This is a genomic window from Flavobacterium endoglycinae (genome assembly GCF_017352115.1).
Taxonomy (GTDB): Bacteria; Bacteroidota; Bacteroidia; order Flavobacteriales; family Flavobacteriaceae; genus Flavobacterium; species Flavobacterium endoglycinae.
In genome coordinates, this window is record NZ_CP071448.1 from 3,800,685 (window position 1) to 3,858,355 (window position 57,671).

A 57,671-nucleotide genomic window follows, 5' to 3' on the forward strand; every position below is an offset into this window, starting at 1 on the left:
CAGTGGCGTTTATGTCGGGACCTGTTGGAGTATTCTACAGACAGTTCTCGGTTACTATGGCAACTGCGATTATTCTATCTGGTATTGTAGCATTGACCTTAACTCCTGCGCTTTGTGCGATGATGTTAAAAAACAATCATGCTATGCCTAAAAAGAAAACGCCTGCAAACCGATTTATTGATGCTTTCAACGAAAAGTTCAATTTAGCACAAGGTAAATATCAAAATGTATTAGGTAAAATTGTTGACAGAAGGGTCGTAACAGTTGTAGCGCTTCTAGGATTCTGTCTTGGAACATGGATTATCAGCAGCAACGTGCCTTCTGGATTTATTCCTAATGAGGATCAGGGAATGTTCTATGCCGTTATTCAGACGCCTCCGGGATCTTCATTAGAAAGAACCAATAATATTGCAGAAAGAGTTCAAAAAATTGCTGAACACATTGATGGCGTAAAATCAGTTTCTTCATTAGCAGGTTATGAAATCCTTTCAGAAGGTACAGGAGCAAACTCAGGTACTTGTTTGGTGAACCTTAAAGATTGGAGTGACAGAAAAGAATCTGTTATTGAGATTATGCATGAAATGGAGGAAAAATGTAAAGATATTACAGGTGCTAATATCGAGTTTTTCCAACCGCCAGCGGTACCTGGATATGGTGCTGCCGGAGGATTTGAGCTTCGTTTGCTAGATAAAACAGGTTCTGGAGATTATAAGAGAATGGAACAGGTAAACAATGATTTTGTGGCTGAATTAAATAAACAGCCTGAATTATCGAATGTTTTCAGTTTCTATAGTTCAAGTTTCCCTCAGTATATGATGAAAGTGGACAATGATTTGGCACAGCAAAAAGGTATTTCTATCGAAAATGCCATGAATACGTTGTCAACTCTTGTGGGAAGTAACTACGAAATCAGTTTTATTAAATACGGAATCAACTATAAAGTAATCGTTCAGGCTTCTCCAGAATATCGTGCGCTGCCAGAAGATATTTTGAAATTGTATGTGAAGAACAATCGTGATGAAATGGTGCCTTATTCTGCTTTTATGAGATTAGAAAAAGTGTACGGACTTTCAGAGATTACACGTCATAATATGTACACTTCTACACAAATTAGTGGTTCTGCAGCAGCAGGTTATAGTTCTGGAACGGCCATTAAAGTAATTCAGGAAATTGCAGCTAAAAAATTACCAAGAGGATATGACATTGACTGGGCAGGTATTTCTGCCGATGAGGTGGCACAAGGTAATCAGGCAATCTGGGTATTTTTAATCTGTTTAGGATTCGTATACTTAGTGTTAGCTGCCCAATACGAAAGTTTTATTTTACCATTATCTGTAATTCTTTCTCTTCCTGCGGGTATTTTTGGAGCTTTCCTTTTATTAAAAATAGCTGGATTAGAAAACAACATTTACGCTCAAGTAGCCATGGTAATGCTTATTGGATTATTAGGTAAAAATGCCGTGTTGATTGTTGAGTTTGCGATTCAAAGACATGCTACAGGTATGTCTGTGTTACAAGCTGCAATGGAGGGTGCAAAAGCAAGGTTCCGTCCAATTTTGATGACTTCATTTGCTTTTATTGCGGGATTATTACCGCTGGTTTTTGCAACTGGTCCTGGTAAAATTGGTAACCGAACTATTGGTACTGCTGCGGCAGGAGGTATGCTTATAGGAACCATCTGCGGAGTATTTGTAATTCCGGGCTTGTATTACATTTTTGGCCGAATTGCTGAAAAACACAAGCTGGTAAAACATGAAGAAGAAAATCCATTAACAGAAGAAATTGATAACAATCATGTATAAAATCAAATTATATCAATACAGTATTGCATTGAGCTTATGTCTTGCCGTGGCAGGATGTAAGGCTCCTGCAGCTGAAACAGCAAGTACAAGTGCACCAGTTCCGGAAGCATTTGGAAATGAAAAATCTCAGGATACAACCAATACAGCATCTTTAAAATGGAAAGAATTTTTTAAAGATCAAAACTTGGTTGATCTTATTGATATTGCGTTGAAAAACAATCAGGAATTGAATATGACTTTGCAGGAAATCGAAATTGCAAAGAATGATATTCGCGTTCGAAAAGGACTTTTACTGCCAAGTGCCGGTATTCGTGCAGGAGCTGGAGTTGAAAAAGTAGGTAGATATACGAGCCAAGGAGCTGGTGACGCTACTACAGAAATCAAACCAGGTGTTGAAACTCCAGATCCGCTGGGAGACTTTACAATTGCGGCATATGCCAACTGGGAAGTAGATATCTGGAAAAAACTGCGTAATTCTAAAAAAGCAGCTGTAAACCGTTATTTAGCAACAATTGAAGGTAAAAACTTTGTAATCACCAATCTAATCGCGGAAATCGCTGATTCGTATTATGAATTATTAGCTTTAGACACGCAGCTGGATATTGTAAAACAAACTATTGAATTACAAAGCAACGCTTTGGAAATTGTAAAAGTTCAAAAACAGGCGGCAAGAGCAACAGAACTAGGCGTTCAGAAATTTCAGGCTGAGGTTTTAACTTCAAAAAGTTTAGAGTTTGATATTCTTCAGAAAATCAAAGAAAACGAAAACAAAATCAACTTTTTGTTAGGACGTTATCCGCAGGAAATCAAAAGAGAGAAAACCAATTTTACAGATTTGCTTCCAGCAGCTGTAAGCTCAGGAGTTCCATCTCAATTATTGATGAACCGTCCAGATGTGAAACAAGCTGAATTAGAGTTGGTTGCTGCAAAACTGGATGTTAAAGTTGCTCGTGCAGAGTTTTATCCTTCATTAGATATCTCAGCAGCAATTGGAGTTCAGGCTTTTAAACCGTCTTATTTGTTTACATTTCCTGAATCATTATTGTATTCATTAGCAGGAGATTTAGTGGCACCGCTTATTAACAGAAATGCAATTAAGGCAGAATTTTCTAGTGCAAATGCAAGACAGCTTCAAGCATTATACAATTACGATAAAACCATTTTAAATGCTTATTTAGAAGTTTCAACACAGCTTTCTAAAATCGAAAACCTACAAAAAGGTTACGATTTAAAATCACAGCAGGTTGATGCTTTAAACCGATCTATCGACGTTTCAAATGATTTGTTTAAATCGGCAAGAGTAGATTATTTCGAGGTTTTAATGACTCAGAGAGATGCATTAGAAGCTAAACTGGAATTAGTCGATACTAAAAAAGAACAATTAAATGCCGCAGTTCATGTTTACAGAGACCTTGGGGGCGGATGGAAATAATTTTGCCAGTTAATTTGTAGAGGAAAAGCCTTTCGGAAGTAAAATTCTGAAAGGCTTTTTTTATTGTTTAGCCGTTAAAAAACAAACTTATTAAGAAAGAAAATCTTTAAACCAAAATCCCGAATTTTTGATGGTTCTTTTCTGAGTTTCAAAATCAACATGAATTAATCCGAATCGGGCATTATAACCTTCTGCCCATTCGAAATTATCCGTCAAAGTCCAAACAAAATAACCATCTACATTTAAACCGTCTTTTTTGGCTTTCAAAATCTGTTCTAAATGATCCTGAATATAATGCGTTCGTTTTATATCATATACTTTGTCATTGGTAACGGTATCAGGAAAAGCCGCACCATTTTCGGTGATAATGATCTTTCTGATTCCGTTATATTCGTTGAATTTTTTCAGAATATGATACAAGGCTGGCGGATAAACTTCCCAACCCATGTCGGTTGAAATCACGTTTCTTTTTTCGGCACTTACCAATTCGGCACCAATGTATGGCGTGAGGAGAGAATATTTTACAATTTCACGCGTATAACATTGCAGGCCTATAAAGTCAAAATCAAAATCGAGATTTTTTAAATCATCTTCGAGAATATAATTGTTGAGTTTTTTAAGAACTGGAAGATCTTTCTGCGGATATCCCAATCCTAAAATAGGCTCGATAAAAGTTCGGTTTAATAAAGTATCGACACGTTTTGCGGCTTCAATATCTTTTTGGTTTTCTGTTGCTGGTTCAATGTGTGTACAGGAAAATGTAGTTCCAATATTTGCCTGCGGAATTCTGTTTCGGATTATTTTTCCTCCAGCAGCTGTAGCCAAAGTAACGTGATGAATGGCTTTTAGGTAATTGGTAATTCCTCTTTTTCCGGGCGCGTGAATTCCTAGAAAATAACCTGCTCCAGTAAAAACAGAAGGTTCGTTAATAACCATCCAGTTTTTCACGCGATCGCCAAAGTATTGTACACAGATTTCGACATATTCTTTAAACCACGAAACCGATTCACGATTGGTCCATCCTCCCTTAACTTCGAGTGCATGGGGTAAATCCCAATGATAAAGTGTTATCCAAGGCTCGATTCCAGATGCAATTAGCGAATCTATAATTTTATTGTAATAGTCGATTCCTGCTTGATTGATAGGGTGGTTGCCAGTGGGCATAATTCTAGGCCAGCTGATCGAAAATCTAAAATTCGGAATATTTAATTCCTTAATTAAATTAATGTCGTCCTGATAAGAGTTGTAAAAATTACAGGCAGTTATAGCATGATGTCCGTTTTTAATTTTTCCTTTTTGAGAAGTAAAAACATCCCAGATAGAAGAACCTTTTCCGTCGGCATCATGTGCCCCTTCAATTTGGAAAGCAGCGGTAGAAACACCCCACAAGAAATCTTCACCAAATTGGTTTTTGTTCAAAAATGAGCTTTCAATTTTATTCATTCAATAGTACTTTCCTTGTATTTGTAAAATGCTTTTTAGTGTAGGAAAGAAGATTGCATAGCTCTTAAAAAAAGCCATTCTTTGAATGAAACTAGGAATTTGAGGTTAAAGAATTTCATAACGATTAGTTTTATTCAAATTAAAAAAACTAATGTGAAATTATTGTAAACTAATTATTATCAAATGATTAAATGTAAAAATGGGAAGATAATTAATCTTCCCATCCACATAATGTGAGCCCAAAGCCCTGAGCTTGTTTTAAGGTTGTTTTTACCACTTCGCTGCGGCAGGAACTGAGTCCGCGGCAGGTTTCTTTGAGATGGTATTTTTTTGCTCCTGTCGATCCGCACATATAAACTTTTGTTTCTGGCGGTCGAAATGAGGTTAGGTAAATAATAATCAGTAAGAGTAAAGTATATTTCATTGTTATGTTTTTTTATTTAACGACCAGATCGTATTCATTTCCTTTTTTGTCAACAGCTTTTAATTTTCCGTGTGAAATCCATTCGGTATTGATTTCGATTTCGGCGGCACTGTCGGCTAAAATTCCGGCTCCGTATTTCCCCTGAACATTTATATTTCCATAAACCGAATCACCGCTGATGTTTATTCCTTTTACATCATAATTGTATTCGTAATTTCCAGGATTTCCAGTTCTATATTCGTATTTATAAGTGGTATTTACGTGATAGGTTTTGGCTTCTTCGGCCGTAATTGTTTTCCGGTCATCGGCTGTCACTACTGCTTTATAAAATGAATTTATCTGAGGTGGAGGTGGCGCTTCAGCATTTTTACAGGAAAATATAAATAGTAACACAAATAAAATTGAGTAGTTTTTTGGCATAGGCGATGTGATTTTAAAGTAAAGTTGTTTAAATCAGTACTTGAGAAGTATCTAAAATCTATATAACGATAAATCTAAAAACAATTCAGTATTTTAAAACAAGTACTTATACTGGAATTTAGTTTTCTCTATTTAAGTAATCTTTCAGCGATTTCTTCCCTTTCAATGATTATTTGAGAGGGAAGAATTATTTGAACATTATTGCTTATAGGATTTTTAAAAATCTGAAAACCACCTCTGCAATTTTTGTATCGGAACCAAAATGCTTTTAGTCCTTTACTAAAACCTTGCTCTTGAGTTGTTTTAAAAACATATTTAGAACAGGATTTTCTAAAAATACATTTTCTCCTTCTTGAAGGAGGTATTGTTTTCCAATAGATTTTTATTACTAATAGTATTAAATATTTCATTTTTTCTGAAAAACAACCATTTGTTTCACTGTAGTATAACCAGGTGTATTGCCGCCAAAACATCCCGTTTGTGGATGAATGTAAGTAGATACTCCTTCTAAACGAACATATTCCCAGCCTTGGCTTGTATAATTTCGGATTAAACTTTCAAGCTGTTGAGCAACATGATCTGATGTTCCCTTTTTGGGATCGATTGAAGCCACAAATGGCACCACTTTATATTCCATGATTTTTTTGTTTAATTATTTATGTTTTCAAATGTAAGATCAATAAATACCACTATTTTATGGAAATCCGTATTTGGGAATTTAATTGGTATGAAGAATAAAATCTTTAATAATTTTATCCATGTTAGAAGGCAGGTCGGCATTTTTAATTTCGAAATGTTTTACATTCATTTCTGAAAGCCATTTTGTCCAATACGCTTTAATGACTTTTTCTTCGAACGGATTGTTTTTACTAGGATTTATTCCTAAAACCAAGACTTCAAGATTCGATAAATCATGGTCTGATTTAATAAAACCGAAATTTTCTTTTTCGATTTTTTTCTTCCAATCATTTGTGTTTAAGCCATTTTGTTTTATTAACTGTGGAGTTAAATAGTTTGATAGACTGCTGTTTTTTATCTGCGATCCTTCATAAAAAATATAACCATCTGTTAAAATAACAAGGATATTTCTATAACCTTTTTCGATGCATTGGTCAGTGACTTTGCTGTCAAAAAAGTTCCAAATGTCTGAGCCAACATAATTGTCATCTTTTATGGCTGATTCGTAAATAGTTGTTGTTTTTACGGCATAAGTATCGCTTATAGAATTCAATAGTTTTTTAGATGCATTGTCTTTGTTAACAGTAATTCGTAATTGATTAGCGATGGAATTTATCTCAGGATTTTCCGGTTCAGGATTAAAGAATAATTGCATTTTATCATCAATCTGCCTCATTCTTTTTGTTTTTAAATGTTGTGAAAAAGCTTCGGAAACTGATTTTATATATCCTAAATCTCTTTGGTAAAATTCCATCGTTGGATTTGGATTTTTTTTAGTGCTGATTCGGTCTGATAAATCAACTAGAATACTGATGTTGTAGTTTTCAGAAACAGCGCTTTTAATGGCAGTTTCTTTTTCTTCATTTTTGGTTTCTTCTTTACATGAAAAAACTAGAATCAATAAAAAGAACAAAAGTGATTTGTGTAAAGTATTTTTCATAAATATTAATTTTTAGAATATACTAAATGTTGAAAATCAGGATCGATTAGGTTTAATTTGCTTAAGTGCTCTTCAGAATATAACTCACAGTTTTGCAGAAGCTCTTCTTTTTCTTTATAAGGTAAGGCTAATTCAGTACCAATTGCTTGAAACCAACCTTCTTTATATTGATGATGATAATGAAGATATTCTTTTACAGGAAAAACAAAGCCGTCAATTTTAGATTGAAGTTCAGAGATTCTGCCATTGAAGATGACAATTTGCTGTTTGAAATCATTGATTTTGTTGATGTAATCGGTTTTTTGTTTTTCCAGATTAAGAAGGTTTTCTTTTCTGCCTCTTATAAAAGCTCTGATTTTATCAATGTTTTCAAATTCTTTCATGACAAAGTCAAATACAAGTCCCCAGATAATGTAAACTACGAAACCGGCAAATATGATCATCCAGAATTCTGGTTCACCTAGAGCAATGTTTAAATTATAAGGAGATGATTCTGTCGTTTTATTAAACTCATAGATTTTTTTCTCGATGATATAAGCCAAAAGAGAATCGAATAAAAAGGTAATGGCAAAAAGTGATACAAGTCTGAAGATGTTTTTTATTCCCTTGCCTTTTTGAACCATGTGTATAACATAACCCAATCCCATAAAAACAAATGGAATAGTGGTTACTAGAACTCCTTCGAGCCAGCTTGCTTTAAAGGCATTTGTAAAGGCATCAGCATCAAATATAGCAGCTGTTAAACTGTCGTTTGAAAATTCCTTGAAAAAGGCAGAATAAGAAGCTGAAATATAGAAAACCAAAACGTATAATGTAATTGGTAACAGAAGAATTAAACCAATATAAAATTGGGCTTTAAGACCTTTTCCTTCTTCAATTCCGTATTTATCAGGATTGCGTTTTACTTCGATGATTTCGTTTTTAATCTGATCCATATTGTCATTGATATCTTGCTCTTTTTTTTCATAAATACCAATTGCTGTTTCAGACTTTTTGAGTTCGGTTCTGTTTTTTTCCTGTTCTTCGCGATACGGTTGTTTTAATCTGTCTTGTTCCATCTTTTGTTTTCGGCACTGATCTTCAAAACTCATGTATAAATTTTGAAGACATGCTTTTAAAACAATTGGCTTTCCTGTTGCTTTTACCGAAGCTGCGAAACCGCTTTGATAATAGGTAATTCTAATTTGTTCTCTGTCTTCTTCATTTTCTTCGAAAGATTTAAAAGAAGAATCTTCTGTTTTTTTTAAACTAAATAGTTGTGAAAGTGGTTTCATAGTTTAAGCGTTTAGTTGACTAATAATTTCTTCTTTGCCAATGTTTTTCTGGACACAATCAATAAGATAGTCAGATAAATCATTGATATTTTCTTCGACAAAATCAAATTTTCGACAGTATTTTCTAAGCATATTTAATTCGTCGTCTGTTATTTTTCCATCTGCCCAGATAATTCGGGTAAGATCATAGAGATATTCAATTTTTGTATTTAAAGCTTCTGGAACTATAAATTCAGTATTAATAGGATTTAGAAAAAGTTTGTCAAGTTCTTCTTTTGGAATTCCTCTTTCATCTGCAAAATGATACAGCATTTGAAGTTCTAGTACATTAAATTGTTCGTCAGATAATGCCATTTGGTATAATCTTAAAAAATGGCTTTTTAGTTCTAGTGTTATCATGTTTTATGGTTTTTTATTTTAGGGATTCACATGCTTTTCCATCTCCATCGGCATCTAAATTTTTATAACAGCTTCTATTACTGTCATAAGTTGCCTGAGCTTGTGCCTGAGTTGAAAAATCACCACAAGTTTTTGTTGGACAATCAGATGATTCGGAACATGAAATCATTGAACTAAAAGCAATAAAAACCAAAATGAGGAGCATGCATCCGTTATTTTTGTTTGAGAATTTGGATCTGTTATTGGCAAAATGCCCTTGGACATATGTCCCGTCTTTTCTGTAATATCCTCTTCGATATCCCATAATAATTAAAGTTTATAGATTAAAAATGTAATTAGTCCTGTGAAGACAAATAGTACAAGGCATCCGCTATTTTGGTATCGTACTCCTGGAATGCCTGTTTTGGTCGAATAGCCATTTTTACTAAATGTGCCTATTTTTGTTCTGAAACTTGGAGAAATTCCAGATTGACTGATGTTTAATCCAAGTCCGCCTCCAAGTTTGATTCTTTTTTGAAATCGAAAGCCCATGATTTTTTTAGGTTAATTATTAAAGTTCTGTTGAATAAACTTCTTTTGACATACCTATAATTCATGGCAATTGAAGTTTATGGCAATTGAAGTTTAAAGATTGATTATTTTCTTTTCCTGTAGTGATTATGAGTACTTGAGTTTTTATATTTTCCTCCTTTATGAGAACTGCCTTTTCCTCCTTTGTAATGACCGCTTTGAGCTTCAATACTTCCTCCTAAGATTAAGAAGAATACACTAAATAGAATAGCTGCTTTTTTCATGATTTTAATTTTATATTGATTTATAATTCAAATGTAAAACCAATCAAAACCAGTATTTTACGGAAATCCATAATTCGAAAACTTTTGTTTTGGGAAATAAAAAAAGCTCCTTCGGGAGCTTAAAATATAGTTAGAAAGAAGATTTAAATAATTCCCATGTCTTTAGTAATCGAAACCAGATGAACCGTATTATTGGCTTTAAAAAAGTCTTTGAGTTTGGAAAGTCGTTTTTCTATGGCGCTTTTGCTATTTGGTTTGATATCTGAGCTTTTAAAGATTTCTATGATTTCATCTTGTGATGTTCCCGCAGACAAATGTTTTAGGATTTTAATGTCTAAATCGTCTATTTCGTAATTATTCTTTTCTTGTAAGGCAGAAGCAACTTCTGGCGAAATGAATTTTTGATCTGAAGTAGAAATTACATTCATTGCTTTTTTAAGCTCTTCTATACTTGTAAGACCTTTAAGCACAAAAGCGTCGACTCCATCATTATCAAAAAGTGATTTAATTCGGTAGCTTTTATCTTCTACAGAATAAGCAATGATTTTAATATTAGGTTGTAATTCACGGACTTTTTGAATCAATTCGTCACCATTTTCGATTTTTACCTCACGGTGATCGGTTTTAAACGAAAGATCGCTGATTAATAAATCATAAGGTTCATTGTCTTGAATAGCTCTTCGGATTTTTAAAAATGCATCATCACAATATTTGGAATGCTGATAATTAGCAATCTCTAAATCTTTCAGTACCTGAATGATTCCTAAATTCATTGCATCAAGATCCTCGGCTATAATTACTTTTTTAAACATAGGCTTTTATTTAGGCATTGTTATTTTTACTTTGAAACCTTTGTCGGGTTCAGTGTCAAAAGTAATAGTTCCTTTTATGGCTAGAATACGGTTTTCCATATTTTGTAAACCATTTTTTATAATTTTTGATTTTTCGCAGCCTTTTCCGTTATCAGTATAATTTATTAATACGTTATTAGAGGTGTTTTCAAATTTCACAACTACAAGAGGAGCTGCGCTATGTTTTTTCATATTAACCATCAATTCCTGTAATACGCGCTGTATAGTAACCTTTTTTTCATCTTCGATGTCGTCCCAGCTTATTTTTTCAATATTGGTAATAATAACATTAGTATTAGGAGTATTATAGGTTGAAAGCATTTCTTTAAGATTGCGAGAATAATAATTTCCAGTATCGACATTACTGTTTTCTCGTGAAATTCCGCGGACTCTCGAATAAATATGATCCAGTTTTTGTAATAGTGTTTGTTTACTGTTATCAGTTGCCAAAGATTGTGTTTGTGTATAGGTAATAACATGAAAAACATCATTAGCGAGTTCGTCGTGTATATCTTTCGCGATCCGAGTTTCGGTATTGTATGCCGTTTTGATTTCTACAAGACGAGTTCTGTGTTTATGACGTTTTATTAAATAGGCAATTAAAAGAAATAAAGAAGCTATTCCTATTATGTAAAAAATTCTTTGGTATTCTGCTTTTTGGAGTGCGAGCTGATTTTCGGCTCTTTCTAAACGTAACTTTTGATTTTCGTCTTTCTCCTTCTTAGAATCGTATTTTATTTTGGCGAATTTGTTTTTATAATTGTTTCTAATTTTAGTGATGCTGTCGTTTATCGAAATGTATTTTTGAGCATAGTGAGTACCAGCTCCATTAGAAATTAAAAAAGCCAAAGCCTTTAAACGTTCGTCAACACTGTTTGATTCTGTTGCTATTTTATACGCCGCAAGTGAATATTGATTTGATTTCTGCGTATTATCTCCCGCATAAAATTCAGCTAGGTGCAGATTACTCTCAATACTTCCGTAAAGATCATTTAATTCGGTTCTTATCTGAAGACTTTCTTTCATATATAAAAGTCCTTTTTCGGCACTTCCTTTTTTAAAATACGCAAATCCTAAATTGTCAAGAATTCTGGCTTGTGTTTTTAAAAAGGCCTTATCGGTTAATTTTCCTTTAAATACAATTGATTCAAGTATATTAACGGCCTTATCATATTTATTCTGTAATATATACACGACGGCAATATTATTTAAAGGAGCCTTTCTTGAAATAGAATCTTTACAGTCTTTCAAGGCTTCTTTGTAATAATAAATAGCATCTTGATAAAGTGAGAGTTCCTTGTCTGCTATTCCAAAATGGTTATTAATTGCAGCACTGTAAATGTCTTTTTGTTTAATATAAGGAAGCGCTTCGGTTAGAGTTTCTTTGCTGCCATAATAATCGCCGTTGATCTGCTGAATAGCAGCCATTTGTATAAGGTTGTAAATGGTATTGGCGCTGTCTTTTAAATTCTCAAATGTTATTTTAGATTTATTAAAAATGTAGAATGCACTGTTATAATTTTTGTTTTGAAAATTTACAAGAGCTTTATCCCGTATTATAATCGCTTTTTCTCTTTCTGCATTGCCTTTCGGTAAAATAATAGCAGCTTCTTTTTTACAGGAAAGAAGGCAAACAAAAAAGAGGAAATAAAAAAACGGGGAACGCAGCATAAAACTTACTTTCCCCGAAAGTACTAATTTATAGTACATATTTATTTTAAATTCATTATTTTTTTGGTGGTGGAACCGTTATAGGTTCATCACCAGGACCATCTGGTTCGCTTGCTTGTGTATCTGGAATAGAATCCTTTCTTATTTCTGTTTTTTGATCAGTTGTTTCAAATCCGTCAGCGGTACAAGAGAATAATGTAGTTGACATTAGAGCAAACGCTCCCCATAAAAAAATCTTTTTCATAATAATTGATTATTAAAGTTTTTGTTATAGGCATGGCCGTTCAGAACGATTCTGAATCTCGCTTATGCCCGATTTTTGGGAAGTGAATTGCGTAGAACAGTAAGATTTTCATCTATACTTCCCGGATAAAATCCGCCTTACGGTTTTCCGCATTTTTTGAATAAACTAGTTTTGTAAATTTGATTTTTGAACCTGCAGGTCAAATCGTTAACTAATTTTGTTGAAGCAAAGTTATATCGCTTGTAGAGCTGTAGAGATACGGAATTCCGGGATGTCCTAATAAGTATTATTAAATCCGAAAAAGTTTTAAGAAGTTTTAGAAAATCACGAAAAATATTAAAAGCTTATGCCTAACAATACTGTAAATGATTATAAGGAAGCAGTTAGAATAAAATTCGAAAAAGAAAAAAATGGACCTTTTTCTAATTATTTTAATCCAGCCTCACAAGCAAATCTTAGAGATTTATGTTGGAAAATACTCACGTCTGAGCCTAGCAGTGATGATTTAAATGTTTACTATGATTTTTTTAAGTCTAAATTTGATCCTGCTGCAGAAGATATATCAATTACTTATACTGATAAGTTTAAAAAAGTTGGTGATTTTTTGAAAAGAAAAAGTGAACCAGCAAAAATTGATACTATTAATTTGGCTGCTATTCTAGTCAATTTTGAATTAAGACCATATCAGAAATTTTTTAAATATGCGGACAAAGAAAATTTTACTTATGATAATGGTTTTTCAAAGAGTGATACAAAACAAGATTCACAAAATATAGATGAAGAAGTTAAACAAGAACAGAAAAATGAAAATGGTCAAATCTTAACAGATACGGCAAAAACAACAAATTCGTCAGATGTAAAGCCGAAATCTCTAGTCAATCTTCCAAAAACATTAAAATATATTGGATTTACTACAGTATCAACTTTTTGTTTAATAGCAGTTTATTTTATGTTCTTCTATAAACCTTGTATGCAATGGTCGGGAGATCATTTTGAAAAGGTAAGCTGCGATTTAGAAGTAAATGGAATTGGAAATTTTAATGTTGTAGAGCCGTTTGATAAAACTATTTTTGATTTGAAGAAAATAAATGTCTGTGATACCACTTCGTGTTTTGATAAAAATGGACAAGCAGTTGTATGGTATGCTAAAACCGCAAATGGTATTGATTTTTTTAACGGACATGGCAGACATCCTGAGACTAATAGTCCTTTACGCCCCGTTACGAGATATATTTTGAATAAATATGTCAAGAAATGATCTTTTTTTGCTAAAAATGAAATTTATGTAAATCAAAACAAAAATCATGGAATTTAATGTAGGATTATACTTTTAATTTAGCAGTATAATTTTTAAACAAAAATCTACCATGAAAATTAAATCAATATTATTAGGATTATTAAGTATCAGTTTTTTTGCAGTATCTTGCAGTAACGATGATAACGAAGGAGAAACAATTGTTCCATTACAAGGGAAATACAATTTAAGTAAAACGGGAACAATTGTAAACGGACAGGAAGTGTTAGTCGATGCACCACAAAATGAAAGTGGATGTAGTAGAGATTATCTAGAATTAAAATTAAGTAATGTAGCTGTTATAGGTGATTACGATGGTGATAACTGTGCCTTAACAGAAACTACAGGAACTTACGTAAGATCTCACAATGATTTAACAATTACTATTGGTAATGCAAGTAGTGTAAGCGACATTATGAATCTTACTAATAAAGAATTGAAAATAAAAGATAAAACTACTGGTATAATTACAGTTTATACTAGATAAGAAAAATTGTTTCGAGATAATTTCAATTCGTTTTGAACTGAAATTGAAAACGGAAATGACTTTGCAGTTATTTCCGTTTTTTTTTTGAAGTTATATGAAATATTTTATTCGAGTGGAATATAAATATCGAAAGAAGCTCCTTTATTGATTTCGCCTTCGGCGGTTATGATTCCGTTGTGGTTTTCGACAATTTTTTTAACGATGGCTAGACCAATTCCAGTTCCGTTGTAACGGTCTCTTCCGTGCAGACGTTGAAAAACATCGAATATCTTTTTGCTGTATTGAGATTCAAAACCAATTCCGTTGTCTGAAACTATAATATGGTAATAAGTAGTTTCTGGTAATAAATCTTTGTTTTCAAGAGTAAAACCTTTCGCGATTTCACTTCTAATTTTAATTACGGGCTGAACATCAGGTTTGGAAAACTTGAGCGAGTTGCTGACTAAATTGTATAAAAGTTGTCGAAACTGAAACGGAATAATATTTATTTCTTCAATGTCATTACTTTCAATTAGAGCATTTTTTTGTTCCAGTTCTTCTTTTAAATCTTCTTTTACTTCATTGATAATTTTAGAAAGCTTCGTTTTTTCGAATTTTCTTTCTTGAATATTGGTTCTAGAATAGGAGAGAAGGTCATTGATTAATGTCTGCATTCGCTGTGCTGCGTTTTGCATTCTTTGGAATTTATCTTTTCCAGAATCTGATAAGTTTTGGAATTCTTTATCAATTATCTGCGAAGCAAAGGTTTGTATTTTGCGTAAAGGTTCCTGCAAATCATGACTGGAAATGTAAGCGAAAGACTGAAGCTCTTTATTCATCTGCTCCAATTCTATATTTTTCTGCTCTAATTCTAAGGCATTGAGTTTTATTTTATCATCGGCTTTTTTCTTTTCGGTTAGATCGTGGGTTACTTTTGAAAAACCAATAACCTCTTTGTTTTTATTATGAACGGCAGTAATGACAACATTTGCCCAAAATAAATTTCCGTTTTTGCGTACGCGCCAGCCTTCTTGAACCGCACGGCCTTTCTCTCTGGCTCTTTGTAATAAAGTATTTGGCAGGTCGTTGAGCTGATCTTCTGGAGTATAGAAAATCGAAAAATATTTTCCGACTATCTCTTCGGCTTTATAGCCTTTGATTTTTTCGGCTCCAGCATTCCAATTTTCGATAATTCCGTCGTGATTTAAATATAAAATAGAATAATCCTGAACTTCTTCAACCATTAAATGATAACGTTCTTCACTCTTTTTAAGTGATTCGTACATTTGGCTGAGTTCTCTAGTTCTGGCAGTAACCTGTTGTTCCAGTTCTTGTGTAAATGCTTTTTCGGTATGAATATCTGTAAAGGCACCTACCCATTTTATGATTTTATTATTGGCATCAAATACAGGTTCGCCAATTACAGCATGCCATCTATAACTTCCATCTTTTCTTAAAATACGTACATCATATCTAAAAACTTCTCCTGTTGCAAGACTGTAACTCCAGATTTTCATACCTTCTTCAAGATCTTCAGGATGTACCATTGCTTTCCAGTCAGTATCTTGTTTAGGTTTTTGTCCCGTATATTCAAGCCATTTTCCAGAGGCGAATAATCCATTTCCTTTTTCATCGGTTTCCCAGATTAATTGCGGAATACTTTCGGTTAAGGAACGGAAACGTCGTTCGCTTTCTTCGATTTTCTTTCGTGCTTCGACTTTTTCGGTTACATCAATCATGGTCGCTCTAATTCCTGAAATTGTATTATCGGAATCATAAATTGGAGCGTATTCAAAATCGATGTAAAATAAATGTTCTCCATCGTCTCCATAAATAATAATTGGAGATTCAATTTCAGAATGAACATTTCCGGTGGCATACACTTCTTTCAAAAGTCGGCCATATTTTTGTTTTAGGAGTTCTGGGAAAATTTCAAATAAACTTTTCCCATGGACACTGCTTTCTTGCTTTTTCCAGATATTTTCCAAAAGCGCCACATTGGCCATTTCGATAACCATGTCATCACCTTTTAAAATGGCTTTTGGAACAGGCGATTGCATAATTAAATTACGGAATCTTTTTTCGCTTTGTTCAAGTTCCTGCTGATGATTTTTTTCGGATGTAATATCTCTTACTGTGCCAATTAATTTGTCTGGATTGCCATTTTTATCATAAAAAACTTTTCCTTTTCCTTCCAGCCAATGAATGGTTTTATCATGCCAGATGGTTCTAACTTCGTAATGAAGGTTTCCTGTAGCAAGCGCTTCTTTAAATGCTTTGTTGCGGATGTGCATGTCATCAGGATGTAAATGTTGCAGCAATTGCTCGTGCGACAGCATAATTTCTTCTTTATAACCACCAACCACTTCGAGATAGCGTTGTGAATATCGTGGTTCACGGGTTTTAGCATTTAATTCCCATGTTCCGAGTTCACTAGCCGATACAATTGTATTTAAACGGTTTTCGTTTTGTTCTATTTTTTTACGAACTTCCACTTTTTCGCTGACTTCAGTAACGGTGACAATAATACCATTGATTTCGCCATCTTCTTCTCGTAAGGGATAATAGAGAAAATCAAAATAAGAAACTTCATTTTTTCCGTATCGGTATAACGGAATTGGCATTTCGTTTCCGTGATAAGGAATTCCAGTGGTTAAAACATTTTCTAAAAGAAGGCTTACTGTTTCTTTTACTTCTGGAATAGAATCAAATAAAGGGCGGCCGACAAAGCTTTCTTCTTCGCGGTCGACAATTTTTAAGTACGATTCGTTAGCAGATTCTACGACAAATTCTGGTCCGCGTAAAATGGTAATTCCAAGCGGAGCTTGTTTTACAGTATCACGAAAACGCTTATTGGCGATTTCTACTTTTTTCGAAGCCATATGTAAATCTGTAACTTCGGCTGCAGTGTTCATAACCGCATATACGTTTCCGTTACTGTCGAAAAGAGGAGTAAAACTATAATTAAAATAAAACGATTCGAGTTTATTGTTAACCACCAGATCAACTCGGGCATTTTTGTTATGAAACGATTTTCCGGTTTCAAAAACGCTTTCAACCTGCTGAAAAATAGATTGATTTTCAAGTTCGGGAAGGATTTCGCGATATGATTTTCCAATTACATCCGGTCCTTTTCCCCAAACTTTTATAATGGATTCGTTGGCAAGTTCTATTCGCATTTCTCTTCCCACGTAAACACCAATTGGGAAAGGTGCATTTTCAACCATCTGCCTGATTTTTTGTTCGCTTTCTTCTAGTTTGGTTCTAGCCACCACCTGATCAGTTACTTCCACAGCAATGGCGACTACTCCAGAAATGCTTCCGTCAGAATCTGTTAAGGCTTCATAAATGAAATTGACATACGTGTTTTTGGTTTTTCCATTTCTGGAAAGTTGTACCAGTCGTTCGTTGGCTACAAATTTTTTTCCTGTACTGTAAACATTCTGAATAAGTTCTTCTAATCCTTGATCTTTTATTTCCGGAAGAACATCAAAAATAGATTTATTAATTACTTTTTCGTCTTCTGTTTCCCAAAGTTCGATCATTTTTTTGTTGGCAATTTCAACCACATGATCTTTTCCTCTAAAAACACACATGGCAAGCGGTGCCTGCATAATGTTGTTTCTAAAACGGGTATTTTTTTCTTCTAGAAGATCGGCAGCTTTTTTCTTGGCTGTTGTTTCGATTACGGTTACCAAAACACCTCCAACTTCTCCGTTTTCTTGCTTAATAGGCGAATATGAAAAGTCAAAATAACAAGTTTCAATCGTTTCGTTTCGGTTAAGCGGAACCATAAAATCTGTAAAACTAACTGATTTTCCGTTGACAACATCGCCAAATATTTGACGAGTTAAGTTCCAGATTTCAGGAAAAGTTTCTTTTGGGTTGCTTCCCAATGCTTTTGGATGTTTATCTGCACTAATAATTTTGCAGAAAGCATCATTGTATAATTGTGTTAATTCCTGTCCCCATGCGATGTACATACCAAACTGATTGTTGAGCATTACAGAGGTCATGGTACGCAGACTATTGGGCCAGGTTTCAGGATCACCTAATGGGGTTTTGCTCCAATCTTTCGATCGGATTAATGCTCCCATTTCTCCGCCGTCGGCTAGAAAGTAATGTTCCTTATTGGTTTGGCTCATTAAAAATAATTTAAGGTTGAATTACAAAACTGGCTCTGGCTGGCTGTTTAAAATTATTTTCAGAAGCTGCAAGCAATGCATTTTGGATAACTGATTTTAATTTTGAGAAATCTCCGGGTTTACGAATATAAAATGTAGCGCCTTTTTCATACATCACATCGACAATTTCAGCATCCAGTGAAGTTGAAAAAATAATGATTGGAAAACTTTTTAATCTTTCGATCTGCCTGATTTCTGTTAAACACTCAGAACCGTTTTTTTTCGGCATGTTGAGGTCAAGAAAAAGAATATCGGGTAAATCATTTTCTGATGTAGAAGCTAAAAAATCCATTAACTGAACTCCGTCATTAACAGTTACAAGAGTAGTTTCGAGTGATAATTCGTCAAGGGCTTCTTCAAAGAAAGAGCAGTCATCATCATCATCATCAGCAAGTAAAATGTTGTAAATCTGTTGTTTCATGTGCATTTCAAATTTTATTACAGGCATTTAATTAATTGTCTTCTGCTAAGATAAAACTAATTTCAAAAGATAAATTAATAAAATACCTATAAAATTAACGTATTTAAGTGAGAATTTCGAAACTATTTATTCGAATAATTTCTTAAGTAATTATTTATAACAAATTTCAATTGGGCAGATATTTTTTAAAAAGAGATCATAAAAAATATTGTTATAAAATCATTCCAAAAATGTAATTCACAATTTAATTTACAATGATGCGTTATATAAGTATGATTACTAATTCTGTAGTCAGCAAAATCCCTTTATTTTCTCGCTGTATACACAGTAAATATTGTGTAATGATTTTACAAAGTGTGAAATTATTATACACATTACAAGTGTGTAAATATCTGTAAAACGCTAAAAGTCAGTTAAAAGCTTAAGTGGCACGACGCTTGTCAATTAGGATAATGTCTTTCTGTAACAAGAAACAAAAACAAAAACGAAAGACATTTTTATAAAAGCCATTTTAGTAGAATTAATACAAACAGGACTATGGAAAGCGAAACAATTATCTCGAAACAATTTTATTCAAGCGGCACATTAAGCAGCGATGCCCAGTTAAAGACACCAATTTTTAATATTAATAATAACAAAACAGCAAAAGTTCATATTGAAAGACCAACAAGTAAATCTGGACTTGCTATACTGATTGCAACATTTTTACTTCTTTTAACCGGAGCATTTTTTGTTTTTCAGTTTCAGCCTGATTTTGATCAGCTTCATTTAGAAAGATTAAATTCTACAGGCGGAATTATATTTTTAGCAATTACAGTGGCATTATTCCTTTTTAAAGGAGGAATGTTTGCTTATAACTTATATCTGTATTTAAAATACAAACCAATCGAATCAGTTTCTGATGAATTACTGCCAACTTGTACGGTAATTGTACCAGCTTACAATGAGGGAAAATTAGTTTATGAAACTTTAATGAGTTTGGCAGAAAGCGATTTCCCGGAACATAAATTAGAGCTTTTGGCTATTGATGATGGAAGTAAAGACGATACTTGGTACTGGATTCAGCAGGCAAAAGTAAAATTAGGAGATCGTGTATCGATTTTTCAGCAGCCTGAGAATAAAGGAAAACGTCACGCTTTATACCGTGGATTTAATTTAGGAAAAGGTGAAATCTTTGTAACGGTTGATAGTGATTCAATCGTGAAAAAAGACACTTTAAGAAACTTGGTAAGCCCGTTTGTTGTTGACGAAAAATGTGGTGCAGTTGCTGGAAATGTTCAGGTTTTGAACAATAAAAAAGCAATTTTACCAAAAATGTTAAACGTAAGTTTCGTCATGAGTTTTGAATTCATGCGTTCTGCCGAAAGTATGTTAGGATCTGTACTTTGTACTCCAGGAGCTTTGGCAGCTTACAGAAGCACAGCAGTTTTTGCTTGTCTTCCTGAATGGATCAACCAAACTTTTATGGGACAACCATCTGATATTGGAGAAGATAGAGCCATGACCAACATGATTTTAAAACAAGGACATCATGTATTATTTCAAAAAAATTCATACGTTTTGACTAATGTGCCAGAAACCTACAAAGGTTTATATAAAATGTTTATCAGATGGGGAAGAAGTAACGTTCGTGAGAACCTTATGATGGCGAAATATGTTTTTAAAGATTTTAGAAAAGAATCAAAAGTAGGAGCAAGATTATTGTATACTGAACAGTTCTTGAGAATTTTAATGACATACCCGTTCTTCATTTTCATGATCTACTTTATTGCAACGCACCCACTGTTATTTTTAAGTTCAGCACTTTTAGGAATATTGATGGTTTCAAGCTTTTCAGTTTTCTTTTATGCAAAAAAATACTCGTTAGCAGAATCTTTCTGGGCGTATTCGTATAGTGTTTTCTATACATTCGGATTGTTTTGGATTGCTCCATATTCAATCATTACAGCTCATAAAAGAGGGTGGTTGACAAGAGGTTAAGAAATTTCCACAACTACTATTATATTTTAATCCTGAAAAACTCCTGTTCCACTAAACAGGAGTTTTTTTATTGATTTGATTTTTCCGCCAAAGATAAACCGAGAAAGTATTTACGAAGACTAAACCCCATAAAACGGGACTGGTAAAAAAGCTTTCGTAACTTCTGCCGTTTGGAATTTCAACAAATGGAACCGTAATTAAAACATCTAAAAGCAGAGCGGTGACCGACATTATAATTCCAAGTTTTAATCCGTCCATTTTATAATTTTTGGCATAATAAAACTTAGCAGCCCTCAAAGCAAAAAACACACTTAGAAAAACGGTGATTGCTGACTGCAGTTGAAACGAATGTTTTATAATTGGAATTTTTTCTAAAACATAAAATGACAAACTGATACAAATCCAGATTATAATTCCCGATACAATTGCTCTGATGTAATACATAATTTTAGTTTTTAGGATTCCATATTTCTGTTTTGGCTGTTTCTTCTGCGTAAGCGCTGAAATCTTTGGCTTTTCTGCCGAGAATTTTTTCAATATCGGAAGTTACAGAAGCATTTCTACCGTCTAAAACCTGTTCGAAGAGATAATTTGCCAGCCAAATATGGTCTTCAGGAACTTGATATTCTCGCAGCATAGCACTGTATTCGTCCAAACTTAAACTTTGAAATGTAATATTTCTGTTGCTTGCGCTGGCAATATCATTCACAGCTTCTTTAAAGGTCAATAATCTTGGTCCAGTCAATTCATATGTTTTTCCATTATGATTATCGTCTATCAAAACCGTTGCTACAACATCGGCAATATCATCGGCATCTGTAAAAGGTTCCAAAGCTTCCGCTCTTGGCAATGCTACAAATCCTGCTAAAATAGGTTCTAAAAAGATGCTTTCGCTAAAGTTTTGATTGAACCAGCTGGCACGAACAATAGTCCAGTTTTTGGCATTTTTCTTTACGATTTCTTCGCAGATTTGGGCTTCTTTTTCACCTCTTCCAGAAAGCAAAACCATTTTTTCTACTCCTGATTTACTGGCCAATATAGTAAATTCTTCAATAGCATTTACAGCAAAAGGAACGGCTAAATCGGGTTGAAAAGTAATGTAAACCGTATCTATATCTTGTAATACATTTTTCCAAGTTTCTGGATTTTCCCAGTCAAACGGAATTTGTTCGTTTCGTGAACCCAGACGGATTTCAACATCTGGATTATTTTTTAATCTTTGTACAACTCTGCGTCCTGTTTTTCCGGTAGAACCTAGGACTAAAATTTGTTTTTTCATATCAGTTTCTTTTTTGATGATTACTGATACAAAGTTGCTTCGATTGCAACAGAATCATTTGTTGCAAAAGAATTATGATTTGTTTGAAAAGAATTGTTGTTTTACTTCATTCGGACGCATGCCGAATTTTTTATGAAAGGCATTCGAGAAAGAACTTAAACTTTCGTAACCTACTTCCCAAGCCGACTCCTGTACCGTTTTTTCGTTTTCGCGGAGTAATTCGTAGGCTTTATTAAGACGTTCTTCCTGAATGTATTTAAAAACAGGAATTCCGAACATTTCCTTGAAATTCTTTTTGAGTTTGTTGCTATTGAGTCCCACCATTTTTGATAATTGATTCAGAGAAGGCGGTGTAGAATATTGTGTTGTAACGATTTCTTTGGCTTGAAAAAGTTTGTTTTTATCGCTTTCAGAAAGGTCAGTTTTTTTATCAGAAGCTAAAAGTGCAAAGAAATGGGCGAGGAGTTCGTTTACCTGACTTTTTAAAAATAACAATCGGGTATTTCCGGTATATGAAGTCGCGAAGATTTTTTGAACAGCCAATTGCATTTCAAGTGTCATATAAAACGACGGGCCTTTTACAAAATGTTCATTCGGATTTAATAATTGCGGAAGATGATTTTCGAAAATCTCTTTTTCGGCCTGAGGTAATGAATTGAGATGTTTTAGTTTGGTAAAAATACTGATGGATTGCAAAGGTTTATCAGGTTCAATTTTATGTGAAAACTCTACTTTTTGATTTCCAAAAAAACAAATCGCAAGTCCAGTCGTATTGACCAGATATTTTGTCTGCTGATTGTGTTTGATTTCCAATTCGACATTTCCCGAACCATAAAAAGCAAAACCCACAGCATCGCCATCAATTTCACATTTCTGTACAATAGTCTTGTTGGTGTTTGATTGTTCTATTAAAACAATAAAATCATTAAGCTCAATGATATCGGTTGTCATGGTAAGTTGAGGTTTCTATTAAAATGTGCGAAAAGTTAAGATTTATTTTTTGATTTAATATTGTCTGAAAAATTGGTTTTCTTTTTTAAAACCAGTTTATCAAGTTCTTCCAGAAATTCTTTATCAAATTCGGTGTAGGCTCTTAAGCGGTATTTTTCGTCTCTTTTTTTCATGACTAAACGTATTTTTTGAACCATCAGCCAAATAGGCTCGTAGCGTTTGTGTCCTAATAAATATTGCATTTTTAGAATAGAAATCTTTTTATTCGAAAGAGTTAAGAGTTCGATGCCAATCATCCAATAACTTATGGGCAGATTCGAATTCTCCATTACTGTTCCCGATCGCAGACCAAGTCGGTTGCCACATTTTTTACATTGAAATTTTAAATCGACTTTTCGAAATGAGTGCTCATGATGATTGCATTTTTTGCAAATCAAACCGTTTTGAAGTCTTTTGTTTTTAAGTTCTTCGATACAGAAAGATTCATCTGGGTATTTTTCAAAAAATGCTCGTAACTCCATTCGTGTAGGTTCTGAATTATTTTCTAAATATAAGATATTCTGTACAAACATAAAATGGGTATTAAAACACAAGAGGGAATATCCGCAATCGAATATTCCCTCCTGTACTAAGTTTAAAAACAAGTGTTACAACTTATTTGAGATTTCTTTTTTGTATTTATTTAAAATTGATTTGGTCATTCCCAGATTTGCTCTTGTCGAATCTACAGCAAGATAAATGAAATATTCACCATTATCAGAAACATCAATAATATGAATTTGCGATGTTAAAGTAATCATGATATTGTCAATTTTCTGAGTTAGTTTTAATGCTTTAATCGCATTCATTTTTGCTCTTACCACTTCGAGGTTAAAAGCAGATGCCAGTTCAGGATCAAAATCTGCCAAAACAGATAAAGAATAATATGACATTCCGCTGCTAATTTCGGCTACAGAAACAGCGATAAAACCAGGTACATTTGTTTTGAGATCTTCTCCAAATTGTTTTAAAAAATCAGACATAATAATTAAGTTTAAATTTGCTTTTGGTATCTATTTTTGGGTTCTCCTACAAAAATAGATATACATTATTATTTAATTATCCGCCTTGCGTACCTAGGTTTTTCTTTTTTTGATTTAAATAATTATGGAGTTTTTCCCTAGAGGTTGTTTTTGAGCAGTGAAATTAAAAGATGTTCTTGACAATGTCAATAAACCAAATAAGCAGTTATATATTTATTAGAAGCGTAATAACTCTAAAAAACTAAAAGCCATTCCTTAATGGAATGGCTTTTTATTTTGATTGCGTTCACGAGCGGGACGCTCGCGCCACCAGGGGGGATTTTTGAGTAAGGAAATTAAAAGATGTTCTTGACAATGTCAATAAACCAATTAAGCAGTTATATATTATTAGAAACGTAACAAACTCTAAAGAGCTAAAAAACTAATCCGTTATGAATGGCTTTTCGTTTTGATTGAGTTCACGAGCGGGACATTCGCGACAACAGGAGTTTTAAAAATCATTTCTTGCATTGACCGTTCCAACGTAGAAATGGCTGAACTCGTGGATTATTTCAATAAGCAGACTGCTCAGCAGAAGTATAATGATTATGATGGAGTGATGATAACAGCTTCAATGATTTCAAAATTAAAAAGTCTGATAAAACCTTAATCAAAGAAAATAAGCGTTAATCCTGCTCCGCAGGATCGACGCTTATTTGTTATAAATGGAATTTAATATTTCTTTTTTATCAACACATCTGATAGATTAACCACTATTCAAGTGCTTTAAAAGCAAAAGCCAGTCCGTTATGGAATGGCTTGTATTGTGTTTTTCTTATTTTTTTAACTCATAATTATATAAATATAAATTAAAACTATAATAATTAATATGTTCATTATATAAACAAAAAGAGCTTCATATTTAATTGATTTTGATATCTTAAATATAATGTTATATATCATTAAAAATAAAAAATTAAAAAAAACTAAGTTTCCTAAATAGCTAAATGCTCTTAAAAAAAAAGCATTCATATCTAAAATAGGGTGCATTGAATGATTTAGGTTTAGAAGTTTTTCCAAACCATAACCACTGCCAAAAATGAAATATTTATCATCATTTAAAAATAGATAGACTAAGTCAAAGAGCAAGATAAGTATACAAAAATACAAACTCTTTTTATCATTAATTAATTGGGACAACATATAATTTACCTTTTTCATGAACATATAATTTGTTATCATTTATAAAACCTGAAGTATATATTTTCTTTTTTATTCCTTCCGAAACACCAGAAAGTTTAAAATTAAATCCTTTCATTCCATTTAAGGTACCAGCTTTCAAAGTTAGTTTCGCATCTGAACCAATACCCGCTACTCTTCCAGCAAATGTTCTTTCAACATTTAACTCTCCATTAGCTCCCATTGTCGCTTCATCCAAAACCAAGCCAATTTGAGGATTCAGAAAATTTAGATCTCCTCCATCTATATAGTCACCAGTTTTCATGGCTTTTAATATTTTAGCAACCATCGTTTCTGCTGTATCTCCTTTCTTAATTCCAGCAGATTCCTTCGTGACTTTTTTCCCTTTTTGGTCATCATCCTCTTCATTGGAATCTTTCTCATCGCTTTCATCATTTTTATTATCTTTTAGAGATTCTAAATATGCTTTGAATGATTTATTAATTTCGTTTGAAATCTCCGCTTGTTCTTCTATGTATTTCCCCATTGAACTACCATCATCTTTCCCTTCATCTTTAATTTTTGAAGTATCAACCAACATTCCATCTGGGTCAATAAAATAGTTTGGATTATTATACGTGTAATTATAAGGAGACCATCTTCTACTTTGCTCTGCCAATGGGTCAATATTCATCCAACGACCAAGCGCAGGGTCATAATTACGTGCCCCATAGTCATACAAATTCAATTGATTTCCGCCAATACTCTCGTCCTGCAACTCTTTTCCGTTGTACTTATATTTATTGTCTGTACCATTTATAGCTCCATTATATCCTTTTTGTGTTAATCCAAAAGCATAATAATTGTTTTCCTGTACAATTTCACTGCTGTTCACAGAGCCGTTATTGTCCTTGTCCTGATAGCTTAAACGAATATTGCCTAAATGGTCTTTATATTGGTAAATATAGCTATAAATTCCTGCATTATAAACTATATAACCTTCAGGTTGAGAGAATTGTTTTAAAATGTTGTTTTCATACACAAAACTCCCAGCGTAATCGGTACTGCTTCCTGTGCTTACAGTTTTTCGCTGTTTAGTTCCTGAAGCATCATATACATAATTTATAGTGCCTCCGTTTATAGTGACAGAAGTAGGCAAGTTTAAATGATTATAACTTACGGCAGTAATTTTTTTATTGGCATCGGTTTTCATGTTACCGTTACTATCATAGGTGTACTCTATAGTTGTACTGCTTCCGTTGTTAAATCCTTCTGTGCTGCCTGAGGTGTCTTCCACTTTAGTAAGTTTGTTTCCTGTGTCGTAGGTATAAGTCAGATTGTCCATGGTGCCAAAAGTAGTTGCTGTCACATTTGTGTTTCCTAATCTTAGAATACTCATGATATTACCGTTTTTATCATAACTTAAGCTTTCGTTATATCTTCCAGCGTTTATTGCTGAGTTATCTGTTGCTTGAGTTAGTCGATTTAAATTATCATATGCATACGTGTAATTTTTTAAACTGCTGTCAGTATTTGCCGTTTTCCAAAAAGTCTGGCTTATATTTCCATTAAATAATGCTGTTCCTGAAGTAGGAGTATTATAATTAATTTGAAAAGCAAACAATTTGCTACCAAGCGTGTTAACATTATTGATACCTCTTAACCATCCTCTTACGTTATATGTATAATCGATACTCTGAAGACGTGACTGGGTGATTTTTCCTCCTACTCCTTTTGTTATCAACTGTCCTAAATTGTCATAAGCATTTTCGACTATGACTTCCTGTGCCTGGCTGTTTATGGTTTGTTTTTGTGTTAATAAACGTCCCATATGATCGTATTCAAAAACATCTACCAAGGTAATTTGTGCATCAGTTCCTTTTTTATGGGTACTGGTTGTTTCTGTAGGTTTACCAATAAAATCAAGTTTGGATTTTACTGTTGCAGTAACTGTCAGGTAATTGTTTTTACTATAATTATAAATAGGTCTACCTTTTGCATCATAATAGTTTACATTAGTGATCCAGCTGCTGGTCCCTAAAACACGTATTTTGGAGCAGGTATTTAATCCTTTTGCGTTCGTAATTGGTGTCACACCGTAAGATTGAAGGGAAGTTCCCCCATCAAGATCGATATTGTTGTAATCATCATAATAGGTTATTGTAAATAAATCCAATCCCGTATTTGGAAAAGCATTATTTGAATAATTTACCGATGTTGCATTAATAGTCAAAGACGTTGTAACTTTACTTTCAAATATAGTCGCAGCAGCATTGGCCAGTCCCTGAACTGCAGCTCTGGTTACTTGTGTTGTATTTACATAATCACCCGTATAAACAGGTCTTCCGAAAGCATCATACTTGGTAAACAGCCATTTATTAGCAAGTCTTAGGTTAGCATCTTGTGTCAGGATGGGTCTGTCTAATTTATCATATACAATATATTCCCAATCTTTACCGGGTAGTTTTTTTTCTACCAATCTGTTTTTGTCATCGTATTTATATTGATAGCATAAATCATTTAATACTGTTGCTGAGACTGCTCCATCGGCTTTTGGTGGAATAACATAGGTTAAATTACCATACATATCATAAACATAATAAGTTTCATGCGATGTATTGGTTAAAACCTGATTCACCATCGAGTTGCCATAGGTTTTTTTTAGTATAACACGGCCTTCTTTATCTTTAAATTCTTCTGTAGTATTGTTGGTTCCAGAAGTCCAGTTTTCATTTTTTATTACTGTTTTATAAAGCTGATTGGCTCCATAATAAGTACTTGCGGCACTATTACCTAAGCTTATATCATATACTCCTTGCGAAGCATTCCATGTTGTAACTGCAGTAAAGAGTTTAACATTCTCAGCAGCTGTATTTGCTGCATAATCAGTTTTTATTTCATGTCCTGAACTAATGCCCCATGGACTTCCTGGAGCACCTTGCATTACAGCTCTGTTTAAAGGAGAATCTTCAAACTTGGTCTGAGAAAATGGATTAGGAGTTGTACTGTTAATATCTGCAGGATAATTTGCAATGTAATAAGTATTAGTACTTGTATCGGCTCCAGTTCTATAGGAAGCAATTGTTCCTGTTGTTGGCATGAAAGGAAGATAATCCTTATCCTGTCTTCCAAATCCGTCATAACTAATATGTGTTACAATATCCTGCTTGCTTGGAGAGGCTTTTATGGCTATGTTTTGTATTGGTCTTCCCAGTCCATCAAAATAAGCAATAGATTCTACAACATCTTTATTGCTTGAAATTCCCGATGCAGCCGTCATTGGGGTTTGAAATGTTCTGGTGAAAATATAATTTTCATTTGAAAAATTCAACGCAATATAAGAGTCAGCATTAACGGTAGCTAAAAATGTACTGCCGGATTGTATCACCGTTGTCGGCTGTAGTGTAATACTTTGAGTGGCAATAAGGGTTTCGGTACCTGTAACAGTATAGTTGCTTTTTGTTATGGTGGCAGGTACCTGCGCTATTGCTTTAAATGATATAAAAACCAATAATAGGCTGATATGGATATTTTTTAAGATATTTCTCATCTTGATATTAGTTTTTATAATGATATTGGTTTTCAGAAATTAAATTGCCTTGTGCATCTTTTACGAATTGTAATCTTCCGGCACTGTCATAAGTATACGTTATCTTGTCACCTTTAGGGTCTGTGATTGTGCTTACCCCAACGAGTGGCAGATAGGTATAAGTGGTTACCATCGCATTTGGCAGAGCTGTTCTTAAAGCATTAAGAGCGGTAATCAGGTCAGCTTCAGTTCCTGTATTGGAAAGGTTCTGGAGATTTGCAACATACGACGAAATTTGGCTGTAAGTTGCATTTTCAACTTTTGCTATCGGCTGCGACTTATTATATCCCCAAATAATAGAAATGGGAGTTCTGTTTTCAATAGAATATTCCAGAATATTTCCGTTTCCTAATGCTACGCCATTAAACATATCAGTATCATATAATGTAAAGTTTACTTTACGATTTGCATTGTCAAAAGGAAATGTTTCAACCAATCCTTTAGAAGAATGAATTTCTCTTGGTAAAAGAAGATTGCCAGTAGCTGAACTTTGTTCAAATTTGGTTATAGATTCTGATGTTTGAACATTATTGATAAAAGTTTCAGTTTTTATTGGCTTGTCAATTTTGTTTAGGTTTATTAAGCCCTGCATTTCTGTAGTTTGTCCTGTAGAAACCAAATCTTGAGGGTAGCTTAACTGTGTTCTTAATGTTTCATTTTTACTGTTTATGGTTTCAGTTTTGGTCAACTGATAATGAAGCGGGTTTTCGTAGCTGTAAGTAGTTACTTTCTGAATTGTCGGATTCGCGTTATCATCATATTCTGTTTCGGTTGTAGTAGTAATTTCTTTTTTTCCTTGTGAAGTTTGACCTACTGCGTAATAAAACATTCCTGAGCAAAAATCAGCATTTTGGTTGTATGGGAGTGCGAAAGAATCTGGATAATTCTCAGGCAAAACAGGCGCTGCAAAATTACTAAAAACAACATTGTAAGCTAACGATTGTTGTTTTAGAATAGTATATTGATTGACAATACTACGAATTATTTTGTATGTATTTGGAGCAGTATCCGCTTTATAGATATTTGTCTTTAGTAATGACCCTTGGTTCCACATATCATTTTTGAAAAAAGTAAATGATAAGTACATTAATGTGGTTTCAAATGGCTGATTATTTCCTCCAGTCTCTATTCTATATTGAGGCGATTGAAAAACTTTTGGCAGACTTCCTGCACTAATATCGAATAAACGAGATAAAGGAGCATTTTCATAAAAATATTCTGTTTTACCATTATTATTGGCTGTTATAGCATCCACATCAAATTCTGTAACTTTTCCATAATTGACAGATGGTGATCCTCCCGTATTATTATCAAAGATTGCTGAACTTGAAAAAACTGGTAATATATCATCGGAAGTTGTGGTTTGGAAAGTACCTCTTACATAACAACCATTACCTTCTTTAATTAATGGGTTTTCGTTTTCATATAAGTATTGTTTTATAGTAACGGGATTACTATTCTTTCCATCATAAGATTTAATTGATTTTATTCTTAATCCACCGGTTAGTTTTACTGTAGGTGTAGTGGTGCTTCCTGAGTTTTCTTGCCAGCTTGCTGTAATAGAAGTGAATGGACATCCATAAGCGCCAATATTTCCTGATCTGTATTCTGTAGCAGATAAAGTATGGCTTGAGTTGTTAAACTCTCGAATATATGTATATGATCCTCCACTTGTTAGGGGTGCTGGTCTTCCAAAATACTCAGTATCATATTTAGCATTTGTGTTACCAGCTCCAGATTCTTGTGTGGCAGCAGAGAATGAAATATTTAATTTTCCGCTTCCTAAAACATAATTAGTAGGAGTAAATACCTTACTTGCTGAGCTGGGACCATAATTAGAATTACAACCAGTACCGTAAACTATTACTGTTGAGGTTTTGTTTACAATGGTTGGAGTTGTTACATTTTCAATATATCTATTAGCTTCATATTCAAAAATAGAATAACCACCTTCTGGATAGGTTATTTTTTGTAAAATTCCAGATTTCATTAAAGTTTCATTTGCAGTTCGATCACCATTTCCAACTGTTGTATAATAATTGTTTCGTATATCACCTGATATACGATCTAATCTTGTAGGTGGAGATAAATTACCTGTATTAGCATTTATATATCCCCAAAAATCTTTTTTGGTAGTTCCTCTTGATGGAAGTGTTGTTCCTTCATATTCAAACAAGTGTTTTACATTTAATATGTTGTTTACAATTTGTGTAAGTTTTAATGATTTATCACGACTGTTGATGTTTTTAGTTGAATTGTAAGAATTTGGGTTGCTTATTCCATCATTTGGATCTGATGTTGTTCTAAATCCTCCTGCTCTGTTATAATAGTCATAACCAAAACTATATTCAGTAATTAAAGTTTTTGTAGCCCCTTTAACATTATAAACACTTATTTTATCTAATTTATAATCGTCTATTAAATCTAACCTGTTTTGGTTAGAGGTAAATTCAACAATTCCGTTGTTAAAATTTATTGATGTTAAAAATTGTCTGCTAGAATTTGTTTTATCTGGGAAAATAGATTTTAGCGTTGCTGTCTTATTAGGATCAATTGCATTGTCAATTAACTGTTCACCGGTCACTATTTGATAATCATAAACACTAGCAAGTGATTTATATTTAAATGAAATTATATCGTTTGTACTTTTACTATTAGGTGGGATAATTTCAGTTAAAAACCACGAAGAAACGTAATCTGGTCTGTAAATGTCTGATGTATTGTGAACAGTTTCATTAGCATTGTAACCATCTAATGATTGTCCGAATCTGTAAATTGTACCATCAGCTTTAGTTATTTCTAATGTCAGTGTATTAGTTAGTAACTGATTATTGTATGAAGAAGTTTTAACTACGGTATTTTGAAGGTCTTTAAAAATAGGTTTATTATTGACGAAATAAAAAGTTCCAGATAAACCTGGGGCATTTATTATAAATTCATCATATGCAGTATCTACAGGACTTACTCTATAAGGGTTATACTGTGAATACAAAAAATTATAATTTGCCTGTGTAAATGCAGCATTATTTATATCTGGAACCCCATTACCAGTATCAGGTATTCCTTTTACATTTCTAACAACAGCCCCTCCCGAGTTTAAATTCCAGCCTAGACCTACCCAAGAAGCAAGTTCATCTAATTGGATTCCTGCACTATTATAATTTAGGCTAATAGGAACAGTTAGTTCTCTTGTTTTAATAGTATAAAGAGGAACGCTAATGTTAATTTTTCCTGTTGAATAGTCTACGGGAAATAATCCTTCTTTTGCAAATGAAGCTGCATTAGGACTTACAGGAAAGTAATTTGGAAGATCTTTGGTAGTTTGAGAGAAAAATACATTAGGAAAAATCAATGCAATAAGCATTAATTTAAATAAAGAGTTTTTAAACATGTTAGGAATAATGTTAAATAGTTGCGTTTCGATATGTAAGAAAATACAAGTTTAGTTTAAAATTGTTAAAATATTGATAGGCTGTTTGATAAAATATTAACAAAAAAACTTTATTGTTGATATATATAATTTTATAAAAAAATTACCCAATCGCACTACTCAATTGGAACATAGGTAAATACATAGCCACTAACAAAACGGCTACTAAAACCCCGACAAAAAGTATAATAAAAGGTTCTAAAACGGTAGTCATTACCTTTGATTGCTGTACGACTTCTTGATTATATTGTTCACTGAGTTGTTTGAAAACATATTCGGTTTGATTGGTTTCTTCGGCTACTTTTACGAGAGATATAATTCGGTTGTCGAAAAGCGGCGTGTTTTTCAAACTCGAACTTAAACTGTTTCCTTTTAGAATACTGTTTTCAACTTGTTCTAACGCTTCTTGTAAAGGGACAAACTGAATCATTTTTTTGACCATTTGAATACTATTCAATAACGGAACTTTTGCGGTAGTTAATAAGGTTACTGCCTGAGTGAATTGTGCCAGATATACTTTGGTCATAAATGCTCCTAAAACTGGGATTTTCACTAAAAAATAATGCAGTGCTTTTTTGTACTTCTGATTGTTTTTGAAAAACTGTGTAGAGAAAATAAAAGTAACAAGTGCTAATAAAAAATACAAGCCATAAGTTTTTGTCCAAACGGATAGTTTTACAATGAACTGTGTTAAAAGAGGAAGTTCCATGTTGTTTTGTTTGAAGATATCTTGAAACATAGGTACTACATAACTCAACATAAATATCACGACCAAAACCGCTGTACTTAATACAATAGAAGGATAGGTGAGGGCTGCTATAATGATTCTTTTCTGTTCGTTTTTACGTTCAAAAAAATGCCCGAGTTCTTGGCATACCTGCGCTGTGGTTCCCGTTTCTTCACCTATTTGAATGGAGTAATATTCGTATTCTGTAAATGATTTAGAAATACGAAGTGCTTCAGAAAAGGGTCTTCCGTTTACGACATCATTTAAAATGGTTTGAATTAAATCTTTATCGGCACTTTTTTTTAAAGATTCAATAATCAATGATAATCCTTCTTTAAAGCTTACACCAGCTTTTAATAAAACAGCTAGTTCAAGATAAAAAGCCTGCTTTTTTTTATTATTAAAACTGTTGCCAAAAAGCGTGATTTCTTTTTTCAGTAAACTTTCAATGCTATTCGAACCTTTTGGCTGAATTGTTTTTTTATTTTGGGTGTTTTCGATTTTAAAAGCCATCTTCCTGATTCATTTGAAAGGTTAAGTCATTTTTTTTCGAAACAAAAATTTCATAGTCTGGCAATTCTGTTTCGGCAAATATCGATAAAGCATCAATTGGCCCTGATTTTACTTCTTTTCCTTGAAATAATGTCTTGTTTGGAATGATTTTCAGTTTAATTGTATCGCGATTTCGCATGCTGAATTTATCCTGAAACGAATAGGTTACAGTATCAATTTCAGAAGTCATAATCAACATTTGTTTGTCATTATCATACATAACAATATGCGGTTCATTGAAATCCTGCCACAATTTTTGTTCAAAAAGAGCTAATGTGCTTGTTTTTTCAAAATTGGTTTGAATGGTATGAATTTGTTTCTGCACAATTCTTAACACACTAAAAGCCATACCAACAACAATAGCAGTTATAATCATAACCACTATTAATTCTGATAGTGTAAATGATTTTAATTTTCCTGCTGCCATAGTATCTGGTGTTTTGTAATTTCTTTTTTGGATACAGTATTAATTGCTGAAATAGTAAAGATTTTTTTTACCGAAATATTTTCTGTTTCAATATTGATATTCCAGTCTTTATAATTTTCCTGATAAGGAAGTTTTATCGTGTTATTCTGCACTTCATATTCCAATTCATTTATTCTGGTTTCAATTCCGTGTGTGTTTTTTGAAAAAGTATTAAATACGAGATTGTTTAAAATTAAACTCGAAATGATGAATATAATAACCACCAAAACAGTTGCAACAACTGCTTCAATTAATGTAGCCGATTTTATTTTTTTTAATACAACCATTTTAAAACAGTTTTAGGTTCTTGTTCTAAAATTATTCCGCCATAGAGATGCGGAACATTTTCATTTTCGATGGTAGCATTGTACACATGATTCACAAAAATAGAACCTGCTTGATTGGCTGTGAATTGTCTAGTATATACAGATCCTGATACGGTTCCTCTGATTTCAAAATTACCGTTACAATAGACTTGTCCTTTTATTTTGGAATCTTTTTCCAAAACAATTTGGGTTTGAAAGTCAGCTGTTTCTTTGGTTTTAAGGTAAATGATATTTCCTTTTATGATGCTTTCGGTATCTATAAAAATTTGATTGTCGGGTAAACTATTATAATTTTGATTTTCTGAAATGGTATTTTTATTATCCTGAAATAATAACAAAGCTGATGGATATGATAAATTACATCTCTTGCCCATTATAATTTTTCTGGAAGCTATTGCTTGAAAACAACCTTTTGTTTCATCTTCTATTTCAATAATTGGTGCAATAAGAATTATATCATTTAATAGTGCAGTCTTTCTTATTTTGATGGAAGTTTCTGATTTAATGATCATATTTCCCGACAGAATTTTATTTTCGATCGTAATTGGATTTTCAGAATAATATCCTTTCGTTTTTTCTTTAAAAGAATTTGTGATTTTTATACCCGAATTTAAATTAATGTAATCTTCCTGTCGATTTATTTTATATTCTTTTAGATAAAAATTAATGGCATCAAAAAAACTCTTTTCGAGCTTTGGTAATTCGGAAGAACTTTTTTCTATTTTTCCATAAATCAACTGAGAGCCATAATAACTATTTCCAGCTATATATCCAGAACTAACTCCTTGTTTAGGTAAATAGGCTATACCTTGAATTTTGGTACTTCCTACAACAGTCAGTGCATTATGGGTTTCTTGCAAATATAAAGTAGGCGATTTATCGGCCACTATAAGAGAACCAATTATTGCGGTTTTGGTGAATTTTTTTTTCCTGAATTGAGTAGTTGTAATTCCTTTTTGAAAAACTCCCCATTGTGATAAATGGGTTTTTATAATTTGATTTTCTTTATCATGATAATCAATTGTTGCAGTATCTGTATTTAACTCTTTTTGCTCTAGAAGAGATTGCATTCCAATATCGGCAATTTGGATATTTTCAATAGCTCCTTTAGACTGTTCTTTCATGTAAATAAAAGTGTAAGCGTATAAAACCAAACCCGCAAGAAGCAGGGCAATTAATACAGCAATAAATACTGTAAATTGTAAAGCACCAGACTTAATTTTGAGTTTTAATTTCAATCCTGAAGCATTATAATATTGAGATTACCTTTATATTTTACGTATACAGATTCTTTGTCACCAGATTTTAGGAAAACATCATTTTCAGTATCTCCAATTTTCATGTAATAATTTTTATTATCTATAATTAACATGTAAATGGTGTTTTTGCCTTTAGAATCTGCAATTACACCTTTGTAGATAATATTTGGCCAAACCAGTGCTTCTGGCTGCTTTGCTATTTTAGGAGTTGAGTGTAATGCTTTCGGTTTTGGAGCAGTTTCTTGAGTATACATTTTCCCTAAAAAAGGATCTCTGTAATTGATATTAATAGCAAAAGTTTCTCTTTTAGTAACTTTTAACGGTTTAATAGTGAATTCAGGATTGGTAACCGGTAATACGTCGTCTGAATTTGTAAATGAAAATACTTGAAATAATACTGCTCCCCAAACGAATAAAACGAGCGGGAGCAATATGTATATGTTTTTTTTGTTTTTCATTGATTATTTTTGAGCAGATTGGTTTTCTAATTTAGCGATTCGCAAAGCTAAACTTTTTAATGATTCAATCTCTTTCGACTGCTCTTCTATCTTTTTGTTCTGTTGAATAGAATAAAGAGTTAATTCTTCAATTTTCTGCAGAAGTTTAATATTCATTTCAGAAAGATTAATTCCATCTTTCTTCATTTCTTCAGCTGAAGCAATTTCAGGAAGATGTTTGTTTTCTTTAATGAATTTATCTACAGATTCTAGAGATTGTAAACTGTAATCCTTTTCAAAAACAAAATCAGCACCGGCATCAACAGTGACTTTTACTTCGCGCGCTGCAATATTTCCGGCAACAGTTAATTTTGAAGTTGGGTTTGTTGTACCAATTCCAACATTTCCATTTTGCACATAATGATTTCCGCTGCCACTAACCCTTAATAATCCATTTGTTATTATATTCGTATTTAATTCGCCGGAAACGGTAAAATTTGCAATATTTGTTCCTGTTGGAGTTTCATTAATTTTAATCTGATTGTAGTCTGTTATTGTGTCTACTTTTGGTTGTTGATATGAAATTTTAACAGTGTAAGAAGCATAATTTTGTACATCAAAATAGATAGGAAGTTGTCTGTTTGTGTATCCTCCAAAAGTAGAACTGATATCTACAGGTGTTCCTAAGACAATTTTTCCTAAATATTGGTTTCCGTGAGTTTCAACTAGTTTTAGAATTGCCGAACCAGAATTTACACCTTCTCCAAAACCATTTTGAATAACATATTTTTTATAATCATTAGAAAAATAAGCTTGATAAATTTCAATTATTATAAGACCGCCATATTGCCAATGAAAAGAATTATAACCAATATTTGCAATTTCAAATCTTTTAGCCTGCGTTGCTTGTGCTGCTAATCCTTTTATTACAGTTGTTTGCAGACCGTTTTGGTTAATTGTTGTCTGAGAAAATCCAGAATTAGAAAAAACAACTGCTAATATTAAGCCGAGAAAATTTTTCATTATTTTGATTTTAAGATTTGATTTAATTTCTTGTCTAAATCCAATATTTTGTCATTTTGTTTTTCTATAAGATTTTTTTGTATTTCATTTTCCTTTTTCATTTCAATCATATAAAGAGTCAACTCTTCAATTTTCTTAAGTAAAGACATATTCATTTCAGCAAGCATTAAACCATTTTTTTCAATTTCCTGCGCTGAAGGAATCTCGGGTAAATGTTTGTTTTCGTAGATGTAATTTTCTACTTCTTCTAAAGATTTTAGTTTATAATCATTAGCAAAAACATAATCAGGGACTAAAGGTCCAAGCATATCAACGCGAACTTCCTGCGTATGAATTTTTCCTTTTACAGTTAATTTTTCATCAGGAGAAGTAGTTCCAATACCGACTTTGTTTCCCATTATTGAGAAGTTGTTAACGAGATGAGTTTCGCTCATATTGGCTGAAAAATCCTGAATATCTGATAGAACATCCGTATTAACCGAAGCTCCATTTATCATATAAGCAATAGATTTCATGTTTTCACCAGTAGAGTTTGTCCATCCTGAAAATTTAAATCCCCAGTTGTGATAAGCATCAGAATATGGAACATCAACAGCCAAGTATTTTTTACCATTATAGATGCATGTTTTTAATGTCCAACTGCTACTACCGTCAATAGATCTAATAGTTGCTGCTGTACTGTTATAAGCAGAAGAAGAATTTATTTCGACAATATTGATTCTATTATATCCGCCGACAGCTCCTCTTAATGCTGTGATTGTACCTATAGCTTTATTCATGTTTATTAATGTGCCATTGTACATTTCATGAAGCAGAATTAAATTTCGAGTATAATCTCCTCCGCCATTTCCACCAATATCGATTATTTTGTAATCTCCAGCTAAAGGCGTTGTTGCTACCTGTGCACTTAGACTTAAAGGAATATATAATAGTATAAGCCAAATAATTTTTTTTTTCATTTTTTTATTAGTTCTTTTAATTTATATGTGATATAAAGCAATTTCTGCTTTCGTGATATGTGATGAAAAGTTTTATAAGCTTTTAATTTATAGTAAAATTGAAAACAGTACTTCTGGCACTTGTGTTTCCTGCATCATCAAATGATTTTACAAACCAATAATAAGTTCCAGTTGTTAATGTTTTATTATATGGACTAGTGCCTCTATCTTTAAAATTTAAATTTGTCAAAGCGTTGTTAGTATATACATATATACTGTCTCTTTCTGCGCTGCCAGATATTGGAGTTCTGTTCCATTGGAAATTGATATTTGTTGCAGTAGTAGTACTTGCATTTACAGGAGCGGTGAGAGTAGGAGTGTTAGGAGCTTTAGTGTCAATTAAAATAGATCTTGAAGTAAATAATGTCTGATTTGTTCCATTACTGGCTCTTACTTTCCAAGTATATTTGCCTTCATCAAAAGTAAAGTTAATAAGAGTGGCCTCTGTACTTTGTTCTTTAACTAAAGTATTGTTTTCATCCAAAATTTGAAGCTGATAATTTGTTGCACCAATAATAGCATCCCAAGATAATTTTTGTAAAGCAGTTTTGGTAGTTAAGTTATTGGTTGGAGTTAGCAAAATAACTGTATTGTTTTGAAAATCATCATTGTTCAAAACTTCAAAACTATTTTTAAAATAAGCAGTTTCATAAGCACTATTAATGGCTTTTATTCGCCATTCATATTTACCAATGTTTAACTGCTGCGTATAAGAGTTTTTTGTAACAGTAGTATCCAAAACAATTTGTTTTGGAGTTTCAAAATTTGGAATAGCGATTTGTAGTTGATATTTATCGGCACTTTCGACCGCTTCCCATGAGAAGGTAACTCCAGATGAGGAAAGAAGAGAATTGTTTGCGGGAGCAATAAGAGTAACTTCTTTTTTATAGATGTCATCAACGAGTAATATTTCTTCACAAGAGACAAAGCTGAAAATAATTGCAAACAAAAGATATTTAATTGAAGTTTTATTCATGATAGTATGGTAAGCTTTATTATAAAATTGGAGAATTACATGTCAAATAAATCCCCAGTATTTTTCTTCTCATTTATTTTTCGTTTCGTTATTCCAGAACAAGAGTTGCTTTCATTTACTATGTCAGCAACATTCCATGTTCCTTTTACTGATTTTACCCAGCAGAATGAACTTACCTGATAGGCCACAATTGTTTCAGGATTTATATCTATGATATCTGTTTTTTTTCCAGCTTTATATAAAGCAATAGTATACTTTTTGTATTGATTGTTTATTAAATAGTAAGCATCCGATTGTCTGATTTTAGTAATTTCTTCCACAGGAAGACTTACAGCAAGACTTGAAATTATTTTCAGATTTTGAGTATCGGTTAGTAATTTCAAAATATTAGAATTGTATTCTGCATTTATTTCTTCTACAAGACCAGCAACATCCAAAATTTTGATTGTTACCAATTCTGGTTTGATTGGCAAACTATCAATGAAGGCAACTTTTGTTTGATTCTGATTGTATTTCGCTTTAGATTTATAAATTTTATTTAACTTTCTATTATAAGGTACAATACCAATTTCTACCCGAATATTATTTTCAAGTTTAGGTAGACCTTTTGGTTCAAAAGTATTAAGGTTATACGATAATTTCGATGTTCCAATGCTCCCCAATTCAACAACCGAAGAAGAAAATTTGAAATTGTCATTTTTAATTTTGGTTGTGTGGCAGGCTGTGCAAAATATAATTATGAGGACAGCAATTTTTTTTAACATAGTTGTGCTATTTATTCGGTTAAAAAATAGGAATTCGACAATAAAAAAATCATTTTTGCAGAATATATTTTTTGTTTATTTTTTAACAAAACTAAACAAATTGATGTAATAGGCTGTTAAAATTTCAACATTTTATTTTTGAAGAATGCAGTGCTGAAGATATAGAATTTTATTGCACTGTTTTTATTAAAAAAGGATGTATTACATAGCATTCAAATTAATCATACAGCAATATTTAAGTTAAAAATACATTATAAACATGAAAAAAATACTTCTATTTACTGCATTTATTATATGCCAAATTACTAATTCGCAAACATTTTCGACCAACTTAACACCAGTTGGATGGGAGCATAATATTTTATTTAATGCGGGTACTCGCTATACAGTTACTCAGCAAGGACCTACAGTTAGTTTGCCAATGTTGTTTGATGGTAGTATGAATCCTTATTATATATCTGGAGTTACTCCCGCAAATCCAGCAGTGATTCTTATAGAAGGATTGCCAGGCTACCATACACAAGCAGGCGCTTGGGTAGGATGGACTACTCGGTATTTACCTTCATCAAGATTTAAGATAGAAGGATATGATACTTACAATGGAGCAAATGTATGGAGAATAATAGCTGACTATTCTGATGTTGATTATGGTAATTATAGTTTTTCACTAAAAGTACCAGTTGGAGGAGCTTATACTAAACTTAAATTTACATTTTACAATGGGCAAAATGGAACTGTTGGGCTTTCCGAGTTATTTTTTATTCATCCTGAGGCTACTACACCATATTCAGGATTGTTATCTCCTGCATTAAATAATTGGAAGAATATTAGTGGTAATGTAGTATATGATTCTGGTAATGTAGGTGTTGGAACTACTGCTCCTGATGAAAAATTAACTGTTAAAGGTAAAATCCACGCCCAAGAAGTAAGAGTTGATATGCTTGGACCGTTAGTTCCAGATTATGTTTTTGCTAATGATTATAAACTAAAATCTTTAGAACAAGTTGAAAATTACATTAACGAAAACAAACATTTACCTGAAATTCCATCAGCACAGGAAATTGAGAAAAATGGTTTAATGCTTGCTGAAATGAATATGTCTTTGCTTAAAAAAATCGAGGAACTTACTTTGTATATTATTAAACAGAATAAAGAAATTGAAACTTTGAAAAAACAAGATGAAAATACAAGAATGATTTTAGAAAAAGTTCAAATTTTACAAATGGAAGTAGATAAATTAAAAACCAAATAAAAATGTCAAAACAAAAATATCGAACACTAAATAACAAATTTTTCGGACTATTAGTTGTTGTATTATTTTTTAATTTTTCAACTTATTCTCAAACGGGTGGTAATTTTGAACTTAGCCTTTATACAACTGTATTTCCAAATGGAACTCCAAATCAAGCGGTGAACATTCAATTTCCAAGTGTTCCTTTATGGGGCTGGTTTGAGGTTACTATAACTTCAGCTTATAATAATCAACTAGCAACTGGAAAGCTTACGAAAAGATATCAAATAGGCCATAATGTTGGAGGCTATTTTGATCAGGCAACAGAAATTCCAACAGCATTTGGACCAGTTGCAAGTCAATGGCTTATTGGAGATTTTAATCATGATACAAATAGTATCCCTATTTATCATTTAGTAAGTACTAGTAATATTTTAATGATTAAAATTGAAGGTGTAATGGTAATAAGTGCAGCTAATCTTGATTTAATAAAAACGGGTACAACAATTAGTGCTTTAGAAACGGCTACAGCTCCAAAGACGCGTCATTATATGAGCATAATGCAGGATAGAGTAGGGATAGGTACAAATTCGCCAGATAGTGCCTTGGCAGTAAACGGGATAATACATTCTAAAGAAGTAAAAGTAGACTTGAATAATTGGCCTGATTTTGTTTTCAAAAAAAACTATGATTTACCACCACTTGAAGAAGTTGAAAAACATATTAATGACAATGGACACCTAGAGAATATCCCAAGTGAAGAAGAAGTTCTAAAGAATGGAATTAATTTGGGAGAAATGAATGCGAGGCTTTTGCAGAAAATTGAAGAGCTTACTTTGTATGTTATTGATTTGAATAAGAAAGTGAATGAATTACAAGACAGTAATGCTAAAATTGTTGGAGAAAATAAAGTATTAGTACAAAAAGCTAAAGTCCTAGAAGAAAAATAATTTCACTTTAAAATATTTTAAAAAACTGCGTGTAAGTAAACAGATTATACGCAGTTTTTTTATTTGTATTAGATTTTTTCTTGTGTTTAATGTCAGGATTAAGATTGTAGCAAAGCTTATAAAATTTTAGAATTATTAACAAATTATTTCTCATTTAAGCTTCGATTGTTTTCTCAATAAAAAAGATATATTTGTAAAAATTAATTACACTTTGTTTTGAAGAAAAATCTATTTAGAAAACTGCCATCATTCAATCTTCAGGAAATGTTGATTGTACTTGCCATCATTGGAATTCTGCTTTTAATTGCTTTGCCTAACTTAATGCCATTAATTACAAAAGCTAAAAGTGTAGAAGCTCAAGTACAACTAAAAGCCATTTATAATGCTGAGAAACAGTACTACTTTATGTACTCAAAATACAGTCCTAATTTTACCGAAATAGATTTTGAAGCTCCAAAGACGACCAAAGAAAATGGAAGTGCAAACTATGTTTATGAAATCGTAAATTCAAGTAACAATGAGTTTAAAGTTAAAGCAACAGCAATTACCGATTTTAATGGAAATGGAGTTTTTAATGTTTGGGAAATTGACCAAAATGGTGTTCCAAAACAAATTGTAAACGATTAATGTGGTATTTGAAATTCATATTAATTATTGTATTTGCTTTTGTTTTGTATCAGGATTTTAAAAGTAGAATGGTCTATTGGTTTCTATATCCAATAATCGGAATTTTAGCTTTTAAAATACAAATTGACGTTCTGCCGCTATCAATCGCTCTACTTAATTTTGTTTTCAACTTATTATTTATAGGATTTCTTTTAGGAGTAAGCTTACTATATACAAAATTTAAGAAGCTGGACTTTAAAAACACAATCGGAATTGGCGATGTGTTGTTTTTTATTTTTATAGCAACTTCATTTTCAATAGTTTCATTTTGGGTACTATTTGTTTTTTCACTGATTTTTTCATTGACATTACATTTGATATTAACTCACAAAAAAGAACCAACAACTGTGCCTTTAGCAGGTTATATGTCTCTTTTCTTTGGTGTCGTTTATGCAGCTTCTTTTGGCTTTAGCGATACTTTTTTATATGCCTATTAAGATGAATAGTTTCGATATTCCAATAGAATTTCAACAGCTTGTAAAATCAGAACAGGCCTATTACTACCGAATAATTCCAGTAGGGAAAAATCAGCAGACTGTTATTTTGAAAACAGATGCTTCGGATATTGCTTCCCTTCAAAATGAATTAAGTATTTTACTAAGTTTTCAAGTTGAACTAGAAACTGATTCCACAGAAAATATAAATCGCTATTTAAGTACTAATTACAGAAAAACAGCCAATAATGTTTCTGAGATTCATTACACTGCTGATTTTCTCGAGAAAATTGTATTAAATGCCAAAGAAATAGGAAGCAGTGATATTCATTTTGAGCCTTATGAAAAAAATGCAAGAGTGCGTTTTCGTTTAGATGGAAAACTAAAAGAACAATTTCATATTTCAGTAGAAGAATATCCAATCATTGTAAATAAAATTAAAATCAGGGCTCAGCTTGACATTTCTGAGAAAAGATTGCCTCAAGATGGTCGTATTACAATGGTAACCGATTATCAAGATTTTGATGTCCGTGTTTCTGTTCTGCCAACATTACATGGTGAAAAAGTAGTACTTCGTATTTTAAGTAAAGATACCAGCCATATCGATATTAATTCTTTGGGTTTTACAGAGAAAGAATTAGCAGCTTACCTTGAAAACATAAAACGTCCAAATGGAATTGTTCTTATTTCAGGTCCTACAGGATCAGGAAAAACTACAACTTTATATGCGACACTAAAGAATTTGAATGTTCCGAATACCAATATTTTAACTGTTGAAGATCCTATCGAATATACTTTGGAAGGAATTAATCAGGTTCAATTAAAAGAAAACATCGGACTTGATTTTGCTGCAACACTACGAACTTTTTTGAGACAAGATCCAGATATTATCATGGTAGGGGAGATTCGTGATGTTAATACAGCCAATATGGCAATTCGTGCGGCATTAACAGGACACTTAGTATTGTCTACTATTCATACCAATTCAGCTTGGGCTACGGTTTCTAGGCTAATTGATATGGGAGTTCCTGCATTTTTAATTGCAAGCACACTCAATATGAGCGTCGCTCAACGTTTAGTTCGAAAATTATGCAATTCTTGTAAAACCGAACAGACTATTTCAAAAGAAATTTTTCCAAGCGGATTTGAAATTCCAGATTATTTGACGTCTCATTATACAGCAGTTGGATGCGAACAGTGTTATCATACGGGTTATTCAGGAAGAAAAGCAATCTATGAAATTCTGCCAATAGGATCTGAATTATCAAATTTAATCAAAAATAATCAGCTGGATATTAATGAATATCTGGATGAAAAAGACATTTTTACATTAAAACGTAACGCCTTGTTATTAATTAAAGAAGGCATTACTTCGGTTGATGAAGTTTTTTCATTACTCTTGTAAATTAAAATATATAAAATTCTACAATACAATATAGTTTCATGAAAAGAATAATTACGCTGTTATTAATACTAATTTTTCAGTTTTCGTTTTCTCAGGAAAATCGGATTTTACAGCTAAAAAATAATATTGAATCCATTTCTGTCGATGCGCCTGGTTTAAACGAGAAAGTAAATGTGAATATTAAAGAAGCCTCCTTGTCTAGTTTTTTACTAGCCGTATCTCAGGTTCATAAACTTAATTTTAGTGTTGCCGGCAATTTAAACCAGATCAATATTGTAAATAATTTTTCAAATGTAACGGTAGGAGATCTGCTTATTTTTTTATGTAAAGAATACGATCTTACAATTGATTTTACAGGAAACATTTTGTCTATCAAAAAATATGAGAAGCCTGTTGAAATTCAAAAAGTAAAAGATATAGAGGTATCCTATGATTATGCTAATGATTTGCTTTCATTGAATTTAAAAGATGATAAGCTTTATGATGTGTTTAGAAAAATAATGGATGTAAGCGGAAAAAATCTTGTTTTTGCTCCAGGTTTGGAAAATCAATTATTAACGGCTTATATTAAAAATGTACCTTTTGATGCAGCTTTAAATAAATTGGCTTTTGCTAATAATTTGACAGTTACTAAATCAAGAGATAATTTCTATATTTTCGATAAACTTGAAGGTAATTTTTCAGTTGAAGGAAACTCAGATCCTAATGGAGCTATTAGACAAAACAGACCAATGCGTCCGAGAAGATCTAATTTTTTCTTTACAGTTGTTGATGCGGATAAAAAACTTTTGAATGTTGATTTTGAAAACACGCCCATTTCAAGTATTGTATATGATATCGGTAATGAATTAGATATCGATATGTTTATCTCAAGTCCGTTGGAGAATGCAGGTAATGGAACTGTAAAAGCAAAAAACATAACTTTTGATGAACTTTTGGCAAAACTGTTTGAGATTAAGGCCGATGGTACCAATATTCCTCAAAATAATAATCAGCAGCAGTATAATAACAATTCTGCTCAATCTTTCTCAGCTGGAGGAGGAGGTTATACTTTTAAGAAAAGCGGAGCACTTTATTATTTTGGTACCAAGGATCAGTTAGTAGTCAGAAATATAAAATCTATTGCATTGATGCATCGTTCAATAGAACTTTTAAGCGATCCAGCAAAAGAAGGAAGAAGTGCAGGAAGATTAAATAATACGAATAGTTATTCAAATTATAGTTCTTACGACAGCAGTAACAGATATAATTCTAATTCCAGTTCAAATTACTCAAATCAAAGTAATGGCTTTGGGAATAATGGCAATAATAGCAGCAATTACTCATCATCGTCGAGTTCAAGCAGTGCCCCATCAGAATCTATTCTTACTATAATTCCAGACGAGATAAAGAAAGATCTTGATATAAAAATAGATAAAGAGCTAAACAGTTTTTTAGTAAACGGTCCAGCAGCAAATATTGAACGTTTTGAATCTTTTATCAAATATATTGATAAAGCAGTTCCTGTTATTTTAATCGAAGTAATGCTTTTAGAAGTTAATCGCAGTGCTACTGTAGAAACAGGAATTCAAGCAGGAATTGGAGACAAACCTGTAACCACTTCGGGTACAGTTTTTCCTAATGCAGATATTAAATTAGGAGCATCAACGATTAATAAAATTATCGACGGTTTCAGTGGATTCGGGTCTTTAAATATTGGACAAGTAGTGCCTAACTTCTATCTAAGCCTGAAAGCAATGGAAACAAATGGCAATTTAAAGGTACGTTCGTCCCCAAGATTATCAACTTTAAACGGGCACAAAGCTTATCTATCTATTGGTGAAACTACTTACTATGTAGTTACCAATCAAAATTACTACGGATCACAAATTCCGCAAGCTTCTGAAGTTAAAAATTACCAGCCAATTGATGCTGAATTATCAGTAAGCATTATGCCTTTAGTTTCTGGTAACGGACAAATTACTATGGATATTAAAGTAATACAATCAAGTTTTAATGGACAAAAAGTAGATAAAGATGCACCTCCAGGAATTAATTCAAGAGAGTTTACATCAATTATCAGAGTTAAAGATCAGGATGTAATTGTTTTAGGCGGATTAGAAGAATCTATAAAAAATGATTCTGGAACCGGTGTGCCATTATTATCAAGAATTCCAATTATAAAATGGCTTTTTAGTTCTCGAAAAAGAGAAGATTCAAAGAAAAAATTAAGTGTATTAATCAAACCTACTGTTATTTACTAATGGCTGGATTATCCTTAAATAACTTTTTACTTGGGAAACAATACATTGCTGTTGAGCACTTCACTTTAAATAATGAAGATAAGGTTGCTTTGCTTTTAGTTGAAAAGAAAAAAGAAGGTCTGGTAATTAGTAAAAAAGACAGAGTTAGTTATACTGATAAAATAGCCGATAAATGGGATATCAAACTTCCTTTTTTTCTCATTATAAATTCAAATCAAGTCATTCAGAAAGAAGTTTCAGGAATTGATGTTTCTGATGAAAAACTTTTGCATAAATCATTTCCTAATACCAATTGGGATGAGTTTTACTACGAAATCTGGCGCTTAAAAACAAAATCGGTTATTGCAATTGCAAGAAAATCGTATATTAATACATTACTTGAAAATTATCAAAACCAGAAAATTACAATAGCGGGAATCAGTCTTGGAGTTTGTTCGATTGCTGATATAATCGAATATTCAGATCAAAATGAGTTTTATACGAATCATCAGCTTATTTCAAGAAATGAAAACCAGATAATTTCTCAGAATTCTTTAGAAACGGCTATTCCTTATACGATCAATGATCTCCAAATTGAGAATAGACAATTACTTGCTTTTTCGGGTATTTTGCGATTAATCGTAAATAACACAGCCAATACCGGTTCGATTTTATCGTATAGTGAAGAATTATATAACGAGTATAATCAGAAGACTTTTTTTAATAAAGGCTTAAAAATAATGGTCGGAATTGTATTGGGAATATTAGTGCTCAATTTCATATTCTTTTCGCATTATTATAAATTGGCTCAAGAATCATCTGAAATTCTTTTGGTAAATAAATCCTCTAGTGAAGATGTCAGCAAAATCAAACAAAGGATAATTATAAAAGAAGAAAAAGTAAAAGGAATCGATGGAAGAATGACTTCCAGAAGCTCATTAATTATCAACGAAATTGCAAGTAGAGTTCCATCTTCAATACTATTAACAGAATTAGTATTTAATCCACTTGAGAAAAAAATAAAAGCGGAAGAGCCTATCTTAACAAAAGATAAAATGATTGCAATTTCGGGAACTACAATTGCAAATCAAGATTTTACAAAATGGGTCGAAGATATTGAAACATTAAAATGGGTTGATAAAGTATTGATTACGCATTTTGGAAAAAATGAAGATAACGAAACGACCTTTTCAATTAACGTAACCTTAAAGTAAATGAATCTCAACAAAAAAAATAAACTACTCATTGCTGGTTTCTGCTTAGTGCTTTATATCTGTTATTCATTTGCAATTTCAAATACATTGCAATATTACTCTGAATACAAAAACAAACAACAGGAGATAGCTGCGGATAGTGATATGCCAAAATTGGTTGCGCAGTTGATCCAGAAAGAAAAGCAACTTGATCAAGTATTATCAAGTTACGATGTAAACATGTCAGATTCGTTTCAAAATGATTTGTTAAAGCAGCTGACTTCTTACAGTGATAGTTACCATTTAAAAATTACAGATTTTAAAGAACCTCATATTATTTCTCAAAAAGGATTTACTACCACAAGTTATGCATTTTCTCTTGAAGGATCTTTTAACGGCTGTCTGGCTGTGTTGAACAAAGTAGAAAATAATCCAATGCTCGGGAACATTAAGCACATAAATTTTATAAAAAAAAGAAATTATAAAACCAATACAGATCAATTGTTTGTGGAGGTAATAATTCAGAAAAATAAAGGAGTTTAATACAAGCTTTTTATTAAAACAAAAATAAATTATGAAGAAGATTTTTTTATTTGCTGCTTTAGTGGCACAAATGAGTTTTGCTCAAAATACATTTCCGACTACAGGTAATGTTGGTGTTGGAACAATAACACCAGCTTCAAAGTTAGATGTAGTTGGAACAATAACAAGTTATGAACCAACTGCACTTAGTGCTACAATTAATTCGTTTCAACTTATTAATAGTGTAGCTGGAAATGTTGGAGATAATACTATTAGAAATAAAATATGGACTTTAAGAGATGGCACTTTAAATAATTGGTTTAATGCAAGACTTCATGACGGTATTTCTATAGACAATTCTTTTCAAACTCCAAATTTGGATACTAAAACATGGTGGGAAAGAGACCCTAAAGATAATATTCAATCATGGGGAAATGATGCTGTTACTTATTTAACGATTAATCAAGGTAATGTCGGTATAGGAACAACTACTCCAACAGCTAAATTAGATGTAAATTCAACAGCTCTTGCAGCAACTTTTAAATCGACAACAAATTCAGTTCCTGTAACTATACATAATACAGGAACTACAGTTGCATCAATTGGTTTTAAAGGATCAACTTCTCTTACGGAGTATAATGTAAGAGTAGGAGCAGATGGTAGCGATTTTATCGCATATACATCTAATGTTGAAAGAATGCGAATCAATTCAAATGGTAATGTTGGAATTGGCTCAATAAATCCTTTAAATACATTTGAAGTAAAAGTAGCAACAGGTACAGGAACATCAAGTGTAGATGGTATTTCAGTACATGATGGAGCCACATATCGATTAGGAATTAATATTGGTGTAAATACAGCAGGTGAATATTCTTTTTTACAAGGAATTAAAGGAGGTATTGGTCAAAGGAACATTATATTAAACCCTACTGGAGGAAGTGTTGGAATTGGTACTCTTACAACTGGAACGCATAAGCTAGCAGTAGAAGGATCAATTGGAGCAAGAGAAATAAAAGTTATGGCTACAGGCTGGTCAGATTTTGTGTTTAAAAAAGAATACAATTTACCAACTTTGGAACAAGTTGAAAAACATATTGCTGAAAAAGGACATTTAGAAAATATTCCAAGTGAAGAAGAAGTTCTGAAAAACGGAATTAATCTTGGAGAAATGAATGCTAAACTTTTACAGAAAATTGAAGAATTGACTTTATATATGATTGAAATGAAGAAAGAAAATGAAAAAGTAAAAAATGAAAACTTTTTGTTGAAAAAGAGTCAGATCGGATTAGAAAAAAGAATTTTAAAACTTGAAAATAAATAAACTATGAAAAGAATAATCGTTTTAATTTTAAGTTGTGTTTCGCAGATAAGTTTTGCTCAAAATACATTTCCATTTCCTGCTACTGGTCCAGTCGGTATAGGTACATCAACCCCTAATAGCTTATTAGCATTGGATGTAAATGGAAAAGCAGCTGTTAAATCTTTGTTTTATGTTAATGATATAATGGGAGGAAATGGAGGTGACATTAGAATGGGACCAAATACCGGAGCAAATGCTTCTACCCTCTTTTTTGTTGGAGGTGTTAATCCAATAGAAATTATGAGAGTTCACTATAATGGTAATGTTGGAATAGGAACATCTAGCCCAACTCAAAAATTAGATGTAAATGGTAACGGATCTTTTAAAGGAGGTCTTATTTCTGATCTTTCAGGAGCTATTGGAGGATATGTTAAGATTATTAATTCATCGAAAACAGGTGCAGGAGCAGCAAGAGACTGGACTATATTTAATATGTCTGGAAATTATGGAAATAGTTTGCAATTTTGGGCGTATGATGAGTTGGCATGTGCCGGAGGAATGTGCGGTAGTCGATTTACAATAATGGACAATGGGAATGTTGGCATTGGTATAACAAATCCTAACAACAAACTAGATGTAAATGGAACGATTCATTCTAAAGAAGTAAAAGTAGACATGACAGGCTGGTCAGATTTTGTGTTTAAAAAAGAATACAATTTGCCAACGTTGGAACAAGTTGAAAAACATATTGCTGAAAAAGGACATTTAGAAAATATTCCAAGTGAAGAAGAAGTTCTGAAAGATGGAATTAATCTTGGAGAAATTAATGCTAAACTTTTACAGAAAATTGAAGAATTAACCTTATACGCTATTGAACAGCAAAAAAAATCAGATATGCTAATGGAAGTTGTGAAGCAGCAAAGTAAAAGATTAGAAGCTCTTGAAAAAGAAAAAAAATAATCCCAAAATGAATAATCCCGGTTGTTAAACAATCGGGATTATTTATTTATATCTGAATGTAAATTCTACCAATTACCCTTCAATCCTTCTTTTAAAGCACTATTGTATTTCTCTACATCAAAACTATACAAATCTGGAGCTTTATGAGCGCCTCCTTTTCTGGATTCTTCCAGTTTGGTCAGAATATCATAACGGAGAATTTTTCTGTAAAAATTACCGCGATTTAACCTCTTCCCCAAAATACCTTCATATAATTTTTGAAGTTCTGGCATTGTAAATTTTTCTGGCAGTAAATTATAACCAATAGGATGATTATTTAACTGTTCACGAAGTGTAGTAAGTGCTTTGTCAAAAATTTTTCGGTGGTCCATCATGAACTCAGGAAGATTTTCGATCGAATGCCATTGAACGGCACTCGAATATTCATCCAGTACAAGTTTTACCTGAGAATGCTCGGCTAATGCGTAATAACCAATCGAAATAAAACGCTGTTTGTTCCAAATAGTGTCATGATATTGCTCAAAAGCTTTTTCAGAACGATTTAGATTTCCAAAAGTATAAAACTGCTGCAGATAAATATTTTCAGTTCCGGTTCTGTCTTTTAAAATACGGACTGCTGCATCATCGACATTTTCGGTCTTTTTTACATAACCGCCCGGAAGTCCCCAAAGATCTTGATCTCGCATTTTAAGAATAAGAACCTGAAGTGAATTTTCATAAAAACTAAAAATAACACAGTCAATGGAAAGCGTCGGAATATATTTTTCCCACGATTCGGCTGACTGTTTTTCGAGTAATTCTTTAAAATCCATGAAAATAGAATGAAATCCAAATTTAATTCTTTTCATAGTTACAAGCCAAATGGTTTGATTTTTTTCTGGCATGAATCGCAAAAACATAGTTCGAGTGTTTCCGTTTTGTTGGTTTTTTATACTTGATTTTCAATATGCTATGTAAAAAATAACATGATTTATTTGCTGATATGAAAAATAGTATTTAATATTGCTTCATTATGAAGCAATGAAATATTTTAGAATAATCATAATTTCATTGTTTATCCAGACTTTAAACTATCTAATTTATGAAATCAACTTTGTCAAAAACACTGAAAGCGACACTTCTGACCACATTTGTGCTTTCAAACCTGTCTTTTAACACAAAGACGAATGGTGAAGATCCAATACTTACCATCAACGGATTTACTTTTACAGACTCAAATAAAAACGGAAAATTAGATCCCTGGGAAGATACACGGCTTTCCAACAATGAAAGAATTGAGGCAATTATCAAAGAAATGACAAATGCCGAAAAAGTAGAATTGCTAGTGGGAACTGGAATGCCTGGAATAGAAGTGCTGACAGGTCCTATTGGAGATTCGAAACAAGGATTAGTTCCGGGAGCAGCGGGAGGAACTGCCGCTTTTGAACGATTTGGAATTCCTGCAACAGTTGTGGCAGATGGTCCAGCCGGTTTACGAATTGCACCAACAAGAAAAAACGATTCTAAAACGTATTATGCAACCGCATTTCCAGTAGGAACAGCTTTGGCTTCTACATGGAATAAGGCTCTTTTGGAAGAGGTAGGAAAAGCAATGGGAAATGAAGTGAAAGAATATGGAGTAGATGTTTTATTGGCTCCTGCTTTAAACATTCACAGAAATCCATTAAACGGAAGAAATTTCGAATATTACTCTGAAGATCCTTTGATTTCTGGGAAGACAGCCGCTGCTATTGTAAACGGAATACAATCGCAGGGAGTTGGAACTTCGATTAAACATTTTGCCGTTAACAACGAAGAAACCAATCGTTTAACTATTAATGCACATGTTTCTGAAAGAGCGATTAGAGAATTATATCTGAAAGGTTTTGAAATTGCTGTTAAAGAATCACAGCCATGGACTGTAATGTCATCTTACAATAAATTAAACGGAATTTATACTTCTGCCAGTAAAGATTTGCTGACGGAAGTTTTAAGAAATGAATGGGGATATAAAGGAATTGTAATGACAGACTGGTTTGGCGGTTTTCCCGGTTTTGAATCGATACAAAAAGGATTAAGTTCTGATGTTGTACAGCAGATGAATGCCGGAAACGATCTTTTGATGCCTGGAATTCCAGTTCAGAAAAAAGCATTGCTGGAAGCTTTAAATTCAGGTAAATTATCTCAGGAAATCGTAAATACAAATGTGAGAAGAATTCTGGAATATATTTTTCATACGCCCACTTTTGCGAAGTACAAATACAGCGATAAACCTAATTTGGTTAAGAATGCCGCCATTACCAGAAAAGCAGCTGCCGAAGGAATGGTTTTGCTAAAAAATGAAAATAATGCACTACCTTTTGCAGACAAACAAAAAGAAATTGCCTTATTTGGAGTGACTTCTTATGCTTGGATTACAGGCGGAACAGGAAGCGGAAGTGTAAACAATAAACACACCGTTTCTCTTTTAGAAGGCTTGAATGCAGCGGGTTATAAATTAGACAAAGAACTAGTTAATTTATATACACCTCATGCCGAAAAAGAAGTTGTTGCTGAAAAAGAAAGAAGGCAAGCAAGAGGTATTTTGGCTTTGCCAGAAAGACTTCCAGAGTTAAAAATGGATGATGCCTTTATTGCTAAAAAAGCCGAAAGTTCTCAAATTGCATTTGTGACTTTAGGAAGAAACTCAGGAGAAGGCGGTGACCGTGTTGTCAATAACGATTTCAATATGGCCGATGAAGAAATCCAAATGCTGGATAAAATATCCAAAGCTTTTCACGCCAAAGGGAAAAAAGTAATTGTGATTTTAAATATCGGTGGTGTAATTGAAACGGCTTCATGGAAGGATAAAGTAGATGCCATTTTATTGGCGTGGCAGCCGGGTCAAGAAGGCGGACATTCGGTTGCTGATGTCGTTGCAGGGAAAATTAATCCATCTGGAAAACTGACGATGACTTTCCCAGTAAAATATACTGATACACCTTCGGCTAAAAACTTTCCGGGATTCCCTGCTGATAATCCAAAAGAAGTAACATACGAAGAAGGCGTTTATGTTGGATACCGCTATTTCAATACTTTCAATATTAAATCTTCTTACGAATTTGGTTTCGGGAAATCCTATACAACTTTTGATTATTCAGGTGTAAAATTGAGTTCTTCAACTTTTAAAGATCAACTAACGGTTTCAGTTACCGTTAAAAATACAGGAAAAGCTACTGGAAAAGAAGTGGTGCAGTTATATCTTTCGGCGCCTTCAAAATCAATTGACAAACCGAAAGAAGAATTAAAAGCTTTTGCAAAGACAAAAGAATTGAAACCAGGTGAGAGCCAGATATTAACTCTGACACTTTCTCCAAAAGATCTGGCTTCTTTCTTAGAAAATAAAAGTGCCTGGGTGGCCGAAGCAGGAGAATATAAAGTGCTTATTGGAGCTTCTTCCTTGGATATTAAGCAAACATCCTCTTTTTCGGTTACCAGTGAAATTATAGCAGAAAGAGTGAAGAAAGCTTTCGAACTTGATTCGAAGTTTTCAGAACTTAGACCATAGGTTTTTGGTTAGACATGTATGGTTGAAAAGCCGTCTCGGATTTTGAGACGGTTTTTTTAGTTTTATTGTACATTTTAATTCAATCAAAAAATGAATATTTTACAGATACATTACAAATTAAGAAGATGATTTTAAATTTATTCTTGTTAAAACCTAATTTTGCAAAATAATCTTTATTATTTTAACGAATTGTCCTTTAGTTTTTGATGTGAAAATGCGTAATATTGCTTTTTTGATTTTTATATCTTTTAATTAATGCCCATTTATAGCCAATATGATGATCATATTTTACTCAATCTTCTGAAACAAGATGATCAGTTGGCCTATACAGAAATTTTCGAAAGATACTCCAGACTTCTGGTTAATCATGCTTATAAAATACTTAGCAATAAAGACGAAGCAAACGATGTGGTTCAGGAAGTATTTCTTTCTATCTGGAACAAACGTTTTGAATTAGCAGTTACCGGATCTCTCTCTTCTTATTTATACAAAGCTGTAAAAAATAAAATCCTAAATCATATTGCCCACGAAAAAGTTGTTTCGCGTTATGCAGATTCTATTTCAAACTTCATTGAAAACGAGTATGTTTTTGCCGATTCTAAACTCAGAGAAAAAGAATTGGAAGCTATTATTGCCAAAGAAATAGCTGCATTACCCCAAAAAATGCGTGAAGTTTTTCTGTTGAGAAAAGTCGAAGAATTATCATATGATGAAATCGCACTTAAATTGAACATTACCGATAAAACAGCGAAACAACAAGTCTATAATTCTCTGAAAATTTTACGCGAAAAACTCAAATCTATAATGAGTGTTTTTGTTTGGTGAATTTTTATAAAGGTTTTTGTTAATTTTTATAATAGAATGTCATCATAACTCTCTCATTAATAAATAGAAGATAACATAGCTTCAGATTTATTAATGATATAATAATATTTTTTTTGATTTTTTTTCATCTTCATCTATGACAAAAGCCTTTTGTAACTGTCTTATTTAAAAACGGGACCAAATTAGGTATTGTAATTATGAAAGAAACTGAATTTTTAGAACTGCTTCAAAAATATCAAAACGGCACTTTATCTGATGAAGATCGTGATAAATTAGACGCTTGGTATCTTCACAAAGCTTCTAACACTAACTCGCAGCTTAACGAGTATGAACTCGAAGATAGTTATCAATATTTAAAGTCCACACTGCCTTTACAGCAAGAAACAAAAGTAATTGGCCTTTGGTCTCGTATTGCGGTTGCAGCCTCTATAGTTGTATTGCTTGGCGCAGGAATATTTTATGTTACGGCTCCAACAGAACAGCCGGTTGAAGTTGTTGCAAAACCAAAAGAAATTGCTCCTGGAGGCAACAGAGGAATTCTAACACTTTCAAATGGAAAACAGATTGTGCTTTCAGATATTTCAGCAAAAGATACAATTGCCAAAGAAGGCCAAGAAAACGAAGTTACCATAAAAATGAGTGCCGATGGAGTTATTACCTATGTTGTAAATCCAAACGCGGTTGAGGAAAAAAATGGAGAAGATGCTTTCAATACACTTTCAACTCCAATTGGCGGACAATACAATATTGTTTTGGCAGATGGAACCAAAGTATTCTTAAATGCTGTTTCATCGATTAAATATCCAACTCAGTTTAATGGAGATCAAAGAATAGTCGAATTGGAAGGAGAAGCTTATTTTGAAGTGGCCAAAAATAAAAATCAGCCTTTTATAGTGAAATCTGCAGATCAGGCTATAAAAGTTCTAGGAACTCATTTTAATGTTCATGCTTATGATAATGAGCCGATTATAAAAACCACATTGTTAGAAGGAAGTGTGGCGGTTACGTATCAAAATCAAAAAACAATTTTGAAACCTGGTCAGCAGTCTAATGTAACAGCTAATTCGAATAAAATTACCGTTAGAGAAGTTGATACTGAAGCAGCGATTGCTTGGAAAAACGGCCGTTTTAAATTTGATAATGCCGATTTAAAATCAGTAATGAAGCAGCTCGAACGCTGGTATGGAATTAAAGTAGAATACCGTGGCGATGTTTCTGATGTACGATTCAACGGAGGAACGTTTAGGAATAAAAATTTATCTGAAGTATTAAAAGTACTTGAGCTTAGTAATATCAAATTTAAAGTTGAAGGAAAAACAATTATTGTGTATCCCTGATTTTAGATTTACCCGAATACATTGACGCTATAAATTAAAAAACCAGAGGCAGTTGCGATGCTTCTGGTTGTTAGAAAAGTTAATAGCCAAATGTAAGTTGTCCACCTATTGTTTAACTATAACCAATGTAAATGTATGAAATTAAATTTACAACCAAAAAAACCTTACAAAAAACTCAAAAAAAAGATTCCCAGGCTTAATCTTACTTTCCAATTATTGGGATTAATGTTTTTTATGCTTTTATGCAGTTATACAGTAAAAGCTCAAAATGTTACCATCAATTTTAAAAATGCACCACTAGAAACCGTTCTAAAAGAAGTTGCAAGACAAAGCGATTATGAAGTTTTTTATACACAGAAATTACTGAAAGATTCTAGTCCCGTAACGGTGAATGTGAAGAACTCATCTTTAAAAGAAACCCTGAATCAAATCTTTAAAAATCAAAATTTAAAATACACACTTACCAATCAAACTATAGTTGTAACGGCTTCAAAAAACGAAGATCTGGGAAACGGATTAATAGATATTCGAGGAAAGGTAGTAAATAATAAAAATGAACCTTTTCCAGGAGTAACGGTTACCATTGCAGGAACAAACAGAACTAGTATTACAGATTTTGATGGAGGATTTTCTTTTGATAAAATTTCACCAAGTGCTGTTCTAGAATTATCAGGTTTAACTATTGAAAACAAATCTTTTGGTATTGGGGGAAGATCAGAATTTACCCTTGTTGCTGAAGATAAAGTTGCTGCCATGAAAGAAGTGGTGGTGACAGGATTTCAAACTATTGCAAGAAGTAATTTTACGGGTGCAATTGCTAAAGTAGATGAAAAGGTATTAAACGAAAATATCAATTCTAATTTATCGAGCGCAATAGAAGGACGTGTTGCGGGTTTGATGTTTCAGAAAAATCCAAACGGACTTGGGTCTGATACGCCTATTTTGAGAGGAATTGGCACTTTTTCCGATAATATTGGCTACAGTCCGCTTATTGTAATTGATGGCCTTCCAAGCGAATTGACTTTGGATGAAATTAATCCCTATGATATTGAAAGCGTTGACGTTCTTAAAGATGCGGCAGCGGCTTCTATCTATGGTTCGAGAGCTGCAAATGGGATTATCGTTTTAACTACTAAAAAAGGAAATGGTAAATTAAAAGTAACCATAAACTCAGATTTCTTTATCTCAGAAAAACCAAATTTGAGAGATATGAACTATGCCTCAACAAGCGAGCTTATCGATTTTGAGCAAGCAGTTTATAACAGAGAAAGAGCCAGATTTGCAGATACTGCAACAATGTTTAGCAATTATGGAGATATTGGAAGCAGCAGTACGAAATACTATAGTCCGCTTTACCAGTTAAACAGAAATTTGGAAGAAGGAAAAATAGATAATGCTACATACAACACGACTCTTGCACAATGGA

General features: G+C 32.6%; 52 protein-coding genes and 1 pseudogene (2 of these 53 cut by a window edge). 20 read left to right on the forward strand and 33 right to left on the reverse strand.

Annotated elements, in window-relative coordinates:
- Positions 1-1,802: the 3' portion of an efflux RND transporter permease subunit gene (locus tag J0383_RS16930; protein ID WP_207295157.1), read on the forward strand. The gene continues 1,366 nt to the left of window position 1, outside the view; 1,802 of the gene's 3,168 nt are visible here — the last part of the coding sequence; the start codon falls outside the window, past its left edge; the stop codon is at positions 1,800-1,802.
- Positions 1,795-3,234 carry a TolC family protein gene (locus J0383_RS16935; RefSeq protein ID WP_207295158.1) on the forward strand — a complete coding sequence of 480 codons (1,440 nt, stop codon included), beginning with the start codon at positions 1,795-1,797 and terminating at the stop codon, positions 3,232-3,234. Before J0383_RS16930 ends, J0383_RS16935 begins: the two co-directional genes overlap by 8 nt.
- A 90-nt stretch (positions 3,235-3,324) precedes the next feature.
- Here J0383_RS16935 and J0383_RS16940 read toward each other — a convergent pair whose 3' ends face one another.
- From J0383_RS16940 to J0383_RS17005, 14 genes are all read right to left on the reverse strand, one after another.
- On the reverse strand, positions 3,325-4,677 hold the full coding sequence (locus tag J0383_RS16940; RefSeq protein WP_207295159.1) for a GH1 family beta-glucosidase: 1,353 nt from the start codon (positions 4,675-4,677) through the stop codon (positions 3,325-3,327).
- A 211-nt stretch (positions 4,678-4,888) separates the two neighbouring features.
- A complete protein-coding gene (locus J0383_RS16945; RefSeq protein ID WP_207295160.1) occupies positions 4,889-5,101 on the reverse strand; it encodes a hypothetical protein in 213 nt (70 codons plus the stop codon).
- A gap of 12 nt (positions 5,102-5,113) precedes the next feature.
- Positions 5,114-5,521: a single stranded DNA-binding domain-containing protein gene (locus J0383_RS16950; protein WP_207295161.1), complete on the reverse strand. Its 408-nt coding sequence runs from the start codon at positions 5,519-5,521 to the stop codon at positions 5,114-5,116.
- 128 nt (positions 5,522-5,649) lie between these two features.
- The gene (yidD, locus tag J0383_RS16955) at positions 5,650-5,994 is read right to left on the reverse strand and encodes a membrane protein insertion efficiency factor YidD (RefSeq protein ID WP_317196711.1); all 345 of its coding nucleotides are present in this window, start codon (positions 5,992-5,994) and stop codon (positions 5,650-5,652) included.
- The gene (locus J0383_RS16960) at positions 5,928-6,158 is read right to left on the reverse strand and encodes a hypothetical protein (protein ID WP_207295163.1); all 231 of its coding nucleotides are present in this window, start codon (positions 6,156-6,158) and stop codon (positions 5,928-5,930) included. The genes yidD and J0383_RS16960 overlap by 67 nt, the downstream gene beginning before the upstream one ends.
- 81 nt (positions 6,159-6,239) lie before the next feature.
- On the reverse strand, positions 6,240-7,139 hold the full coding sequence (locus tag J0383_RS16965) for a hypothetical protein (RefSeq protein WP_207295164.1): 900 nt from the start codon (positions 7,137-7,139) through the stop codon (positions 6,240-6,242).
- Between the two features lie 5 nt (positions 7,140-7,144).
- Positions 7,145-8,413, reverse strand: coding sequence for an ABC transporter permease (locus J0383_RS16970; protein WP_207295165.1), 1,269 nt, complete (start codon positions 8,411-8,413; stop codon positions 7,145-7,147).
- Positions 8,414-8,416: 3 nt separating this feature from the next.
- Entirely contained in the window at positions 8,417-8,812 is a 396-nt protein-coding gene (locus J0383_RS16975) for a tellurite resistance TerB family protein (RefSeq protein ID WP_207295166.1), read from the reverse strand.
- 13 nt (positions 8,813-8,825) lie between these two features.
- Complete coding sequence (locus J0383_RS16980; protein WP_239023089.1) at positions 8,826-9,116, reverse strand: excalibur calcium-binding domain-containing protein; 291 nt, start codon at positions 9,114-9,116, stop codon at positions 8,826-8,828.
- Between the two features lie 5 nt (positions 9,117-9,121).
- Positions 9,122-9,343 (reverse strand): DUF4236 domain-containing protein, encoded by a 222-nt coding sequence (locus J0383_RS16985; protein WP_207295167.1) that lies wholly within the window; start codon positions 9,341-9,343, stop codon positions 9,122-9,124.
- A 104-nt stretch (positions 9,344-9,447) separates the two neighbouring features.
- The gene (locus J0383_RS16990) at positions 9,448-9,606 is read right to left on the reverse strand and encodes a hypothetical protein (protein ID WP_207295168.1); all 159 of its coding nucleotides are present in this window, start codon (positions 9,604-9,606) and stop codon (positions 9,448-9,450) included.
- Between the two features lie 143 nt (positions 9,607-9,749).
- Complete coding sequence (locus tag J0383_RS16995; protein ID WP_207295169.1) at positions 9,750-10,418, reverse strand: response regulator transcription factor; 669 nt, start codon at positions 10,416-10,418, stop codon at positions 9,750-9,752.
- Positions 10,419-10,424: 6 nt separating this feature from the next.
- Positions 10,425-12,167, reverse strand: a complete 1,743-nt coding sequence (locus J0383_RS17000) for a tetratricopeptide repeat-containing sensor histidine kinase (RefSeq protein WP_317196712.1) — start codon at positions 12,165-12,167, stop codon at positions 10,425-10,427.
- 16 nt (positions 12,168-12,183) lie between these two features.
- Positions 12,184-12,372 carry a hypothetical protein gene (locus tag J0383_RS17005; protein WP_207295170.1) on the reverse strand — a complete coding sequence of 63 codons (189 nt, stop codon included), beginning with the start codon at positions 12,370-12,372 and terminating at the stop codon, positions 12,184-12,186.
- A 346-nt stretch (positions 12,373-12,718) separates the two neighbouring features.
- Between J0383_RS17005 and J0383_RS17010 the strand changes: the two genes are divergently transcribed.
- Both J0383_RS17010 and J0383_RS17015 read left to right on the forward strand, forming a co-directional pair.
- Positions 12,719-13,630 carry a hypothetical protein gene (locus tag J0383_RS17010; protein WP_207295171.1) on the forward strand — a complete coding sequence of 304 codons (912 nt, stop codon included), beginning with the start codon at positions 12,719-12,721 and terminating at the stop codon, positions 13,628-13,630.
- Between the two features lie 109 nt (positions 13,631-13,739).
- Positions 13,740-14,153: a lipocalin family protein gene (locus J0383_RS17015; RefSeq protein WP_207295172.1), complete on the forward strand. Its 414-nt coding sequence runs from the start codon at positions 13,740-13,742 to the stop codon at positions 14,151-14,153.
- A 104-nt stretch (positions 14,154-14,257) separates the two neighbouring features.
- Here the strand turns inward: J0383_RS17015 and J0383_RS17020 are convergent, their stop codons facing one another.
- Both J0383_RS17020 and J0383_RS17025 read right to left on the reverse strand, forming a co-directional pair.
- Positions 14,258-18,277 (reverse strand): PAS domain-containing sensor histidine kinase, encoded by a 4,020-nt coding sequence (locus tag J0383_RS17020; RefSeq protein WP_207295173.1) that lies wholly within the window; start codon positions 18,275-18,277, stop codon positions 14,258-14,260.
- A 10-nt stretch (positions 18,278-18,287) separates the two neighbouring features.
- Complete coding sequence (locus J0383_RS17025; RefSeq protein WP_207295174.1) at positions 18,288-18,737, reverse strand: response regulator; 450 nt, start codon at positions 18,735-18,737, stop codon at positions 18,288-18,290.
- Between the two features lie 537 nt (positions 18,738-19,274).
- On the opposite strand from J0383_RS17025, the gene J0383_RS17030 reads away from it, so the two are divergent.
- The gene (locus J0383_RS17030; protein WP_207295175.1) at positions 19,275-20,717 is read left to right on the forward strand and encodes a glycosyltransferase; all 1,443 of its coding nucleotides are present in this window, start codon (positions 19,275-19,277) and stop codon (positions 20,715-20,717) included.
- 51 nt (positions 20,718-20,768) lie between these two features.
- Here the strand turns inward: J0383_RS17030 and J0383_RS17035 are convergent, their stop codons facing one another.
- The 5 genes and pseudogenes from J0383_RS17035 to J0383_RS17055 form a co-directional block, all read right to left on the reverse strand.
- Complete coding sequence (locus J0383_RS17035) at positions 20,769-21,161, reverse strand: DUF5367 family protein (RefSeq protein ID WP_207295176.1); 393 nt, start codon at positions 21,159-21,161, stop codon at positions 20,769-20,771.
- Positions 21,162-21,165: 4 nt separating this feature from the next.
- Positions 21,166-21,996 (reverse strand): Rossmann-fold NAD(P)-binding domain-containing protein, encoded by an 831-nt coding sequence (locus tag J0383_RS17040; protein WP_207295177.1) that lies wholly within the window; start codon positions 21,994-21,996, stop codon positions 21,166-21,168.
- 72 nt (positions 21,997-22,068) lie between these two features.
- Positions 22,069-22,947 (reverse strand): helix-turn-helix domain-containing protein, encoded by an 879-nt coding sequence (locus J0383_RS17045; RefSeq protein WP_207295178.1) that lies wholly within the window; start codon positions 22,945-22,947, stop codon positions 22,069-22,071.
- Between the two features lie 41 nt (positions 22,948-22,988).
- Positions 22,989-23,468: pseudogene (locus J0383_RS17050) on the reverse strand (IS1595 family transposase); the annotation flags it as partial.
- Between the two features lie 126 nt (positions 23,469-23,594).
- Positions 23,595-23,969 (reverse strand): hypothetical protein, encoded by a 375-nt coding sequence (locus J0383_RS17055; protein WP_207295180.1) that lies wholly within the window; start codon positions 23,967-23,969, stop codon positions 23,595-23,597.
- A gap of 448 nt (positions 23,970-24,417) precedes the next feature.
- Between J0383_RS17055 and J0383_RS17060 the strand changes: the two genes are divergently transcribed.
- Positions 24,418-24,618 carry a hypothetical protein gene (locus J0383_RS17060; protein WP_207295181.1) on the forward strand — a complete coding sequence of 67 codons (201 nt, stop codon included), beginning with the start codon at positions 24,418-24,420 and terminating at the stop codon, positions 24,616-24,618.
- Positions 24,619-25,131: 513 nt separating this feature from the next.
- Here the strand turns inward: J0383_RS17060 and J0383_RS17065 are convergent.
- The 11 genes from J0383_RS17065 to J0383_RS17115 form a co-directional block, all read right to left on the reverse strand.
- Positions 25,132-28,677 carry a DUF6443 domain-containing protein gene (locus J0383_RS17065; RefSeq protein WP_207295182.1) on the reverse strand — a complete coding sequence of 1,182 codons (3,546 nt, stop codon included), beginning with the start codon at positions 28,675-28,677 and terminating at the stop codon, positions 25,132-25,134.
- Positions 28,678-28,684: 7 nt separating this feature from the next.
- Positions 28,685-32,107: an RHS repeat protein gene (locus tag J0383_RS17070; protein ID WP_207295183.1), complete on the reverse strand. Its 3,423-nt coding sequence runs from the start codon at positions 32,105-32,107 to the stop codon at positions 28,685-28,687.
- A 142-nt stretch (positions 32,108-32,249) separates the two neighbouring features.
- Positions 32,250-33,386, reverse strand: a complete 1,137-nt coding sequence (locus J0383_RS17075) for a type II secretion system F family protein (protein WP_207295184.1) — start codon at positions 33,384-33,386, stop codon at positions 32,250-32,252.
- A complete protein-coding gene (locus tag J0383_RS17080; RefSeq protein WP_207295185.1) occupies positions 33,376-33,852 on the reverse strand; it encodes a PulJ/GspJ family protein in 477 nt (158 codons plus the stop codon). Before J0383_RS17080 ends, J0383_RS17075 begins: the two co-directional genes overlap by 11 nt.
- A complete protein-coding gene (locus J0383_RS17085; protein ID WP_207295186.1) occupies positions 33,834-34,178 on the reverse strand; it encodes a hypothetical protein in 345 nt (114 codons plus the stop codon). The genes J0383_RS17080 and J0383_RS17085 overlap by 19 nt, the downstream gene beginning before the upstream one ends.
- Positions 34,166-35,455 carry a hypothetical protein gene (locus tag J0383_RS17090; protein WP_207295187.1) on the reverse strand — a complete coding sequence of 430 codons (1,290 nt, stop codon included), beginning with the start codon at positions 35,453-35,455 and terminating at the stop codon, positions 34,166-34,168. The genes J0383_RS17085 and J0383_RS17090 overlap by 13 nt, the downstream gene beginning before the upstream one ends.
- Complete coding sequence (locus J0383_RS17095; protein WP_207295188.1) at positions 35,452-35,934, reverse strand: hypothetical protein; 483 nt, start codon at positions 35,932-35,934, stop codon at positions 35,452-35,454. The genes J0383_RS17090 and J0383_RS17095 overlap by 4 nt, the downstream gene beginning before the upstream one ends.
- Positions 35,935-35,937: 3 nt before the next feature.
- Positions 35,938-36,936 carry a tail fiber protein gene (locus J0383_RS17100; protein WP_207295189.1) on the reverse strand — a complete coding sequence of 333 codons (999 nt, stop codon included), beginning with the start codon at positions 36,934-36,936 and terminating at the stop codon, positions 35,938-35,940.
- Positions 36,936-37,895, reverse strand: a complete 960-nt coding sequence (locus tag J0383_RS17105) for a tail fiber protein (protein ID WP_207295190.1) — start codon at positions 37,893-37,895, stop codon at positions 36,936-36,938. The genes J0383_RS17100 and J0383_RS17105 overlap by 1 nt, the downstream gene beginning before the upstream one ends.
- An 82-nt stretch (positions 37,896-37,977) precedes the next feature.
- Entirely contained in the window at positions 37,978-38,910 is a 933-nt protein-coding gene (locus J0383_RS17110; protein ID WP_207295191.1) for a hypothetical protein, read from the reverse strand.
- 35 nt (positions 38,911-38,945) lie between these two features.
- Complete coding sequence (locus tag J0383_RS17115; RefSeq protein WP_207295192.1) at positions 38,946-39,674, reverse strand: hypothetical protein; 729 nt, start codon at positions 39,672-39,674, stop codon at positions 38,946-38,948.
- 259 nt (positions 39,675-39,933) lie between these two features.
- Between J0383_RS17115 and J0383_RS17120 the strand changes: the two genes are divergently transcribed.
- The 10 genes from J0383_RS17120 (at position 39,934) to J0383_RS17165 (ending at position 50,557) form a co-directional block, all read left to right on the forward strand.
- Complete coding sequence (locus tag J0383_RS17120) at positions 39,934-40,926, forward strand: tail fiber protein (protein WP_207295193.1); 993 nt, start codon at positions 39,934-39,936, stop codon at positions 40,924-40,926.
- Positions 40,927-40,928: 2 nt separating this feature from the next.
- Positions 40,929-41,855: a hypothetical protein gene (locus J0383_RS17125; RefSeq protein ID WP_207295194.1), complete on the forward strand. Its 927-nt coding sequence runs from the start codon at positions 40,929-40,931 to the stop codon at positions 41,853-41,855.
- Between the two features lie 264 nt (positions 41,856-42,119).
- On the forward strand, positions 42,120-42,482 hold the full coding sequence (locus J0383_RS17130; RefSeq protein WP_207298721.1) for a type IV pilin protein: 363 nt from the start codon (positions 42,120-42,122) through the stop codon (positions 42,480-42,482).
- Positions 42,482-42,958, forward strand: a complete 477-nt coding sequence (locus J0383_RS17135) for a general secretion pathway protein (RefSeq protein WP_207295195.1) — start codon at positions 42,482-42,484, stop codon at positions 42,956-42,958. The genes J0383_RS17130 and J0383_RS17135 overlap by 1 nt, the downstream gene beginning before the upstream one ends.
- Position 42,959: 1 nt before the next feature.
- Entirely contained in the window at positions 42,960-44,360 is a 1,401-nt protein-coding gene (locus J0383_RS17140) for a GspE/PulE family protein (RefSeq protein ID WP_207295196.1), read from the forward strand.
- A gap of 38 nt (positions 44,361-44,398) precedes the next feature.
- A complete protein-coding gene (locus J0383_RS17145) occupies positions 44,399-46,603 on the forward strand; it encodes a type II secretion system protein GspD (protein ID WP_207295197.1) in 2,205 nt (734 codons plus the stop codon).
- Positions 46,603-47,796 carry a general secretion pathway protein gene (locus J0383_RS17150; protein WP_207295198.1) on the forward strand — a complete coding sequence of 398 codons (1,194 nt, stop codon included), beginning with the start codon at positions 46,603-46,605 and terminating at the stop codon, positions 47,794-47,796. Before J0383_RS17145 ends, J0383_RS17150 begins: the two co-directional genes overlap by 1 nt.
- Positions 47,797-48,318: a general secretion pathway protein gene (locus tag J0383_RS17155; RefSeq protein ID WP_207295199.1), complete on the forward strand. Its 522-nt coding sequence runs from the start codon at positions 47,797-47,799 to the stop codon at positions 48,316-48,318.
- A 31-nt stretch (positions 48,319-48,349) separates the two neighbouring features.
- Complete coding sequence (locus J0383_RS17160) at positions 48,350-49,618, forward strand: hypothetical protein (RefSeq protein WP_207295200.1); 1,269 nt, start codon at positions 48,350-48,352, stop codon at positions 49,616-49,618.
- 3 nt (positions 49,619-49,621) lie between these two features.
- Positions 49,622-50,557: a hypothetical protein gene (locus J0383_RS17165; RefSeq protein WP_207295201.1), complete on the forward strand. Its 936-nt coding sequence runs from the start codon at positions 49,622-49,624 to the stop codon at positions 50,555-50,557.
- Positions 50,558-50,622: 65 nt separating this feature from the next.
- Here the strand turns inward: J0383_RS17165 and J0383_RS17170 are convergent, their stop codons facing one another.
- Positions 50,623-51,405: an NUDIX hydrolase gene (locus J0383_RS17170; protein ID WP_394369524.1), complete on the reverse strand. Its 783-nt coding sequence runs from the start codon at positions 51,403-51,405 to the stop codon at positions 50,623-50,625.
- 233 nt (positions 51,406-51,638) lie between these two features.
- Between J0383_RS17170 and J0383_RS17175 the strand changes: the two genes are divergently transcribed.
- The 4 genes from J0383_RS17175 to J0383_RS17190 form a co-directional block, all read left to right on the forward strand.
- Positions 51,639-54,083 (forward strand): beta-glucosidase, encoded by a 2,445-nt coding sequence (locus J0383_RS17175; RefSeq protein WP_207295202.1) that lies wholly within the window; start codon positions 51,639-51,641, stop codon positions 54,081-54,083.
- Between the two features lie 255 nt (positions 54,084-54,338).
- The gene (locus tag J0383_RS17180; RefSeq protein WP_207295203.1) at positions 54,339-54,908 is read left to right on the forward strand and encodes an RNA polymerase sigma factor; all 570 of its coding nucleotides are present in this window, start codon (positions 54,339-54,341) and stop codon (positions 54,906-54,908) included.
- Positions 54,909-55,105: 197 nt separating this feature from the next.
- Complete coding sequence (locus J0383_RS17185; protein ID WP_207295204.1) at positions 55,106-56,245, forward strand: FecR family protein; 1,140 nt, start codon at positions 55,106-55,108, stop codon at positions 56,243-56,245.
- 135 nt (positions 56,246-56,380) lie between these two features.
- Positions 56,381-57,671, forward strand: partial view of a SusC/RagA family TonB-linked outer membrane protein gene (locus tag J0383_RS17190; RefSeq protein ID WP_207295205.1) — the 5' end (the start) only. The gene runs 2,342 nt beyond the window's last position; the window shows 1,291 of its 3,633 coding nt (coding positions 1-1,291); its start codon is at positions 56,381-56,383; its stop codon lies off the right edge, out of view.

Bases quoted from the DNA above. Each gene is read 5' to 3' on its own strand.
- J0383_RS16935 (WP_207295158.1), top strand. From the start codon at position 1,795: ATGTATAAAATCAAATTATATCAATACAGTATTGCATTGAGCTTATGT.
- J0383_RS16940 (WP_207295159.1), bottom strand. From the start codon at position 4,677: ATGAATAAAATTGAAAGCTCATTTTTGAACAAAAACCAATTTGGTGAA.
- J0383_RS16945 (WP_207295160.1), bottom strand. From the start codon at position 5,101: ATGAAATATACTTTACTCTTACTGATTATTATTTACCTAACCTCATTT.
- J0383_RS16950 (WP_207295161.1), bottom strand. From the start codon at position 5,521: ATGCCAAAAAACTACTCAATTTTATTTGTGTTACTATTTATATTTTCC.
- yidD (WP_317196711.1), bottom strand. From the start codon at position 5,994: ATGTTTTGGCGGCAATACACCTGGTTATACTACAGTGAAACAAATGGT.
- J0383_RS16960 (WP_207295163.1), bottom strand. From the start codon at position 6,158: ATGGAATATAAAGTGGTGCCATTTGTGGCTTCAATCGATCCCAAAAAG.
- J0383_RS16965 (WP_207295164.1), bottom strand. From the start codon at position 7,139: ATGAAAAATACTTTACACAAATCACTTTTGTTCTTTTTATTGATTCTA.
- J0383_RS16970 (WP_207295165.1), bottom strand. From the start codon at position 8,413: ATGAAACCACTTTCACAACTATTTAGTTTAAAAAAAACAGAAGATTCT.
- J0383_RS16975 (WP_207295166.1), bottom strand. From the start codon at position 8,812: ATGATAACACTAGAACTAAAAAGCCATTTTTTAAGATTATACCAAATG.
- J0383_RS16980 (WP_239023089.1), bottom strand. From the start codon at position 9,116: ATGGGATATCGAAGAGGATATTACAGAAAAGACGGGACATATGTCCAA.
- J0383_RS16985 (WP_207295167.1), bottom strand. From the start codon at position 9,343: ATGGGCTTTCGATTTCAAAAAAGAATCAAACTTGGAGGCGGACTTGGA.
- J0383_RS16990 (WP_207295168.1), bottom strand. From the start codon at position 9,606: ATGAAAAAAGCAGCTATTCTATTTAGTGTATTCTTCTTAATCTTAGGA.
- J0383_RS16995 (WP_207295169.1), bottom strand. From the start codon at position 10,418: ATGTTTAAAAAAGTAATTATAGCCGAGGATCTTGATGCAATGAATTTA.
- J0383_RS17000 (WP_317196712.1), bottom strand. From the start codon at position 12,167: ATGTACTATAAATTAGTACTTTCGGGGAAAGTAAGTTTTATGCTGCGT.
- J0383_RS17005 (WP_207295170.1), bottom strand. From the start codon at position 12,372: ATGAAAAAGATTTTTTTATGGGGAGCGTTTGCTCTAATGTCAACTACA.
- J0383_RS17010 (WP_207295171.1), top strand. From the start codon at position 12,719: ATGCCTAACAATACTGTAAATGATTATAAGGAAGCAGTTAGAATAAAA.
- J0383_RS17015 (WP_207295172.1), top strand. From the start codon at position 13,740: ATGAAAATTAAATCAATATTATTAGGATTATTAAGTATCAGTTTTTTT.
- J0383_RS17020 (WP_207295173.1), bottom strand. From the start codon at position 18,277: ATGAGCCAAACCAATAAGGAACATTACTTTCTAGCCGACGGCGGAGAA.
- J0383_RS17025 (WP_207295174.1), bottom strand. From the start codon at position 18,737: ATGAAACAACAGATTTACAACATTTTACTTGCTGATGATGATGATGAT.
- J0383_RS17030 (WP_207295175.1), top strand. From the start codon at position 19,275: ATGGAAAGCGAAACAATTATCTCGAAACAATTTTATTCAAGCGGCACA.
- J0383_RS17035 (WP_207295176.1), bottom strand. From the start codon at position 21,161: ATGTATTACATCAGAGCAATTGTATCGGGAATTATAATCTGGATTTGT.
- J0383_RS17040 (WP_207295177.1), bottom strand. From the start codon at position 21,996: ATGAAAAAACAAATTTTAGTCCTAGGTTCTACCGGAAAAACAGGACGC.
- J0383_RS17045 (WP_207295178.1), bottom strand. From the start codon at position 22,947: ATGACAACCGATATCATTGAGCTTAATGATTTTATTGTTTTAATAGAA.
- J0383_RS17055 (WP_207295180.1), bottom strand. From the start codon at position 23,969: ATGTCTGATTTTTTAAAACAATTTGGAGAAGATCTCAAAACAAATGTA.
- J0383_RS17065 (WP_207295182.1), bottom strand. From the start codon at position 28,677: ATGAGAAATATCTTAAAAAATATCCATATCAGCCTATTATTGGTTTTT.
- J0383_RS17070 (WP_207295183.1), bottom strand. From the start codon at position 32,107: ATGTTTAAAAACTCTTTATTTAAATTAATGCTTATTGCATTGATTTTT.
- J0383_RS17075 (WP_207295184.1), bottom strand. From the start codon at position 33,386: ATGGCTTTTAAAATCGAAAACACCCAAAATAAAAAAACAATTCAGCCA.
- J0383_RS17080 (WP_207295185.1), bottom strand. From the start codon at position 33,852: ATGGCAGCAGGAAAATTAAAATCATTTACACTATCAGAATTAATAGTG.
- J0383_RS17085 (WP_207295186.1), bottom strand. From the start codon at position 34,178: ATGGTTGTATTAAAAAAAATAAAATCGGCTACATTAATTGAAGCAGTT.
- J0383_RS17095 (WP_207295188.1), bottom strand. From the start codon at position 35,934: ATGAAAAACAAAAAAAACATATACATATTGCTCCCGCTCGTTTTATTC.
- J0383_RS17100 (WP_207295189.1), bottom strand. From the start codon at position 36,936: ATGAAAAATTTTCTCGGCTTAATATTAGCAGTTGTTTTTTCTAATTCT.
- J0383_RS17105 (WP_207295190.1), bottom strand. From the start codon at position 37,895: ATGAAAAAAAAAATTATTTGGCTTATACTATTATATATTCCTTTAAGT.
- J0383_RS17110 (WP_207295191.1), bottom strand. From the start codon at position 38,910: ATGAATAAAACTTCAATTAAATATCTTTTGTTTGCAATTATTTTCAGC.
- J0383_RS17115 (WP_207295192.1), bottom strand. From the start codon at position 39,674: ATGTTAAAAAAAATTGCTGTCCTCATAATTATATTTTGCACAGCCTGC.
- J0383_RS17120 (WP_207295193.1), top strand. From the start codon at position 39,934: ATGAAAAAAATACTTCTATTTACTGCATTTATTATATGCCAAATTACT.
- J0383_RS17125 (WP_207295194.1), top strand. From the start codon at position 40,929: ATGTCAAAACAAAAATATCGAACACTAAATAACAAATTTTTCGGACTA.
- J0383_RS17130 (WP_207298721.1), top strand. From the start codon at position 42,120: ATGTTGATTGTACTTGCCATCATTGGAATTCTGCTTTTAATTGCTTTG.
- J0383_RS17135 (WP_207295195.1), top strand. From the start codon at position 42,482: ATGTGGTATTTGAAATTCATATTAATTATTGTATTTGCTTTTGTTTTG.
- J0383_RS17140 (WP_207295196.1), top strand. From the start codon at position 42,960: ATGAATAGTTTCGATATTCCAATAGAATTTCAACAGCTTGTAAAATCA.
- J0383_RS17145 (WP_207295197.1), top strand. From the start codon at position 44,399: ATGAAAAGAATAATTACGCTGTTATTAATACTAATTTTTCAGTTTTCG.
- J0383_RS17150 (WP_207295198.1), top strand. From the start codon at position 46,603: ATGGCTGGATTATCCTTAAATAACTTTTTACTTGGGAAACAATACATT.
- J0383_RS17155 (WP_207295199.1), top strand. From the start codon at position 47,797: ATGAATCTCAACAAAAAAAATAAACTACTCATTGCTGGTTTCTGCTTA.
- J0383_RS17160 (WP_207295200.1), top strand. From the start codon at position 48,350: ATGAAGAAGATTTTTTTATTTGCTGCTTTAGTGGCACAAATGAGTTTT.
- J0383_RS17165 (WP_207295201.1), top strand. From the start codon at position 49,622: ATGAAAAGAATAATCGTTTTAATTTTAAGTTGTGTTTCGCAGATAAGT.
- J0383_RS17170 (WP_394369524.1), bottom strand. From the start codon at position 51,405: ATGAAAAGAATTAAATTTGGATTTCATTCTATTTTCATGGATTTTAAA.
- J0383_RS17175 (WP_207295202.1), top strand. From the start codon at position 51,639: ATGAAATCAACTTTGTCAAAAACACTGAAAGCGACACTTCTGACCACA.
- J0383_RS17180 (WP_207295203.1), top strand. From the start codon at position 54,339: ATGCCCATTTATAGCCAATATGATGATCATATTTTACTCAATCTTCTG.
- J0383_RS17185 (WP_207295204.1), top strand. From the start codon at position 55,106: ATGAAAGAAACTGAATTTTTAGAACTGCTTCAAAAATATCAAAACGGC.